46 protein-coding genes and 1 riboswitch (2 of these 47 cut by a window edge) are annotated in these 57,671 nt (G+C 47.6%); of the genes, 12 read left to right on the plus strand and 34 right to left on the minus strand.

Going from position 1 to position 57,671, the window contains the following annotated elements:
- Positions 1–396, plus strand: partial view of a hypothetical protein gene (locus L0660_RS12985; RefSeq protein WP_235159854.1) — the 3' portion only. Its footprint begins 384 nt before the window's first position; the window shows 396 of its 780 coding nt (coding positions 385–780); its start codon lies off the left edge, out of view; its stop codon occupies positions 394–396.
- A gap of 12 nt (positions 397–408) precedes the next feature.
- Positions 409–927, plus strand: a complete 519-nt coding sequence (locus tag L0660_RS12990; protein WP_235159855.1) for a DUF4123 domain-containing protein — start codon at positions 409–411, stop codon at positions 925–927.
- A gap of 15 nt (positions 928–942) precedes the next feature.
- On the opposite strand, the gene L0660_RS12995 is transcribed toward L0660_RS12990, so the two are convergent.
- The 3 genes from L0660_RS12995 to L0660_RS13005 form a co-directional block, all read right to left on the minus strand.
- The gene (locus L0660_RS12995; protein ID WP_235159856.1) at positions 943–2,697 is read right to left on the minus strand and encodes a PKD domain-containing protein; all 1,755 of its coding nucleotides are present in this window, start codon (positions 2,695–2,697) and stop codon (positions 943–945) included.
- Between the two features lie 213 nt (positions 2,698–2,910).
- Positions 2,911–4,251 carry a hypothetical protein gene (locus tag L0660_RS13000; RefSeq protein WP_235159857.1) on the minus strand — a complete coding sequence of 447 codons (1,341 nt, stop codon included), beginning with the start codon at positions 4,249–4,251 and terminating at the stop codon, positions 2,911–2,913.
- Between the two features lie 13 nt (positions 4,252–4,264).
- Entirely contained in the window at positions 4,265–6,736 is a 2,472-nt protein-coding gene (locus L0660_RS13005; protein WP_235159858.1) for a TonB-dependent receptor plug domain-containing protein, read from the minus strand.
- Between the two features lie 409 nt (positions 6,737–7,145).
- Positions 7,146–7,288: riboswitch (cobalamin riboswitch) on the plus strand.
- Between the two features lie 38 nt (positions 7,289–7,326).
- Between L0660_RS13005 and metE the strand changes: the two genes are divergently transcribed.
- Positions 7,327–9,627, plus strand: coding sequence for a 5-methyltetrahydropteroyltriglutamate--homocysteine S-methyltransferase (gene metE / locus L0660_RS13010; RefSeq protein WP_235159859.1), 2,301 nt, complete (start codon positions 7,327–7,329; stop codon positions 9,625–9,627).
- A gap of 101 nt (positions 9,628–9,728) precedes the next feature.
- A complete protein-coding gene (locus L0660_RS13015) occupies positions 9,729–10,661 on the plus strand; it encodes a methylenetetrahydrofolate reductase (protein WP_235159860.1) in 933 nt (310 codons plus the stop codon).
- Between the two features lie 88 nt (positions 10,662–10,749).
- Here L0660_RS13015 and L0660_RS13020 read toward each other — a convergent pair whose 3' ends face one another.
- Positions 10,750–11,574, minus strand: a complete 825-nt coding sequence (locus L0660_RS13020) for a response regulator (RefSeq protein WP_235159861.1) — start codon at positions 11,572–11,574, stop codon at positions 10,750–10,752.
- A 219-nt stretch (positions 11,575–11,793) separates the two neighbouring features.
- The gene (locus tag L0660_RS13025) at positions 11,794–12,732 is read right to left on the minus strand and encodes a glycerophosphodiester phosphodiesterase family protein (protein WP_235159862.1); all 939 of its coding nucleotides are present in this window, start codon (positions 12,730–12,732) and stop codon (positions 11,794–11,796) included.
- A 202-nt stretch (positions 12,733–12,934) separates the two neighbouring features.
- Here L0660_RS13025 and L0660_RS13030 point away from each other — a divergent pair, with 202 nt between their 5' ends.
- From L0660_RS13030 to L0660_RS13040, 3 genes are read left to right on the plus strand one after another with little or no spacing between them, the layout of a single operon-like run.
- The gene (locus L0660_RS13030) at positions 12,935–13,834 is read left to right on the plus strand and encodes an SDR family oxidoreductase (protein WP_235159863.1); all 900 of its coding nucleotides are present in this window, start codon (positions 12,935–12,937) and stop codon (positions 13,832–13,834) included.
- Positions 13,835–13,879: 45 nt separating this feature from the next.
- Positions 13,880–15,469 carry a carbon-nitrogen hydrolase family protein gene (locus L0660_RS13035; protein ID WP_235159864.1) on the plus strand — a complete coding sequence of 530 codons (1,590 nt, stop codon included), beginning with the start codon at positions 13,880–13,882 and terminating at the stop codon, positions 15,467–15,469.
- A gap of 22 nt (positions 15,470–15,491) precedes the next feature.
- Positions 15,492–16,073: a sugar O-acetyltransferase gene (locus tag L0660_RS13040; protein ID WP_235159865.1), complete on the plus strand. Its 582-nt coding sequence runs from the start codon at positions 15,492–15,494 to the stop codon at positions 16,071–16,073.
- Here the strand turns inward: L0660_RS13040 and L0660_RS13045 are convergent.
- From L0660_RS13045 to L0660_RS13065, 5 genes are all read right to left on the minus strand, one after another.
- The gene (locus L0660_RS13045; RefSeq protein WP_235159866.1) at positions 16,070–16,468 is read right to left on the minus strand and encodes a hypothetical protein; all 399 of its coding nucleotides are present in this window, start codon (positions 16,466–16,468) and stop codon (positions 16,070–16,072) included. The genes L0660_RS13040 and L0660_RS13045 overlap by 4 nt on opposite strands.
- A gap of 31 nt (positions 16,469–16,499) precedes the next feature.
- On the minus strand, positions 16,500–17,759 hold the full coding sequence (locus L0660_RS13050) for an Hsp70 family protein (RefSeq protein WP_235160077.1): 1,260 nt from the start codon (positions 17,757–17,759) through the stop codon (positions 16,500–16,502).
- A 79-nt stretch (positions 17,760–17,838) separates the two neighbouring features.
- Positions 17,839–20,004, minus strand: coding sequence for a cation:proton antiporter (locus tag L0660_RS13055; protein ID WP_235159867.1), 2,166 nt, complete (start codon positions 20,002–20,004; stop codon positions 17,839–17,841).
- Between the two features lie 16 nt (positions 20,005–20,020).
- Positions 20,021–20,578 carry a hypothetical protein gene (locus tag L0660_RS13060; protein ID WP_233796559.1) on the minus strand — a complete coding sequence of 186 codons (558 nt, stop codon included), beginning with the start codon at positions 20,576–20,578 and terminating at the stop codon, positions 20,021–20,023.
- A 57-nt stretch (positions 20,579–20,635) separates the two neighbouring features.
- Complete coding sequence (locus L0660_RS13065; RefSeq protein WP_235159868.1) at positions 20,636–21,634, minus strand: 2-hydroxyacid dehydrogenase; 999 nt, start codon at positions 21,632–21,634, stop codon at positions 20,636–20,638.
- 153 nt (positions 21,635–21,787) lie between these two features.
- On the opposite strand from L0660_RS13065, the gene L0660_RS13070 reads away from it, so the two are divergent.
- Positions 21,788–23,584 (plus strand): hypothetical protein, encoded by a 1,797-nt coding sequence (locus L0660_RS13070; RefSeq protein ID WP_235159869.1) that lies wholly within the window; start codon positions 21,788–21,790, stop codon positions 23,582–23,584.
- A gap of 236 nt (positions 23,585–23,820) precedes the next feature.
- Here the strand turns inward: L0660_RS13070 and L0660_RS13075 are convergent, their stop codons facing one another.
- From L0660_RS13075 to L0660_RS13120, 10 genes are all read right to left on the minus strand, one after another.
- Positions 23,821–24,885, minus strand: a complete 1,065-nt coding sequence (locus L0660_RS13075; protein WP_310589081.1) for a response regulator — start codon at positions 24,883–24,885, stop codon at positions 23,821–23,823.
- A gap of 21 nt (positions 24,886–24,906) precedes the next feature.
- Entirely contained in the window at positions 24,907–26,139 is a 1,233-nt protein-coding gene (locus tag L0660_RS13080; RefSeq protein ID WP_235159870.1) for a PAS domain-containing sensor histidine kinase, read from the minus strand.
- 82 nt (positions 26,140–26,221) lie between these two features.
- Positions 26,222–27,586 carry an oxygen-independent coproporphyrinogen III oxidase gene (hemN, locus tag L0660_RS13085; protein ID WP_235159871.1) on the minus strand — a complete coding sequence of 455 codons (1,365 nt, stop codon included), beginning with the start codon at positions 27,584–27,586 and terminating at the stop codon, positions 26,222–26,224.
- A 115-nt stretch (positions 27,587–27,701) separates the two neighbouring features.
- Positions 27,702–28,409: a sulfite exporter TauE/SafE family protein gene (locus tag L0660_RS13090; protein ID WP_235159872.1), complete on the minus strand. Its 708-nt coding sequence runs from the start codon at positions 28,407–28,409 to the stop codon at positions 27,702–27,704.
- A gap of 7 nt (positions 28,410–28,416) precedes the next feature.
- The gene (locus L0660_RS13095; protein ID WP_235159873.1) at positions 28,417–28,863 is read right to left on the minus strand and encodes a FixH family protein; all 447 of its coding nucleotides are present in this window, start codon (positions 28,861–28,863) and stop codon (positions 28,417–28,419) included.
- Positions 28,864–28,878: 15 nt separating this feature from the next.
- The gene (ccoG, locus tag L0660_RS13100) at positions 28,879–30,321 is read right to left on the minus strand and encodes a cytochrome c oxidase accessory protein CcoG (protein WP_235159874.1); all 1,443 of its coding nucleotides are present in this window, start codon (positions 30,319–30,321) and stop codon (positions 28,879–28,881) included.
- Positions 30,322–30,347: 26 nt separating this feature from the next.
- Entirely contained in the window at positions 30,348–31,370 is a 1,023-nt protein-coding gene (locus L0660_RS13105) for a c-type cytochrome (RefSeq protein WP_235159875.1), read from the minus strand.
- Positions 31,371–31,377: 7 nt separating this feature from the next.
- Positions 31,378–33,522: a cytochrome-c oxidase, cbb3-type subunit I gene (gene ccoN, locus L0660_RS13110; protein WP_235159876.1), complete on the minus strand. Its 2,145-nt coding sequence runs from the start codon at positions 33,520–33,522 to the stop codon at positions 31,378–31,380.
- Between the two features lie 14 nt (positions 33,523–33,536).
- Entirely contained in the window at positions 33,537–33,716 is a 180-nt protein-coding gene (gene ccoS / locus L0660_RS13115; RefSeq protein WP_026629706.1) for a cbb3-type cytochrome oxidase assembly protein CcoS, read from the minus strand.
- A gap of 93 nt (positions 33,717–33,809) precedes the next feature.
- The gene (locus L0660_RS13120; RefSeq protein WP_235159877.1) at positions 33,810–36,263 is read right to left on the minus strand and encodes a heavy metal translocating P-type ATPase metal-binding domain-containing protein; all 2,454 of its coding nucleotides are present in this window, start codon (positions 36,261–36,263) and stop codon (positions 33,810–33,812) included.
- Positions 36,264–36,450: 187 nt separating this feature from the next.
- Between L0660_RS13120 and L0660_RS13125 the strand changes: the two genes are divergently transcribed.
- Positions 36,451–37,002, plus strand: coding sequence for a hypothetical protein (locus tag L0660_RS13125; protein ID WP_235159878.1), 552 nt, complete (start codon positions 36,451–36,453; stop codon positions 37,000–37,002).
- Positions 37,003–37,067: 65 nt separating this feature from the next.
- On the opposite strand, the gene L0660_RS13130 is transcribed toward L0660_RS13125, so the two are convergent.
- The 6 genes from L0660_RS13130 to L0660_RS13155 form a co-directional block, all read right to left on the minus strand.
- Positions 37,068–38,561 (minus strand): c-type cytochrome domain-containing protein, encoded by a 1,494-nt coding sequence (locus L0660_RS13130; protein ID WP_235159879.1) that lies wholly within the window; start codon positions 38,559–38,561, stop codon positions 37,068–37,070.
- 16 nt (positions 38,562–38,577) lie between these two features.
- Positions 38,578–40,053, minus strand: a complete 1,476-nt coding sequence (locus L0660_RS13135) for a DUF1501 domain-containing protein (protein WP_235159880.1) — start codon at positions 40,051–40,053, stop codon at positions 38,578–38,580.
- Between the two features lie 204 nt (positions 40,054–40,257).
- Positions 40,258–40,416, minus strand: coding sequence for a hypothetical protein (locus L0660_RS13140; protein ID WP_235159881.1), 159 nt, complete (start codon positions 40,414–40,416; stop codon positions 40,258–40,260).
- Between the two features lie 335 nt (positions 40,417–40,751).
- The gene (locus L0660_RS13145; protein ID WP_235159882.1) at positions 40,752–43,511 is read right to left on the minus strand and encodes a DUF1553 domain-containing protein; all 2,760 of its coding nucleotides are present in this window, start codon (positions 43,509–43,511) and stop codon (positions 40,752–40,754) included.
- Between the two features lie 432 nt (positions 43,512–43,943).
- Complete coding sequence (locus L0660_RS13150; protein WP_235159883.1) at positions 43,944–44,918, minus strand: c-type cytochrome; 975 nt, start codon at positions 44,916–44,918, stop codon at positions 43,944–43,946.
- A 209-nt stretch (positions 44,919–45,127) separates the two neighbouring features.
- Positions 45,128–46,510, minus strand: coding sequence for an AraC family transcriptional regulator (locus L0660_RS13155; protein ID WP_235159884.1), 1,383 nt, complete (start codon positions 46,508–46,510; stop codon positions 45,128–45,130).
- A gap of 94 nt (positions 46,511–46,604) precedes the next feature.
- Here L0660_RS13155 and L0660_RS13160 point away from each other — a divergent pair, with 94 nt between their 5' ends.
- From L0660_RS13160 to L0660_RS13170, 3 genes are read left to right on the plus strand one after another with little or no spacing between them, the layout of a single operon-like run.
- Positions 46,605–47,141 (plus strand): hypothetical protein, encoded by a 537-nt coding sequence (locus tag L0660_RS13160; protein ID WP_235159885.1) that lies wholly within the window; start codon positions 46,605–46,607, stop codon positions 47,139–47,141.
- A gap of 54 nt (positions 47,142–47,195) precedes the next feature.
- Entirely contained in the window at positions 47,196–47,963 is a 768-nt protein-coding gene (locus L0660_RS13165) for an LVIVD repeat-containing protein (protein WP_235159886.1), read from the plus strand.
- Positions 47,960–48,655 (plus strand): hypothetical protein, encoded by a 696-nt coding sequence (locus L0660_RS13170; RefSeq protein WP_235159887.1) that lies wholly within the window; start codon positions 47,960–47,962, stop codon positions 48,653–48,655. Before L0660_RS13165 ends, L0660_RS13170 begins: the two co-directional genes overlap by 4 nt.
- Here the strand turns inward: L0660_RS13170 and L0660_RS13175 are convergent.
- The 8 genes from L0660_RS13175 to trxB all read right to left on the minus strand — a co-directional run.
- Positions 48,652–50,904: a TonB-dependent receptor domain-containing protein gene (locus L0660_RS13175; protein WP_235159888.1), complete on the minus strand. Its 2,253-nt coding sequence runs from the start codon at positions 50,902–50,904 to the stop codon at positions 48,652–48,654. The two genes, L0660_RS13170 and L0660_RS13175, sit on opposite strands and share 4 nt — an antisense overlap.
- Positions 50,882–52,231 carry an HTTM domain-containing protein gene (locus L0660_RS13180; RefSeq protein WP_235159889.1) on the minus strand — a complete coding sequence of 450 codons (1,350 nt, stop codon included), beginning with the start codon at positions 52,229–52,231 and terminating at the stop codon, positions 50,882–50,884. The genes L0660_RS13175 and L0660_RS13180 overlap by 23 nt, the downstream gene beginning before the upstream one ends.
- An 11-nt stretch (positions 52,232–52,242) precedes the next feature.
- Complete coding sequence (locus tag L0660_RS13185; RefSeq protein ID WP_235159890.1) at positions 52,243–53,373, minus strand: imelysin family protein; 1,131 nt, start codon at positions 53,371–53,373, stop codon at positions 52,243–52,245.
- Positions 53,374–53,454: 81 nt separating this feature from the next.
- A complete protein-coding gene (locus L0660_RS13190; protein WP_235159891.1) occupies positions 53,455–54,651 on the minus strand; it encodes a DUF4856 domain-containing protein in 1,197 nt (398 codons plus the stop codon).
- 239 nt (positions 54,652–54,890) lie between these two features.
- Entirely contained in the window at positions 54,891–55,457 is a 567-nt protein-coding gene (gene msrB, locus L0660_RS13195) for a peptide-methionine (R)-S-oxide reductase MsrB (protein ID WP_233796531.1), read from the minus strand.
- A gap of 98 nt (positions 55,458–55,555) precedes the next feature.
- The gene (gene bshB1, locus L0660_RS13200; RefSeq protein ID WP_235159892.1) at positions 55,556–56,281 is read right to left on the minus strand and encodes a bacillithiol biosynthesis deacetylase BshB1; all 726 of its coding nucleotides are present in this window, start codon (positions 56,279–56,281) and stop codon (positions 55,556–55,558) included.
- A 10-nt stretch (positions 56,282–56,291) separates the two neighbouring features.
- A complete protein-coding gene (locus tag L0660_RS13205) occupies positions 56,292–57,365 on the minus strand; it encodes a M23 family metallopeptidase (protein WP_235159893.1) in 1,074 nt (357 codons plus the stop codon).
- Between the two features lie 85 nt (positions 57,366–57,450).
- Positions 57,451–57,671, minus strand: the final stretch of a protein-coding gene (gene trxB, locus L0660_RS13210) for a thioredoxin-disulfide reductase (RefSeq protein WP_233796528.1). Its footprint extends 739 nt past the window's final position; only the last 221 of its 960 coding nucleotides appear in the window; its start codon lies beyond the right edge, outside the window; it ends in the stop codon at positions 57,451–57,453.

Genomic DNA, 57,671 nt, shown 5'->3' on the forward strand with positions numbered 1-57,671 from the left:
ATTATTGATATTACGGCTGTTAATCAAATAAGGGTTGCGCTTGATGTTTTCTACCAAATATGGAATGCTTTCAGTAACCAGGAAACGGAGCGCATTATAGAACTCTGTCAATTGCGATTTCAACATTATGAAAAATGTTATAATTTACCACCCGGCAATAGAGAGGTGGTGATGCGAGAGAAATTGCTGGAAGTTTTTAATGACGATTTTACGCTAGTGAATTTTGATCTTTCCATATTCACGCCCCAGATTTTTGCCAGCGGCAAATTGATATCATTAAAAGATAAACAAGGGTATAGTTTCGTCATGTATTATAATTATTCGAACCGAACGCTCGTCGAATTTCCATTTTTTATTGGCTTTAATCAGGCCAAGGAGCTGGTTGTATTTTTATAATAATTTCCCCCCATGCCAACCCACCTCCTCCTAGACGCTGCCCGCATGGAAGATGCCATGGATCGGGCACGGGAACATAATCCGCTTCACGCTTCACTCTACCGGAACAGAGAAGGCCAGGATGAGATTCTTCCGTCTGTCGCTCCGTTTTTGTTTACATATCCACATACCGCCAATTTTGAGGAGTTTGTGATGACGGAAGGCTGGGGCAAGTCGTGGGGACTTTGGGCAGAAAGCAGTGCTAACTTTGAAGATTTATACAAACACTTCCGTCGCTTCCTGATGGTCCAAACAGAAGAAGGCCAAGAACTTTATTTCCGGTTTTATGATCCACGGGTCCTCCGCATTTTCCTGCCTACCTGCGATCAGGATCAGCTAGAAGAATTCTTTGGGCCGGTCAGTCAGTTCATTATGGAAGACGAGGATCCGGCTTTTTGCATCCTTTTTTCACTCTGGCAAGGGCAATTGTTTGTGGATCGCCAGGACGCTTCTTTATTGAAATATATTCTCAATGATGAGGTGAGCGGCTAAAACGTGCTCGCTCTTCTAACGATTGCAATAGTAAGTGTAGATGTTGTCGCCTGCAAACAGGTTGGATCTTGTCGGCAAACCTTCGGTGTTATACTCGCTGAAGGCGGTTGTTTCGTTGGCCTGCGTTTCGTCCGCCGATCCATATCTATATGTCACCTTGGTGTAACTGGTTACATTATGAACTGTAATCCCTTCCGGTGCCAGATAGGAAGGATGACCCAGAAACACACGCGAGAGCAGATCGATACTCTTTTGATTGTCGTACTTCCATTCTTCAACACAAGTCGTTTCGAAAGGCAAAGCTGGATCTCTGAAAATTTTTCTGGTCAGTTGCCCTTCATTGTCATACTCCAATTTTTGCTTTGCATTGTCTGTAAACTCAATCTCGGAAATCCGGTTATCTGCAATGATATATTTGGTGACCCGGTATGTTTTGGTAAAATTCTGGTGTTTAAGTGTGTACACTTCACCCGAATTATCGCTGCTTGGGATAACGGATAAGAGCAAGCCGGTTTCAGAGTAATTATAAACAGTGCCGTCAACAATGACTTTGGAAACATTGTAATTTGTATGATATTCAAACTGTAAGGCCAACTTACTGATCGTACTTCCCCCGGCCGGGTTGTTTCTGTCCTTGACAGTTGTTCGCAAAATCTCAGTGGACGAGAGCAGCCCGTCACTATTGTATTTATAAGAAAATATTCCGGAGCTGATCTCCACAACTAACTGGCTGTTGTTTCTCACGGACAGGCTATAATTTTGCCGGGTAATTAAGCCGTCTGCATAAGTGTAATCATTGACGATACGGGAGACCGGCGCGCCCGACATTTCGTTTTCTATTTCCGTGCTTCGAAGGGGGAAATCATTTGCGTCATAAGTGAAAAGAGCTTCGTACTTTCCGGTGATCGGGTGCTGCCTTGTGTGTTTGGCAAGTCTGCATTTAGCGTAGATCTGTACGGTTTTCTTTTTCATGCTGGTCAAATTTCCATTTCTGGTGACGAGGATGACGTTATATGCGCCTGCGCGCTTATAAGTGTGCTTTGGAGAAAGATCCGTAGACAAATTTCCATCTCCGAAGTTCCATAAATACGTGACTCCACTGACGGATTTGTTTGTAAATGTTACGTCGCAATTATAGGCGCAGTTCTCTCCTGAAAGGTCAAATTCTGCGGTAGGCTGCACCGACTGTGGTGCGGTTACATTTAACGTTTTTATTAATGTGTCGTTTGGTAGCCCGCTGGCTTTTGCAACTAACGTGATTGCGTAGCTACGTGGTTCAGAAAAGGTGCGGGATAATTTCTCATCACGCTGACGTGTTTCCAAGGGCGTATTATCCCCGAAAAACCATGTGTATGAGGTGGAATGAATGGATTTGTTGGTAACATACACCGTGCATGGGGCTGGGCATTCAAGGGCTGGATCAAGATCAAAAATGGCTTTGGGAAGCGGCCTGTCTGGCGCGTCTACTATTATACTTTTAGAAACCCCATTGGATCCGCCACCATTTTTAGCTATCAGTCTCACATTGAAATTACCACCAATCTTGAAATCATGCGTGATCTCGGCATCACCGCTGGTCACAATGGTAGAGGAGTCCCCAAAATCCCATTCATAGGAACTGGCATTCCGCGAAGTATTCTTAAAAGTCACAGGCACGCCAGCCTTTATCGTCCCCGTTGGCACTTCGAAATCTGCTTCCGGGAACTCGATTTCTTTATGACAAGAGAAAACAAGTGTTAAAAAAACCAATGAAATAAGTGCCTTTACCATTTGAGTAATTTTTTTCCTTACGCACAAAGTGTCTTCGAAAACCAGACTTTTGCTAATAAAGATAAAATTGCCCGCATGGAGCGGCAATACGTCATTTGACGTATTTTAGGTAGTGGATGTTCATACTAAGTTTTAGGAATGCCCTTTGCGGTATGGTTCGGAGGGGGGGAAGCGGCTACTGATCACTGCCAACAATGATCAGTAGCCTGCCAACTAGTAAGAACCCAGATAGCTCGATCCTGACTGACCGGTTAATGCAGCTCCCTTGATGACTTCTTTGGTTTTCCAGTTGATCACGTGCAATTTGCCCGCTTCGCCGGTTGGTGTCAGTGGAACATATACAAAATCTCCGCTCACCGCAATATTCTGATACTGGCCAAAATCCAACCCAGCTTCGTATTCGTTGCTGATTTTGGTTGCCGTTTTTGCATTCAGGTCAATTAACGCGATGTAACCGCCTTCTCCGGCAATGTTATACAAGATAATGCCGATTCCGTCCTTAATGTATCTCCAAGCCTGGATACGCGTGTCTTTAAGGCTCAAAGCAGCATCCAGGTCAAAATGATAGCCATTATCATAATCACTGTTGCTTTTATTGATGCGTAAAATGTCCTTTCCGCCCGTAGCTGTGGCCTGATAAATATTGCCATCATTTCCCACATACTGCGTCATGGTGCGGTAGGAGTGGTTGTTGGTTTTAGAAAGGGTGGAATAGATCAGTTTTGGGTTTTGTAAAGAAGGATAATCCACCACCAGCGTGGTTGTTCCAAGTGTGCGGTTAGCAGCATCGTTGGCCCACACCGGCTCACCGGCAGTGTTGTAAGACAATTTTTTCGGGTCAATTTTGCTTACGTTACAGCCGATGAATATCTTGGTTTTGTCATCATTCAAAACGGGAACATCAATGCGTCCCACTGCGTAGCCCTGTGCTTCCAGCTCAGCCGGGAAAGGGAAATCGAATTCGGTGGAGTTGGGTACTCTGGCTTCTTTCAGGTCAATGACAGCGATCCTTACTTTACCCCGGGTGTACTTGAAAACGTGGTTTGGCGCAGCGCCTTCCGTTATGGTCTTGCTTCCGGTTAAATGTACGCCGATCCCGATATCCTCAGCCGCTTTTGTCCAGCGGGGAGAAGTGCCTACGATATCCGACAAGTCCAGTTCGTTGCCTGTATCCTGGTAATCTTTGGCGCCTTTTACCAAATATTTGTTGAATACACCGCCATCTTCACCCGTATACTGAATGTTATAGAGCTCCGTTCCATCCTCAGAAGCTTGCACGCGGGCTGTGCGCGCAGAGCGGAGGCCAAAGCCGTTTTTGTATATATCAACTGAAAAGTTTGGGTCGATAGCCTGCGCATGCGTGATGGCGTAAGCCATTGTGCCGCCGTTACCTGCTGTTCCCTCAGCATCAGGGATCGATGCAGTCAATGAGATAAATTCCCTTTCGCTCACAGGCGTTTGGCCACCACCGTCAGGATCGGTCACATCATCTTTGCAACCGGCAAACGTCATTGCCAAACCCAGGATCACCGCGCTTATCAGATTCTTTTTCATCTTAAATTAATTATTATAAAAATTTACTAATTGTGTAATTCAACTTAACTGAGATACTCCTGCCAGGCTTTTGCACACCGAAGTTGTCATACATCTCTGCATTCAGCATGTTTTTGAGATCGAAGCTGGCGACCATCTTACCATTCGGGAACCGGTAGCTGGCTCCGAAATCGTGATAGAACTGGGTAGGCGTGGTAAACCATTCAGATTCCATCCATACGGTCCCGAAAGCGCCGACAAAGCCTGTATTGTAATAAAAATTGAGAATCGAATTTTTCTGGAACTTGTCATTAAGCCGATACTGAACGCTGCCATTCATGGTAAAAAACGGCTCGTTGGGAAGCTGCAAATTGTACAGATCGTGCGGATTGCCCTTTTGGTCAAATTTCTGTTTGAATAAAGTGTTGAATTTGGAGAAGTTGAAGAGTGCATTCAGGCGGTTGTCATATACATAAATCACCTCTCCTTCAAAGCCCCTGGATTGCGTGCGTCCTAGGTTGATATATTTGGTAACCTGAATATCCGCATCGCTTTCCCGTCCCGGCACAATCGCATTTTCGACGGCCTGCTGGGTGATTTTATCAAAGCCATTCCGCCAGAATGCGCTCGCATAGAGCGTCAGTTTGTGTTTGCCGGCCTGGATAGGGCCGTGGCGGAAACCCAGATTGTAATTCACATTCTTTTCAGGGATCAGACCCGGATTTTCCAGAATGTTGTTTTCGGGATCGCCGTAAAGCTGGTTTTCGGTGGCTGTCACGTAGGCGTTTTGGGTGGAACCGATGATGTACATTTTGGAAAATACATTGTAGGAAACCGTAGCACCATATCCTTTGTTGTGGTTCACCGTTTTATTGCGCACCCTGTTGATGACATTTTCGCCGTCTTGTTCGATCAGTTCGGGCCGCGTTTGAATGGTTCGGTTGGAGGTATATTTTCCCAGCAGGTTCGTTTTGAGCTTGTCATTGAAGAACTGCGCTTCATAGTTTAAGGCAAGAATGTTGTTGACTACACTGCTTACAGTCACCATTTCCTTCCGCTCCGGATTCAGCAGGTCATTGTCATCCCTGTCGGTGGTTTCCAGCTTGTGATTAAGGGAAATTCTGTGACCCGGAAAAACAGTGTATCCCAGATTAGAGCGCATATTGGTGATCTGCCGGTTTACTTCCACAATGCTCTTGGCACCTTGCTGGCCCATTCCCGGAGTGGGCGGCACGGGAACAACTTCCCCGTTTCGGATGAGCATTCTGGGCTTTCCGTCCCAGTTGTAAACCTGGCCAACTGTATCCTGAACATATGTGCTCCTGTAACTGCGGACCGCATTCACATTCAGCGCCAATCCTTTGGCCAGGAAATTGTTCTTATTATAATTCAGGCTGACCACATGCGCCTGATATTCACCAAACCTGCCCACGTAAGGCCTTGCCATGGTGGTGCCGTGCGGGATTTCGCTGTAAGTGTCTGAAATATTGTAACCTATGAAAAACTGGTCCGCCCATTTCACATTCGTAAATCCGACTTCAAACCTGCCGCCGATTGACTTATAAGTATCATTGAATCTTTTGGCCCTGTAATACCGCTCCAATGTTCGGTCGGGATGCACAAATTTTGAAAACTTGCCCCAGGTGGTGTAGCTGTTGTCGGTGTAGGTGTAAAAGCCTGATGCCCTGGTGGTAAAACCTGTTTGCTTGTTGCGGTAAATTCCGGAAAGATCGGCCTGAAATGTGTTGAAAGATCCGTAGGCAACCGCAGCTGTAATGTTGTTTTGGGAAGCGTCTTTTTTCAAAACAACATTGATGGCCCCGCCTACATAATCGCCTGTCAAATGCGAGGGCAACACACCCTTGTAAACCTCAATGCGTTCGATCATTGCGGGTGGAATGTTGTTCAGATTGAAAGAAGACCCATAAGTTGAAATCTCAATGCCATCCAGGAAAATCCCAACCGCACTGCCTGACATGCCATTCAGGTTATACTCCACCCGTGATCCGATCCCACCGTTTTGACGGACGCGGACGCCTACGGCCCGGTCCAGCAGTTCATTGGTGGTTAAGTTGCGGAGCGAAGCTTCTTTTGTTTCAATGATTGCGACTGCAAATCCCTGCGTTTCAAGCTGTTTCTTTTCCGTTTTCTGAACAATCTGCACTTCGTTGAGATCCTGGGCGGTTTTAGCTACAACCGCGTTAAACTCGTGCGTGGGTTTGTGAACGTGTATCCTGGAAGTTTTAGATTTGATTTCAACAGACGTAATCATAATTTCCTGATGGCCGTAGGGCACATCTTTCAATGTGTAGGTGCCATCGGTTTCAGAGAAAGTGGCGATGCTGGTCCCATTAACCCTTATGGTTACAAAGCTGACCACCGAACCCTTATCGTCGCTGATTTTTCCTTTGATTACTGCCGTTTTCAGGGCAGATGTCTGTGCAAAAGTATGAAGATGAAAAAGGGTAACAATTGCTGTAATGAGTAGAGAAGGCTTCAATAACATTCGATGATTTTTCTTAATTAAATGCCCTTACAGTTGCCACTGCCGGGTTTTCAAGAATAGGTGTGAGGCAAGTCTTATTTAGACTAAGTCTAGTGAGTGCAAATATAGGCCCCGATATTTTGAATAGCAAGACAAAAAAGACAAATGTTACCTGGGGTAACAACAATTACGTGTCACTACAAAATGCCGTCAATCCCACAGGCCGCTTCTCAACTTCCATCATCCGTAGAATTTTATCTGTTAAGACCGAGATTTTAATGTTGAAAAAGATAGAAAAGCAGTGTTATTGACTATTGAATAGTGATAATATCTAAAAATATGGCAATGTGTAGAGATTAAATGCTTCTTACATAGCTTTGCGTAGATATTTAATCCTTTGCCGGATACAAAATATCGCAATCGTTCTTTACCATAACAACTGGAAACAGGTTTTCGACGAAGGTCGGATTAATAGGGAATCGTGTGGAATTCACGAGCTGTCGCGCAACTGTGAGTAGCCGCCGTAGAGGGCAGGTTACAAGTCAGGTTACTGACTGTTACCAATGTTAAGCAAAGCGCTTGTAACAATTTTTATTTAAACAAACGACAAAATGCTAACACAAAACCTTGGCTACCCGCGGATTGGTGGACAAAGACAACTCAAAAAAGCCTGTGAACAATTCTGGGCAGGTAAGATCGATCTGACTGAGCTTTACAATGTGGCTCAAAAGATCAAAGAAGAGAACTGGCAGACTCAGCTGGAAGCGGGCATCGACCTGATCCCTTGCAATGATTTCAGTTTCTATGACCAGACATTGGATACAAGCCTTTTACTGGGCGTCGTTCCGCAGCGTTATGAAGCTGTGCGCTCGCAGGCAACGGACAATGGAGAGCTGGATTTGTATTTTGCGATGGCGCGCGGATACCAAAAGAATGGTCTGGATATTACAGCCATGGAAATGACCAAATGGCTGGACACGAACTACCATTACATTGTGCCCGAATTCAAAGCCGATCAGCAATTCCGCATCAACAACGAAAATATTTTCAACGAATATAACCAAGCCAAAGCGCTGCTGGGAGCAAAAGCCAAGCCGGTCATCATCGGGCCGGTAAGCTATCTTTTGTTGGGTAAAGAAAAAGAGGCAGGATTCGAGCGCATTGAGCTTATCAGCAGCCTGGTTCCGGTTTACATTGAGATCATTAACCGTCTGGGCCAATCGGGTGCAACATGGTTTCAGCTCGACGAGCCTTGCCTGGCACTTGATCTTACCAAAAAGGAAAAGGAAGCATTTGAATTTGCCTACAAAACCATCGCCCAGCAGGTTAGCGGCGTAAAAATCTTGGTGGCTACCTATTTTGAAGCATTACTGGATAATACGGGCCTGGCCGTTGGCCTGCCGGTTGATGCATTGCATGTGGATCTGGTAAGGGCTCCCGAGCAGTTGGACGAAGTGCTTTCGCTTATTCCGGACCGCTTGATTTTATCCGTGGGCGTAGTGGACGGGCGTAACGTCTGGAAAAATGACTATGAAAAATCTTTGCAGCTGATCAATCTGGCCGTCGGTAAGTTGGGAGCAGATCGTGTTATCATTACACCGTCCTGCTCACTGCTGCACAGCCCGATCGATCTGGAACTGGAAACGGCCATTGATCCGGAAATCAAAAACTGGATGGCTTTCGCCAGGCAAAAACTGGTTGAGATTAATGCGCTAAGCCAGATTGCTGATGGGAATACTGAACTGTTAGCAGAAAATAAGGCAGCGATCGCAAGCAGAAGATCGTCACAAAAAGTGCATAAGCAGGCCGTGAAGGACCGGGTGGCCGCTATCACGGATGCAGATGCAACGCGCAGCACAGCTTTTCCGGTACGCCAGCAAATCCAGCGCGAGCGCTTCAACTTGCCTGCATTCCCGACAACGACCATTGGCTCGTTCCCGCAAACAGACGATATCCGCCAGCTGCGCGCCAGGTTCAAAAAAGGCGATCTGACGCTCGAAGCATATGAAAATGCAATTGAACAAGCTACGATAGAAGCAATCCGCTGGCAGGAAGAAATCGGGTTAGATGTGCTGGTGCACGGTGAATTTGAGCGCAACGACATGGTCGAATACTTCGGCGAGCAGCTTGATGGGTTTTTATTTACAAAAAATGGTTGGGTTCAAAGCTATGGAAGCCGGTGTGTAAAGCCGCCGGTTATCTATGGCGACATCAGCCGTCCTGCTGATATGACGGTGCGGTGGAGCACATTTGCCGCTGCCCAAACCGACAAACCCATGAAAGGCATGTTGACCGGCCCGGTTACCATTTTGCAATGGTCGTTTGTACGCGATGACCAGCCGCGTGAGCAGACCAGCAACCAAATTGCGCTGGCCATTCACGATGAAGTGCTGGCATTGGAAAAAGCCGGAATCGGCATTATCCAGATCGACGAGGCCGCTATCCGCGAGGGTTTGCCGCTCCGCAAAGCCAAGCGCCCGCATTACCTGGCATGGGCTGTACGAGGATTCCGCATCACCGCCAGCGGCGTTCAGGACCGGACGCAGATCCATACGCACATGTGTTACAGTGAATTTAATGATATCATTGAACACATTGCCGCGATGGATGCCGATGTGATCACCATTGAAACATCCCGCTCGCAGATGGAGTTGTTGCAGGCATTCGCGCATTTCGAATATCCAAACGAAATCGGGCCGGGCGTTTACGACATTCATTCTCCGCGCGTGCCAACCACAGAAGAAATGAGCTCGCTGCTGGCCAAAGCAGCAGATCTGTTGCCGGCACAAAATCTTTGGGTTAACCCGGATTGCGGCTTGAAAACGCGTAAATGGCCTGAAACAAAAGCTGCTCTGGAAAATATGGTAGCTGCTGCCAGACAGGCGCGGGAGCAAATTGCAATAGAAGTGTAAATCAAAATCAGGAAGGGCGGGCATTCCATTACGGGCATTCCATCATATATTTGAACAAAAAAATTAAAAAGCAGCAAGGAGCCGTATTCAAACTACCATTTATGTTTTTAGAAAAGATCAAATCCAGACAGTCAGGTGTAATGCTTTACGGCATCACTCCTCCAAAGGCAGGCACAACCCCTGAGCGGGTTGCAGAAATCGCAGATAAAACAATTGCCCGCCTTTCGTCCCTGGATATCGATGCACTCGTCGTATATGACGTACAAGATGAATCTGCCAGGACGAATCAGGAAAGGCCGTTCCCATTTATCAACGCAATGGATCCCCTTGATTTTGCCTCTGAACATCTGGGTAGTTTGAATGTCCCTAAAATCATTTACCGGCCCGCAGGTAAATTTACCCCCGCCGAACTTACCGATTGGCTGGAAAAATTGCATCAACAGACGTTTTATCCCGTTTTTGTAGGCGTTCCTGCGCCGGATTTTCAGGTGAAGACCAGTCTTTCGGAAGCCTACAAAATTTGGGAAAAGCACAAGGTTACATCCGTTATCGGAGCAGTGACCATTCCGGAAAGACATCATGTATTAAAGGATGAGGATGTAAGGATACTCGACAAGATGAGCAGCGGCGTTTCTTATTTCATATCCCAATGTGTCTTCGATCTGGATTATGCAAAGCAGCTTATCGCGGACCTTTCGGCCAGCTGCAAAAGCAAGCAGACAGACCCGCCAACGATCATATTTACAATCACAGCCTGCGGATCTGCCAAAACGCTCGATTTTATGGAGTGGCTGGGCATTCACTTGCCTGCCCAGGTAAAGGAAGATCTCCGTCAGGCAGACGATATGCTTGAAAGATCCGTGGAAATATGCCTTGAAATCGCCTCAGAGCTTACCGCGTTTTGCATAGAACATGCAATCCCCTTTGGCTTCAATATAGAAAGTGTCGCCATCCGTAAAGCGGAGATCGAAGCTTCTATTGATATGGCATCTGCAATAAATCAACTACTTAGGGATGCAGGATTAAGGAATTGAAAACGGTAAACAATTTTGCCGTTTTCATTCACCTGCTAAGAAGTTTTCGGTAGAGTAACCGTGCCCCACCATAAGCTGCATACGTCTCTTATGCTGGAAAATGATTGGAAAGCTTTTCCCGTTTTACAAGATAGGCATTGGCAAGCCCCGCGTAACTTTCGCTTATGTCTCTGGGATGATCCGAATGGCTCAGGATAATGACAGGCACGGGGGGAAGGTTGCGGCTGGCAATGAAATTCCTGATTTGGGCCAAAAGGCTCAGGCCCTGGTCGCGGTTAGGGAGGTATAAATCCAGCAGTATCATCTCAACGGGCGGATTCAAAGCCGCATATCCATTTTCCAGAAAATCGATGGTGCTGTCCTGGCTGCTTCGGTGAATCACTTTAATATCGGGCATGCCCGTCTTCAAGGCAGCCCGCATCATCTGCCAGTGATCCTGGTTATCCTCAATGACCAAAATGGTTTTGTTACTGAAATTTTTAGCCACCACCTGTCCTTCAAATTCGGGATAGCTGTCCAGAAAACAAATGCTGACGGACTGGGCTATTTCAATATATCCCTGAAAAACAACCGGTTTTACAATGTATGCATTCACTCCCTGATCGTAGCAAAGCCTGATCAGCTCCGCATTGGAGCTGGTGGAAACGATGATCACCGGGATATGCTTGCATAGTGGGTCGCTCTTTATCCTTTTCAAAGCTTCCAGCCCCGTGAGCCGCGGCATATTCATATCCATTAATATCAATGCGGGCTGTTCGGGCAAGTTGTTGGCAAGTGCATCCAGCAGCAACTGGCCGTCAACGAACTCTTGTACTTCTATGTCTTGGATTACGTTTTCCAGCGCTTCCCGCAGAAGCATCCGGTCATCGGAGTCATCATCGACAATATATACGGTTTTCTTAGCCAGCATCATCTTAATACGTTATCGATATCCTGCAATCCCCATGGCAGAAGATATCGTCAGGGCCCTCGTTTTGCCTTTTAGAGGTGTAATTTGGGCCAAATTACGCACTAAAATGGCAACAAAAAACCAAAACCCGGTCTGACAGGGCTTTCCCAATACAGACCGGGCTCATTAAATGCCACTTGCGAAAACAAAGAAACGATCCGCCTGCGGCCGGTTATATTCAAATCACCTGCTTTTGCCGAAGAACTTTTGCTTGGGACTATCTTTTTTGATGAAGCCTTTTACCGCCTCGGCCAGCTCGATCGGATAGTCAGATTCTATGATCGAGGCGCCATCTTTTGCAATGGAAATGTAGGCGGCTTTGCGCTCCTCGGCAGTTTTAAGTTTGTCGTAGGAAGAGGCTGCTGAAATCATCGCCATTGCGCCGGCTTTGTTGAGCAAACTGTAAAGCTCCTGGTTATCGGGCTTGACGGTCGGGCCAATGTAGGCGATCAGTTGGGTGAAGGGGATGCCAGCTTTCTGATAACTTTCAAATTCTGCTTTGGTTTTGATAAATGCAGAAAATGTACTGTTAGGGTTGTTTTTCAGATAAAACGCAGCCTCTTCGGGCTTATGGACGGTCATCATGACGAATGCATCAGCTTTGTGTTTGCGGATCAGTGCAGCAGTCATTTCCAGGGGCACATCCTTGTGGTCCAGGTTCAGGATTGTTTTTCCGCGGCCCCATTCGATCACTTCACTTAATGTCGGGATCGGAAAATCGGTCACATTACCTTCGGCATCTTTCAGCCTGAATTGTTTGAGCTCGGCGTAAGTGTAATCTGAGAGTTTGCCCTTTCCCGTCGTAGTCCGGTCCAGGGTGGCGTCGTGCATGAGCACCATGACGCTGTCTTTGGTAAGCCGCGGATCGATCTCGAAAAATGCAGGCGTATGTTTTAATGTATTTTCAAAAGTCGCAATCGAATTTTCGGGAAAACCTTTCACCATTCCGCCGCGATGGCCTGCAACTAGCAGCACATCATTTCCGGTGTATTTAAAAAACGCGTGCAGGTCTTTGGCACTTTTCAATTTAAGCACGTTCATTTGGTCCTGACCATTCACCGCACTTATTGCTCCAAGAAGAAGCAAGCCGGTTACAGCGGAAAATAAAGAAGACTTTTTCATAAAAATGGGTTTAGTAGACTATCGGGTAAAACAACGTTGTGAATGTAATGCCGTTTCCTGAGTTCCTATATTAAATTTTGGTAACCTTTCCTTTCAGTCACGGTGAATAGTTATCCGTAGAGGGTTTTGGAACCGATTGGCAAAGTTTTAATACAGAAACCCGTATTACGAATTGATTTATTCATTACAAAACTTCATTAACATGTCTGAAACAACCAAAGCATCGCTTCAAAATCCACTCACCAAATATCCAAAGCCACCCTTTAACAAGCAGCCCCAGCAAGTGCCGGGCCTGGCTTCCAAAATGGACCCCAAGCCTGACCACGGCGAAAATAGCTATAAAGGATCCGGACGCCTCGCGGGCAGAAAGGCCCTGATCACAGGCGGCGATTCCGGGATCGGGCGTGCAGCAGCGATCGCTTACGCGCGTGAAGGAGCTGACGTGGCCATTAATTATTTGCCCCAGGAGCAATCTGATGCAGACGAAGTGATCGCACTCATTGAAGCCGAGGGCAGGAAAGGATATGCCATTCCGGGTGATATAACCCAGGAATCCTTTTGCCAGGAGCTTGTAGCGCAGGCGGTTCAGCAATTGGGAGGCCTGGATATCCTGGTTAATAATGCCGGCCATCAGCAGGCGGTGGATTCCTTGCTAGACCTTACATCCGAAGGATTTGATGCTACGATCAAAACGAACATTTACGCGCCATTCTGGATTACGAAGGCTGCATTGCCGCATCTGGCAGAAGGTTCCGTGATCATTGCTACTTCATCTGTCCAGGCTTATGATCCGTCCGAAAATCTGTTTGATTATGCCCAGACCAAGGCAGCCAATGTGGCTTACGTAAAGTCTCTGGCCAAGCAGCTCGGCCCTAAGGGAATCCGGGTAAATGGTGTTGCGCCGGGACCCGTATGGACTCCGTTGCAGGTGAGCGGCGGGCAGCCACAGGATAAGATCGTGGAATTTGGGGAAGCTACACCCCTGGGAAGACCAGGCCAGCCAGCCGAGCTCGCATCCATTTTCGTACAGCTCGCAGATGCAGAAGCCAGCTATGCAACCGGACAAATTTACGGAGCCGCAGGTGGTGGCGGGCATCCATAATGCGTAGCTTTGCGCAGAGTGTAGAAAAACCGCAATAAAAAACGAATGGAAACGAATAAGGACTTTAAGTCGATTGAGAATATTGAATTGGTTTTTCTGAAACCGGAAGACTACGAGGAGATCAAAGAAATGATGATAGAAACCTATTCCAGTATGCCTAACGCATACTGGAAAGAACATCACATTAAAACGTTGATCACCATTTTCCACGAAGGCCAGGTAGGCATCAGGGTAGATAACGAGCTGGCCGGATGTGCGTTATCGATCATTGTAGACTATGATAAAGTTGACTCTAAACATACGTATAGGGAAATAACAGGAAATTATAGTTTCAAGACACATACCAATAAAGGCGATGTTTTGTACGGTATCGATGTGTTCATCCGCCCCAAGTATCGTGGCCTGCGGCTTGGAAGACGATTATATGATTACAGAAAAGAACTTTGCGAGAAATTAAATCTGAAAGGGATCGTATTCGGCGGCCGGATCCCGAACTACCACCAATATTCCGACACGGTCTCTCCCAAAGAATACATTGAAAAGGTAAGAAACAAGGACATTCACGATCCTGTTTTGAATTTCCAGCTGTCCAACGACTTTCACCCGGCCAGGATATTACAAGGATATCTGGAAGGCGACAAGGATTCCAATGAGTACGCCGTGCTGCTCGAATGGGATAATGTCTATTATGAAAAAAGCTCCGACCAAGCTGCATTTACAAAGTCGATTATCCGGTTAGGATTGATACAATGGCAAATGCGCTTGTATAGCGACTTTGATGAGCTGATGCAGCAGGTTGAATATTTCGTGGATGCAGTATCAGGTTACCGATGTGATTTTGCGCTGTTTCCTGAGTTCTTTAATGCGCCTTTGATGTCTGATTACAATCACCTTTCAGAACCGGACGCAATTAGGAAGCTGGCCGAATACACGGAGAAAATCGTTTCCCGGTTCTCTGAGCTGGCCATTTCCTATAACATCAACATCATAACCGGAAGCATGCCGGAAGTCGTTGACAACAGCCTTTATAATGTGGGTTATTTATGCAAAAGGGATGGCGGCATCGAGCGCTTCGAGAAGTTGCATGTCACCCCGGATGAAGCCAAGGTATGGGGAATGCAAGGTGGAAACACTATCAAAACATTCAATACCGACTGCGGTAAGATCGGGATCCTGATTTGCTATGACGTCGAATTCCCGGAATTGAGCCGCATCCTGGCTGATGAAGGAATGAACATTTTGTTTGTACCATTCCTGACCGATACCCAGAACGGATATTCCAGGGTGAGAAACTGTGCGCAGGCAAGGGCCATCGAAAATGAGTGCTATGTTGCCATTGCAGGCAGCGTGGGCAACTTGCCCAAGGTCCATAACATGGACATTCAATATGCCCAATCCATGGTCTTTACGCCCTGCGATTTTTCTTTTCCTACCAATGGCATAAAAGCCGAAGCAACGCCCAATACCGAAATGATCCTGATCGCCGATGTCGATATCGATATGTTGAGGGAATTAAATCAATTCGGAAGTGTGCGGAATTTGAAGGACAGAAGATCAGATATTTATACGCTCGTTCGGAACCATGAAAGCCAGAAAAATAGTCTGGCTGCACCAAATCCCACAGAACCCATTTAACGCTATTGTAATTAATTGCCGCATGAAAACTGAGAAACAGAAAATGCTCGATGGCGAGCTCTACGTCGCTTTGGACCCGGAACTGACGCAGGAGCGCACCCAGACACGCTTGTTGCTGCTGGAATTGAATGCCGGTCGGGAAGATGAGCCGGAGAAAAGGGCTGCTATTTTAAAGCAATTAATTCCGAACGCCAGCGCTAACCTTTGGCTGCAACCACCGTTTTATTGCGACTATGGAAGCAACATTATCGTTGGCGACAGTGTTTTCTTCAACTTCAATTGTGTCGTGCTCGATGTTACTTACGTGCGCATTGGAAGCCGTACGCTGTTTGGGCCTAACGTTCAGATTTACACCGCGACGCATCCCATTGATCATGTTACCAGGGCATCCGGGGTCGAATCGGCCAAGCCTATTACGATTGGAGAGGATGTATGGATCGGGGGCAGCGCTGTTATCAATCCTGGTGTAACGATTGGCGACCGGACCATTATCGGTGCTGGCAGCGTGGTGACCAAGGACATTCCCGCCGACGTATTTGCGGCCGGCAATCCCTGCCGCGTTATACGGTCGCTTGCTGTAAACGACTCCCGGGACACAGATTAGAATGGCGACTTCCTGAATGATACTGCCCCGTTTTGATCCTTTGTATAAACCGCATAACAGTTGTCATTATACTGAGGATCAAAACCAGGGTTAGTTGCGGCAAGAGTTTTCGGAAATGGTTTGGATGCATCAAAAAAGTAGACCGTAGTGGTGCCATATTTCGTGTAAGGCATCATATCGCCATATTTTTGCATTTCATCAAAAACGGGCTCTTCTACCGATGCAGCATAAATCCTGATAATAGGGCCCTGGTTGTTTTCATTCCGGAATGTGGCCACTTCCTTAAAATTCCCTTTGAGATCATCCACAGTCGGCTGTGAGGTCGAATCGTAGATAATGTAACCGATCACAGCAATGATTAATATGAGAAAAATGTATTTTTTGTTTTGAATCATGATCGGTTATTAAATAATAAAAGCCTGCAAATTACGAGAAACGGTTGCGCGCGTCGTAGGCAAGGCCAAGTCCTACACTGGAAAGCTTGTTTTCTTCGGACCATTCCGCTGCCGGAAAAAGCTGCCTGAAATGTTGCTGGATCAGCGGGATTTCGGTTGAGCCGCCCGTCATAATAACAAGCCCGATACTTTCCGGCGTAACCCCGGCAGCTTGCAGGCATTCCCTGGCCGACTGCACAATGCGCTCCGTTTTTGTAATGATAGCGGCGTCAAAATCTTTTCTGGCAACGTCAATGCGCAAGTCCTGATCAATAAAACCCAGTGTAGCAGCAAAGCTTTCACTGCTGGCAAGGCCAATCTTAATTTTTTCCGTTTCAGCCAGTACGGCGTGTCCTGTTTCTTGTTCGAGCACATTGATGAGCCTTCCATAACGCACCGGATCGTGTGTCTCACGCAGCAGCTGTTTAGCCTGAAATAAAATTCTGTTGGTATATAAAAAATTCACTTTGCTCCATTCAGACAGGTCAAAGTAATGATAGGAAGGCACTTCAAGATTCTTGGTGCCATACTTGGAGCGGAAACCCAGCTCGGGCATCATTTCGGCCAGGCTCAGGTCGCGGTCAAAATCATTTCCGCCAAGCCGGACGCCTGTGTTGGCCAGAATGTCCTCGTTTCTGTCATGCTTGGTGGCATTTTCCCGGGACAACCTGATAATGGTAAAATCCGAAGTTCCGCCGCCCAGATCCACCACCATAGCCAGTTTTTCTCCGCTAACCCTGGCTTCATGGGCAAATGCAGCCGCGATGGGCTCAAACTGGAACCCTACATGTTCAAAACCCAGGTTTTTAGCGATCTGTTTCAGCTCATTCTCTGCCCGCTGATCGGCAGCAGCATCATTATCAACGAAATGAACCGGCCGGCCCATCACCACATGCCGCAGTTCCGTTCCGCAATCGGCCTCGGCTTTGCGCTTCATCTGGTCGAGGAATGCAGCAATAATCTGGTCAAATTTCATCAGTTCGCCGTTGACCATCGTGCCCTGGCGCATGGCTGAACTGCCCAGAACGCGTTTGAGGCTGCGCATTAACCTGCCCGGCTGGCGGGTTAGGAATCGCTCGGTTGCTTCCCGGCCGAAGTACGCGTGATTGTCTTTTCTGGCAAAAAACATGGCGCTGGGAATGGTCTGGTTATCATTTTCAACCGGAACCAGAAAAACATCGTTTTGATTTGCCACTGCCAGGCTGGAATTGGAAGTGCCGAAATCAATACCGCAAAAAACAGAAGTATTCATCATTTGAAAAATTGGGCGCGCAATTTCCCATTATTTACCCGGCAATCCAAACGAAAACTCAGCTTTATGCACGCTTTGATTAGTCGCCGAGCATCTTACGAAGATATCTGGCAGCCTTGGTAAGTGATCCCAGCTTGTCGGATAATGTGCCGATCAATGCGCCGTCGGCTTGCTCGATGTCGTTCATGTTAATGCCCGATTCGAGTTGTTTTGGATAAATTAGCAGCAGGCTTTGCTCCTGGAAATAATTGGAGAAGTAACCGGGGAGTTTTTCCAATTGTGAAAGATAGGACGCTGACCCTTTTCTTGCCGAAACGATTACAAAGAAGTCGTCTATTTTCAGCTCGCGCGAAAAAATCAGGAAGTCGTCCCAGGCGCTGAAAAGGCTGAATTCCACCTCGACGGTCGTTGTTTTACGGGCCATAACGCTTTTAATTGCCTTAATAGTTTGTCCTGAGGCATAGAAATGAATCGGCATCGCATTGATCTTTGCCAGCGTAAGCAGCTTACCAAGCCAATGTAAAAATCCTGGCTCATTACTGCCCGCAGGCGGCACAGCAACCACAATCCGCGTGAGTGTATTAAATGGCTGGGCCGGCTTGTAAATATAGATCGTTTCGAAAACCCGCTTGACGATGTTTTCGACCTTGGGCCCAAGGAACGTTTTGTGATCCGTATTCTGATGTAAGCCAATGACCACATCCGTAATGTTCTGTTCCTTAATGGAGTAGGTGATTCCATTGCTGATGTTGGCATCATAGCGGGTCAGCGGAACGAGCATGTTTTCCGAAGAGCTGGCATGCTGAACTGCCTTATTGAGAATTCTCTTGCCGTGAGAAGCCGAATCGTTTTTCTGATCTTCATCCGTAACAATGTGCAAGCCATAGAGCGGGATCGAAACGCGTTTTGCTTTCAGCATAATCCCGAAATCAACCAGGTCGGCGATCATATCGGGATAGGAGAGCGAAACCAGGATTTTTTCGTTGCTTGCAGCGTCGGCTTCTCCGGGGCTTTCTTCATCCTGCGTGAGCGCGAGCCTTTTGGAAGCTCTTTCTACAACAAATGAACTGACCGCGCAGCTAACCAGAATAAGCACAATGGTGCCGTTCAGCACATCTTCGTCCAAAAGCCTGATGGGTTCGCCCAGCGCTGTTTCCCCGATGATAATGTTATAACCTACTAAAATAATTGCAAGCGTAGCAGCCGCATGCGAGGCACTCAGGCCAAAGATCATCAGCCCTTCATCCGCAGACAGCCGGAACACTTTCTGTGTGATCCACGCTGCCAAATATTTACTCGACAATGCAATCAACAGAATAACCCCCGCCACTCTTAATGCACCCCAGCCGTGTGTTAATACGCCGATATTGACAAGCATTCCCACGCTGATCAGAAAAAAGGGAATGAACAGCGCATTGCCCACAAAGTCGATGCGGTTCATCAGCGGCGAGGAATGCGGGACAAATTTATTTAAAACCAAACCTGAAAAGAATGCCCCAATAATGGCCTCCACACCTGCAATCTCAGCTAAGAAAGAGGCCAGAAACACCATTGCCAGCACGAATATGTACTGCGAAATGCTATCGTCGAAACGCTTGAAAAACCAGCGGCAGATTATTGGGAAAACAAACAGCACCACCGCCACAAAAACAACAAAAGAAAAGCCTAGCCGAAACCAGAATGCCGGTGAAACATCGCCCTTGGACGAGCCTGCAACCCCCGCCAGGATAAGGAGCGCGAGAATGTCGGTGATCATTGTCCCGCCCACCGTCATATTAATGGCCCGGTTTCGGGCTACACCGTATTTGCTGGCAATGGGGTAGGAAACCAATGTGTGCGTGGAAAACATGCTGGCCAGCAGCAGTGAGGACAATAACCCGTAACCCAGGATATAATAACTGGCCAGCGTACCGCTGATCAGCGGCAATAAAAATGTGGTTAACCCAAATACAATGATCTTGTTACGGTTCTTTTTGAATTCGGCCAGATCAATTTCCAGGCCGGCCAGGAACATAATGTAAAGCAGACCAACCGTTCCAAAAAGCACAATGCTGCTGTCCCGGCTGAGCAGGTTCAATCCATACGGCCCGACGATCATTCCTGAAATAATCAGCCCGATAATGTGAGGGACTTTGATGCGGTTAAAAAGGATAGGTGCAAATAGGATAATGAAGAGCACCACCGAAAAAATAATAACGGGGTTTTTGAGGGGTAAGGAGAGATCCAGTAAAAGCAACGAATTCATACGCACAAGTTTAGGGTTATTTCTGCCGTTCGGCAGTCAGGGTGTAGCGGATTTTGCAATCGGTGCGCTCCACTTCCCGCGTCCCTTCCATTTTGCCTTCTTTAAGTTCCAGCATAATTCGCATCACCGACTCGGAGCCGGGCTGACCATTGGTCGCTTCAAGCCGGGTTTGCATGAAAGAACCGTTGTAAATTCTGGACAGTTCGTTTCCCGTGAAAGTATTTACAACGATCCCCTTGTTCTGATAGGCGATTTCCCAGGTTTCTGTTTTCGAATCCCCAATAGCCGATCCGCTGCAGTTCGTTTCCGTACAGCGCATTTTGACGATCCATTTGCCCGTAACGGGTTGCGCCTGTAACGAGTCGGTGACGGCGGTAGAATCTTCCAGCTGCTTTTTCTTTTTTTCCTGCAACTCCTTTTCCAGCAACGTCAGTCGCTGTTCCCATTGCATTAATGTCTGCTCCTTTTCTGCGACCTGCTGTTCCCTTTTGGTCAGCTGCGCCTCCTTTTCTTTATATCCGCAGCCCTGCAATGCAGCAGCGAAAAACAGAAAAACTAATGTCCATCTCATCATGCACGTCCTATTTTAAAGTCTGTAAGGTGGGTAATTAAAGTCAGGATTTCAAACTGTTTAAACCAAAATTACCGATTTATTGACAGGCTCCGTGCCTTTGCCAAGCGCATCAATGCTGCTGAGCGTGACCTGGGCAATTTCCGAAAGGGCTTCATCCGTAAAGAAGCCCTGGTGCGCAGTTACCAAAACATTGGGAAAGCTCATCAGGCGCTGAATAGTGTCATCCTCAATTATACTCTCCGAAAGATCTTTGAAAAACAACTTTTCCTCCTGCTCGTAAACGTCAATGCCAAAGTGCGCCACGTGTTTGCTTTTCAATGCATTTATCACATCCGGCGTATTAATCAATCCGCCGCGGCTGGTGTTGATCAGCATAACACCTTGCTTCATTTGCTGCAATGTCCGGGCGTTAATCAGGTGATGCGTATGCTCGTTGAGCGGGCAATGTAGTGAAATGATGTCCGAATTGCTGAGTACAGTTTCCAGATCCTGATACTCAATGCCCTGCGCCTGCAAATCGGCATTCATCGCAATGTCATAAGCGATTACCCGGCATCCGAAACCTTTCATGATTTTGCAAAATGCAGCGCCTATTTTCCCGGTTCCGATCACGCCGACTGTCTTGCCATATACATTAAAACCCATCAGACCATTCAAGGAAAAATTCTGCTCCCTTACCCGGTTATAGGCCTTGTGCGTTTTCCGGTTAAGCGTAAGCAGCATCGCAACGGTATGTTCGGCAACTGCCTGGGGTGAATATTCGGGCACGCGGCAAACCCGTATGCCTTGCTGGCGGGCTGCTTCCAGGTCAACATTATTAAAGCCTGCACAGCGGAGCGCGATGATCTTAACGCCTTTTGCTGCCAGGACCGCTATGACATCTGCATTCACCTTATCGTTTACAAAGACACAAACAGCTGTTTGCCCCTGAACCGCTTCTACAATGTGAGGGCCAAGATGGGTTTCCAGATATTCCAGCTTAAATCCGTAACGCTCGTTGTGCAGATCGAAAAAGGTGCGGTCGTAAGGTTTTGCGGAAAAGAATAAGATTTTCATAAATGCGATGATTGGTGAAAGGGAAATTCTGCAAGCTCCCCCGCAAGGAACGGCTTTCCAATGACATTTATCATTTAAGGCGGCAATCCGCATCAACTTTTCTTCGGGAATGCTCGCCTAGTTTTGGCCAATTATAATCCAACTGCGCAAACCATGCACCATACATTTCATATTCCGGTCTTAGGCCTCGGATATTCTGTTGATACCCCGATAAAAGTTGCTCATTTCGGTATTTCGTCGGTGATGTCCATTGTCGATGATGTGATGATCGAACGAATGAGAAAGCACCATACCATAGCCAGCGGCGAGGTTTTTGTTCCAATCTATCCCAGCGAGGACGATTTCCGGGCCCGTCGCATTACGGCTTATCTGAACCTGGTTCATCGCATCGTTGACAAAAACTTTGAAGACCTTAAAATGCAGTCTTTTGAAGACGGGGCCGCACTGAACAAATATTTCCAGCTTCTACCCGAGCATTCAGCGCTTAAAAAACAATATGTGGAAATGTGCCAGACACCTTCCGCGCAGGAAAAGCAGCTTTTGCAGGCAACATTAAAATCGCAGCTTACCAAGGGCGCCATCGACGTAAATATTATGTCGAAGGTGGATAAGCTTAACAAGGATGTTTATGGAGAAAACCTGGCAGACGAGTTTTCAGACGCTTCGGCGGCGTTGCGCGGATTTGCCCAAAGCACATTATCCTCGTCGCTGGTACTTTCGGCTGGTATGAATCCGCGGCTTTATAATTATCTGGAAAGCTTCGCCGATTTCTACCCTGAGGAGAACGGACATTTTAAAAAGCACATTATTTTAAAAGTAAGCGACTTCCGGTCCGCATTTATTCAGGCTAAATATCTGGCAAAAAAAGGGATCTGGGTTTCCGAGTTCAGGATCGAATCGGGCCTTAACTGCGGAGGCCACGCTTTTGCAACGGATGGATTTTTGCTAGGGCCGATTTTGGAAGAGTTTAAAACTAAAAAGGATGAGATGCTTTCAGAGCTGTTTGCTTTGTACCAGGCTGCGCTGATGACAAAAAACATGGACATTACTACAATCCCTGCATTGCGCATCACGGTTCAGGGCGGCATAGGCACTGCGCAGGAAGATGAATTTTTATTGAAACATTATCAAGTGGATGCAACAGGGTGGGGCAGCCCGTTCCTGCTCGTGCCCGAGGTTACCAATGTAGACGAGCAGACGCTGCAAGAACTGACCCATGCCAACGAAAGTGACTACTATGTTTCCAATTCATCTCCGCTGGGCGTTTTATTCAATAATTTCAAAAGGAGCAGCGCCGAAAAGCAACGTTTGGAAAGGATCGCAAAAGGAAGGCCAGGAAGTCCATGCAAGAAAAAATATCTGGTCTCCAATACAGAATTCACCGCAGAACCGATCTGTACAGCTTCCCGCCAATATCAGAATTTGAAAATAAAACAGATTCAATCCCTGGGTTTAACCGCGACTGAACGCGAGGAACAAATCAATGCTGTTACAGAAAAACTCTGCCTCTGCGAAGGCCTGAGCACTTCCACATTGATCAAACACAAGCTGCTGACACCAAGAGAAAATCACGCCGTCTCTATTTGCCCGGGACCCAATCTTGCCTGGTTTTCAAAAGTTTACAAGCTCCAAGAAATGGTCGATCACATCTATGGAAGGGCTGATCTCCTGGCTGACGTGCCCCGCCCAAACATGTTTATCAACGAAATCGCCTTATATGTAGCACATTATCAGAAAGATATGACATTGAACATATCGCGGATGGACACCAAAAAGCAAAAACATCTCGAAAAGTTCAGAGCCCAGTTGCTGCAAGGGATTGACTATTACAAAACATTAGTCCCGCAGTTCGCCCATGAAACGGAGTCGTATCGGGAAACAATGATTCAGCAATTACAAGCATTCGAGCAAAAATTGCGCGAAGTTAAACATGCCTACATTTATGCATAAAAATCCCGGAGGGATAAAAGGTTAGAAGAAAACGACCGGCATCAAATAAAAATCCCGGAGGGATGTAACAACATGCACGCTGTTACATCCCTCCGGGATTTCGACGATGACTTGGATGATGTGTTTGCTACCAATATTGTATCCCTCTGGGATTTGCTGTTGCTTCCGACGATTTCTTAGCTACCAATATTTCATCCCTCCGGGATTGTCATCGTCACCCTAATTCTAGCGAACGTTTAGTTTCGCATTCGGACTAGCTTTTCGTATTCGAAAACGGTGATCAGGCTTCCTTTCATGTCGATCAGGCGTTCCTCTTTGAAATCTGAAAGCGTACGGATCACGGTTTCGGTTGCGGTGCCGACCATGGATGCGATGTCTTCACGCGTGATGGACATGGAAAATGGCTTGGCTTTATCCTCCTGATAGCGCTGTACCAATGTCACCAGTGCCTGCGCTACTCTTTTTCTGACAGAGTTGTATGCTAAATGCAGCAGGCGCTCCTCGCGGTCCTTGATTTCATTGGAAAGCATGCGGATGAATTTGGAGGACACTTCGCGGTTTCCCTGCAACAAATTGAAAAAATCATCTTTCGGGATCATCGAAACCTCCGCTTCTTCCAGTGCAATGGCGCTTTCCTGGTAAGGCTCGCCTTGCAAGAGGTCGATGTAACCAAAAAAATCGCCTTCCTTATATAGTTCTGTAATGTATTCCTTTCCGCTTCCGTTTGATTTATAGGCTTTTACTTTTCCTTTTTGTAAGAAAAATACATTGGAAGGAAAGCTCCCTTCGGTGTAAACGGTTTCTTTTTTACGCAATGTTTTTACTTTCTTGTCCTCTGCCAGCTTGGCGATCAGATCAAAAGATTTGGCTTCTTCAATAAACTGGTCCAAACCCTTTGCCGAGCGCTCGAATTGCCTTTTGAACCTTTCGCTTTTTTTAAGCCGCATTTCCACAATGTTAAGCAGCTCCACATCGTCATAGGGCTTCGTCAGATAATCGTCGGCGCCCATGGTCATGCCTTTGCGGTAGTCCTCCTTCTCTGCTTTTGCAGTAAGGAAAATGAATGGAATGTTGGCCGTGTGCTCGTCCTTGCTCAACAAGTGCAGGACGCCGTAACCATCCAGCTCAGGCATCATAATGTCACAAATGATCAGGTCGGGATTGAATTCGTTGGTGAGGCGGACGCCTTCCTTGCCATGCGAGGCGGTCATTACTTTATAGCTGGCCAGTTCCAGGATTTCAGCCGTATTTTCCCGCATCTCGGGGTTGTCCTCTATCAGCAGTATCTTTTTAGGTTCCACAGTCAGGTGTTGGGTTGGTGCTTAATCAATTTTGGCCTGTGCAGGCACTACATTGGGCAGTTTTACAAAGAATGTTGTCCCTTTTCCGGCTTCACTTGAAAAAGTAACCTGGCCGCCCATCAAGCTCACATAGTTATTGACAATGTTCAGGCCCAGGCCGGTTCCCTGTGTTGCGCCTGCATTATGCGCACGAAAAAACCGGTCGAAAATGTTGGGCTGGTCCTTTACAGGAATGCCAATTCCCTCATCGTGTACTTCAATATCGACCTGAACGTCGTTTGCATTAATTTTTAGTAAGATAATTTTACCGGGATCGGAATATTTGATGCCATTTGAAAGCAGGTTGAAAAGGATGTTGCGCAGCAACTGCTTGTCGAGCCAAACCTCCGTATTGCCATTATATTCAAACCGGATCTGCTGTTTTTCCTTGCAAAGACCGTGGATCTCGTCTATCAGGTTTCTACAATAGGCATCCAGGTCTACCTGAACGGGAATGCTGTGAACGCGGCCTTCTTCCAGCTTGCCGATGGACAGAAAATCGTTCAGGATCTCGGTCAGGTTGGTTACAGCCGATTTGATCCGTTTCACGTGCTTCTGACGCTTTTCTTCCTCTTCGGTAGTGCCGTAACGGCCTATGAGCGAGGCGGATGACAGAATGGTAGCCAGTGGCGTCCGGAATTCGTGAGATGCAATGGTGACGAACTGGCTTTTCATATTATTGAGCTCCTTTTCTTTTTTCAGGGCCCGTATCACCTCTTCTTGTGATTCCTCCACTTTTTTCACGGCTTCTGCCAGTTCTCTTGTGCGTTGTTCCACCCTTTCTTCCAGCTCTGCATTCAGTTTTTGTATTTCAAGATTGGCCTCCCTGATGCGGTTTTCCTGCTTTTTTCGCTCTGTTATATCAATTACAAAACTCACCACGAACTCTCCGTCACTTGTTTTAAAGGGGCTGAGGCTCACTTCCACGGGAAACTCGCTGCCGTCGGATCTTCTGGCAAACAAGTCCATCAAATGTCCCATCCCGCGCGCGCGCGGCGCTTCCAGATAATGGTCGCGGTAATGCACATGGTTGCCGGCATATCGCTGCGGGATCAGCGCTTCTATTTTCTTACCGATCAGATCAGCGTCCGTATAGCCGAAAAGTTCTTTGGCTTTGGGGTTTAGCATTACAATTGCTCCTGATTTGTCCACTACTACAATCCCCTCTGTGGCATGCTTAAAGAGGGCATCTAGCATTTCAATATGCCGTGTCATCACTTTCGTATGAATTAATATATCACTATCAAACATCAGAAAGGTACACTACAATGGTGAAAGGGACAAGATTTTAACTGGATCAGACGGTTTGGCTGAATAACTGCGCCTCGGGTTGGGATTCCCATAAACGCGCATCGAAAGCCATGCAGATGTTACGGATGAACGGCTTTCCTTTCTCGGTAACATGGAGGCTGAGGGGTTGTAATTCAACAAGTTCATCAAATTCCATTTCGTCCAGGCGCTCAATCGACTGGAACACTTCTTCACAATATTCATTGGTTTTGGACCATGAGGTTTCAAACTGTGTCATTAACCTTAAAATATGCCGGCGCAGGATCAGATCTTCGCGTGTCAGCTCGTGACCGCGGGCTATGGGGAGCATGTCAGCCGCGATGCGCTGATAATAATCTTCGACCTTTTTTTCGTTCTGTACATAACCCGTCCAGCTGTCGCTGATCGCAGAAGCGCCCAGTCCGATTAGCAGTTGGGTATGGGTGTCGGTGTAGCCCATGAAGTTGCGGTGCAGGCGCTGTTCCTGCTGTGCTTTGTAAAGCGTATCACCCGGCAAAGCAAAATGGTCCATGCCAATGTCCTGGTAACCAGCCAGCTCCAGCGCACCTCTGCCCGTTTCATAAATAGCCATTTTTTTATCGGCATCAGGCAGGTCTTTTTCTGTAAAATTTCTTTGTCCGGGTTTAATCCAGGGGACGTGTGCGTAGCTGTAAAAGGCAATGCGGTCGGGTTTGAGCTGGATCACGCGCTGCATGGTTTCCATCATGTAACATGCTTTTTGGAATGGTAACCCATATACAATGTCAAAATTCACAGATGTGTAGCCGATTTCCCTGGCCTTTAACGTCAGGTGCTTTACCTGCTCATAAGTCTGCACGCGGTTGATAATGGCCAGCACGATCGGGTTAAAATCCTGAACGCCAATGCTGATCCGCCGGAAACCCACTTCAAAAAGTGTTTGCAGGTGCTCGTCGGTCGTATTACCAGGGTGCGCTTCAAATCCGAATTGCGCCTGGGGATGGACAATGGAGTCTTTTAACAAACCCACAATAAGCATTTTCAGGTTTTCGGGACTAAAAAATGTTGGGGTTCCTCCGCCCAGGTGAATTTCCCGGATTACAGGTTTGGTTTCGCCGAAACCAGATAGGTACATCTGCCACTCTTTGAGGACAGCCCGAATGTATTTCAGTTCAACGAGATGATTGACAGTAATGCGTGTATTGCAGCCGCAGTAAGTGCACAAACTTTCGCAGAACGGCAGGTGAACGTAAAGGCTTATGCCTTCTTTCTGGTTAGAAACTTCAAAAGCATTCATAACCAGTTCCTTCCATTTTTGCTGGGTAGGGGGCGTTTTCTGCCAGTATGGAACGGTTGGATAGCTCGTGTAACGTGGTCCGGGTGTATTGTATTTGAACAGCAGGTCCTTATCCATGGTAATCGTATTTTGATTGGTTACTATGAATCAAAACTAGGCTTATGGCGTGCCGAAAAACATGACTTTAATCAGGATTAAAACTAACCTTTGTCTGATCCGGGGCCGTGCATCATTATTTGCCGTGACATTCCGTGATGGGGTTGGCCGTAGGCTGGGCTGCGTGGGGATATTCAAATAAGGTGCTGCGATAAAGCAGCCATATTCCAGCAATGGCGATAAAAACGGGTGTTACCTGACGAAATCTGCTCCGGACGGCGGGCGTTACCCAATTTTTAAAGAATCCGACCGCCATCATCGCCGGCCATGTTCCCATACCGAAAACAAACATGAAAATACTCGCCGCGCCGCTGCTTCCTGTTGCTAATGAGCTCATTAATGCCAGATATACGAGCCCGCAAGGAAGCAGCCCGTTCAGCGAGCCGAGCAAAAACCACCCGTGCAGCTTGCGGCTGTGCAGCAATGCAGCCATTCGTTTTTTAATGAGATTAACAGGCTTGCGCAAAAATCCCGGTGCGATCAGCAAACCTGCAAATGCTTTTGGCCAAAAAACATAAGCCAGCATAAAGAGCCCGGCTAGCACGGAAATGTATTTGAGATAGCCCATCAATGCCAGCGCACTGCCAAAAATGCCGGTGGCGGCCCCCAGCATAGCATAGGAGCTTGCCCTGCCGAAATTATAGACAAACAAACCCGAAGTGCGCTGCCAGGCGTTGCCTTTTTGCACGGGAAGCGCCAGCGCAATAGGCCCGCACATGCCCATGCAATGGAAACTGCTAAGCAGTCCCATCGTCAGGGCAAGATAAGGGAGGGCATTGTTCAATGTTTTGTTATTGGTGACTGATTACGATGACATCCTCAGTCCAGTATGTCTGTTCTTTATTTTTCCAATCGATTTGCAGGTGATAGGTGCCTTCGGGAATGTTGCCGACAGGAATAATCTGCGTGTGCTCGCGTGGAGCGATCTTGAATTTCCGGTCATTTTTATCGTTTGACGGGCAGTATAACTTGATCTCACCCGTCAAATCGGCTTGCTGGACATTACCGGGAAAAACAATGCTGATTTCCTTGGCGGTCACTTCCCATTTCACGGGCTCGGTAAGTGCTGCGGACCGTTCTTTTTTGTCGATCTTATCCTGAAAACCAACTTCTTCTTCGTAATAATGCTCGGTTACCAGATCGATTTTCTGGCCGATGCTCATACTGACCAGCAACAATATCATGGCTACAAAGCCCAGATACAGCGCTGTTATGCCGACTCCCCAGTTAATTTTCATGATCGTTATTTTTAATTAATTTTCTGGTGCTATGAATGTTGTTTCAAATGCTTCGAGCTTTTCATCACCCTGATATACAGACAGTTTTAATGTTGTTTTGCGACTTTTTAATTCATTGCCCGGCACAATAATAAACACAGTGCCTTCAACCATTCCGGCAGGTTCAAGTGACAGATCAGGTGCTTTCGAGCCAGATTTTCCCGTGGTGGATGCTCCCGCAAAAATCAGCTTACCCTGAATGCCTTCCAGCCGGATCTCGGGCACAATCGCATGGTTGGTTTTGTTGAAAATCTTGAAAGTATAAAGGTTTGTAATAGTCTTATCCTTGTTTTCAATGTACTGGCTGCCCGGCGCGCGCAGCAGCATGGTTTGGGTATCGGTTCGCGACACAACCATAAATCCCAGCACCGACCATAGTAGAACCAGCATCACCATTGCACCCACGACACGAGGCGTAATGAGCTTATTGGTTTTCCTGACAATTGCATTTTCGGAAGTGTAGCGGATCAGTCCTTTTTCAAATCCTACTTTTTCCATAATGTTGTCGCAGGCATCAATGCAGGCTGTACAGTTCACACATTCCATTTGCAGGCCGTTTCTGATGTCAATGCCCGTCGGGCATACGGCCACGCATTGATGGCAGTTAACGCAATCACCTTCGGTGCGTTCCTGGTTTTTATGGATTTTTCCGCGGGGCTCGCCACGCTCATAATCATAGGCAACATTAATGGTGTTACGGTCCATTAGCACACCTTGCAAGCGGCCATAGGGACACACCACCGTGCATGCCTGATCGCGCAGCCATGCGAAATTGAAGTAGAAGATGGCTGTGAAAGCAATGATCCCGCCAAAAAGCGGCATATGGTCTGCAATGGGCTCACGGATAATTTTAGAAAGCTCATCCACACCCAGCACATACGACAGCAGCAGGTTAGCGATCAGGAATGATACGATCATAAAGGCCCCGTATTTGGCCGTTTTTTTCAGGATCTTGTCTGTGTTCCAGGGCGCTTTGTTGAGCAGTTTCTGCTTGGTTGCATTGCCTTCAATGGCGTATTCGATCTTGCGGAAAACCATTTCCATAAACACTGTTTGCGGACATGCCCAGCCGCACCATAACCGTCCGAAAACGGTTGTAAAAAGCACAATGAAAACCATAAACGACAGCATTGTAAGGCCGAAAAGCCAGTAATCCTGCGGGCCTATGAAGATGCCGAAAATGATGAATTTACGTTCCAGCACATTGAACAGCAGCAAAGGCTGGCCATTGAATTTGATAAATGGTGTCGCAAATAAAAGCGTCAATATCAGCACTGTAAACCAAACCCTTCGCGTATGCCATTTGCCGGTTGGTTTTTGGGGGTAAAACCAATTTCGTTTTCCATCCTCATTTACCGCATTGAAATGGTCGCGGAATGATTCGTCGGAATCGTTGATGACATGCTGGGTCGTATTCATGTTCGTAGTGTGAAAATTGACTTAACTTAGTTTTCTGCGACCTGATTACTGCTTACGAGCTCACCCTGAGGCTCCTTCGGGCTGGCGGGTTTGGTGCCTTGCAAAGAATGTACATAGCTGGCCACTTTTTGAATGTCGGTAGGCGAGAGCTGTTTTTCCCAGGAGATCATCCCTTTTTCAGGAACGCCGTATTTGATGACTTTGAAAAGATTTTTGATTCCGGCCCCATGCAGCCAATACGCATCTGTCAGGTTGGGGCCCACACTTCCTCCGCCGTCCGCTCCGTGGCAAGCGGTGCATTTTTCCTGGAAAATGGCTTTTCCCTGTCCGATTGCCGCTTCTTCACCGATCAGCGTCACCGTATTTTCATCCATGGATGCGCCAACTTTTGCCATATAAGCCTTTTTATCAATTTCCGCTTGCGCCACCTCTTTTTCGAGTTCGGCAAGCTGGTAATCGCCTATGCCGCTGAAATAATAAGCCCCGTAACCAACCCCGATAACAACAGTGGCCAGGAAAAGCGATTGCAGCCACGGCGGCATGCGGTTGTCGAGCTCCTGGATGCCATCATAATCATGGCCCTGGATGATCAGCTGATGTTCCTGGCTGGGCAGAATGCTCATGCCCGCAAATTTTTTCCACCAGGAAATAACCGGAGCATCTTGCGTTTCTGCCTTGGCTGGCGCCGAGATTTTACGAAGTAATGTTACAGTGTTGACCAAAGCGATTACCACCAGCAGCGCTGCAAAAAACAGGATGGCCAGCAGCACGAGCAGTATCAGCTCGTTGCCGCTGATCGCACGGATAGGTTCTGCCGTTTCCTGGGCAAAGGCCGGGCCGCCCATCGTGAAAAAGAAAAGTAAGGAAAGCAATGCCTTTTTGATCACACCATCATTCAATGGCATACTTTCCATTTTTTGCAGCGATTTTTTATCAATCCCAATCACAAAAACGATCAGCGACACGAAGAAGACAAAAAATATTATAAGCGAGATCAGCGGGTAAATGCCTATGCCGGCAATGGTTTCAAGATATGTTCGGAATTTCATAATTCAATCATTTTTTAATATCAGTTCCTAATCTTTGCAGGTAAGCAATGAGTGCAATGATTTCCTTATCCTCATTAGCCTTGATGCCGCTTTGTTTTAGCCGGGCCTGGATTTCTTTGGCTTGTTTGCTCAGATCGGTGTTGGCCATTTTATCATAACCTTCTTCATAAGGCACGCCCAATGTTTGCATAGCACGGATCTTGGCAGCTGTTGTGCTCGTATCCAGATCATCTTCCAGCAGCCAGCCATATCTTGGCATAATGGAGCCGGGCGACATTGTGGTGGGATCTTCCATGTGGTTGTAATGCCATGAATCAGGATATTTTCCGCCTAGTCGGTGCAGATCCGGGCCTGTTCGTTTTGAGCCCCACTGGTGCGGGTAATCGTAAACAAATTCACCCGATTTGGAATATTCTCCATAACGTTCGATCTCGGAGCGGAACGGACGGATCATTTGCGTGTGGCATACATAGCAGCCTTCGCGGACATAAATATCGCGTCCCTGCAATTCCAGCGGCGTGTAAGGTTTCACTGATGCAATGGTAGGCACATTAGATTTTATCATGAAGGTTGGGATCATTTCGATCATCCCGCCAATGGCTACGGCGATCAGCGCGAAAACGGTCAGCGCCAGCGGTTTGCGTTCAAACAACCTGCGGTGCCAGTATTCGCTTTTCTCAGCATGCCAGATCGCGCTCAAAGGCATTGCTTTTGCCGTTTCGGTGGCGATGAGCTTGCCTTTCAGCGCCGTCATCCACAAGTTATAGATCATCACAATGAAGCCAACAATATATAATGTGCCGCCTACGCTGCGCAGAAAATACAGCGGTTTGAGCTGTGTTACGGTTTCAAGGAAGTTGGGGTATTTTAAAAGTCCTTCCTGCGTGAATTCCTTCCACATAGAACTTTGCACCCAGCCAGCCCAGTACATGGGAATGGTGTAAAACAAGATGCCGAGCGTTCCGATCCAGAAGTGGAAGTTGGCAGCTTTTTTAGAATATAACGGACGTCCGTATATGCGTGGGAATAGCCAGTATAAAATTCCGAAAGTCAGAAAGCCGTTCCAGCCCAGCGCGCCTACGTGAACGTGTGCAACGATCCAGTCGGTATAATGTGCGATTGCATTCACATTTTTGAAAGAAAGCATTGGGCCTTCGAATGTGGCCATACCATATGCTGTGATGGCTACAACCATAAATTTCAACACAACATCTTCACGGACTTTATCCCAGGCGCCGCGCAGGGTCATTAACCCGTTGATCATACCGCCCCAGGAAGGCGCAAGGAGCATGACCGAAAATACGGTTCCAAGCGTTTGTGCCCATTCGGGTAGGGAAGTGTAAAGCAAGTGGTGCGGCCCGGCCCAGATATACAGGAATATCAGCGCCCAGAAATGGACGATAGAAAGCCGGTAGGAATAGATAGGACGGTTAGCCGCTTTGGGAAGAAAATAATACATCAGTCCCAGATAAGGAGTCGTAAGAAAGAACGCCACGGCATTATGTCCATACCACCATTGTACGAGTGCATCCTGCACACCTGCGTACACTGAATAGCTTTTGAATAAAGAAATCGGCAGCGCCATACTGTTGACCACGTGCAGCATGGCAACGGTCACAAATGAAGCAATGTAAAACCAGATCGCAGCGTAAATGTGCTCCGTACGGCGCTTAATGGTGGTCATTACCAGGTTAATGAGCGCTGCGACCCATACCACGGCAATGGCAATGTCAAGCGGCCATTCCAGCTCTGCGTATTCTTTGGAGCTGGTAAGGCCCATAGGCAATGTGATGGCCGCCGCCAGAATGATGAACTGCCAGGCCCAGAAATGCATCCGGCTCAGCAATGGGCTCCACATCGGCGTTCTCAGCACACGCGGTGCAGAATAATACAAGCCGGTAAAAAAACCATTGCCGACAAATGCAAAAATAACCGCATTGGTATGCAGCGGCCGGATGCGGCTGAAAGTAAGATATGGCAGATCCATATTCAGATCAGGAAAAACCAGCTGTAATGCAGCCAGCAGCCCGACGAGCATACCGATGAGACCGAAAAGTATTGTTGCAATCGCGAAATCCCGCACAATGCGGTTATCGTATTGGAACTCATCCAGTTCAACGGTTGCCAGAGCAGGATGGGGAACGTTTGACATAACTCAGGTAAAATTTAGTGAATATCTTTGGTGTTGTTTTTGGATGCATCGCTGCTGGTATCATCGAAAAGTATACGGACGGAAGGCGTGTAGTCATCATCGTAATGCCCTTTGCGCACCGACCAGATGAAGGCACCTAAGAATCCCAGGGCGATGGAAAGGCTGGCGATAATCATGACGAACATTGCACTCATTTTGAAAGAATCTTTTGCTGTTTGTATGGATCAAAACTACCGGATCGCCCCGAGCAGAAAGATGATGACAGCGTGGTTCACAACTGACCTTCGTCAGTTTTTCAAAATCCTCTTGGCAGATAAGTTGCTGGCAATGGTGGTAAAGCCAACAATGGAAATCAAACTCACGGGCATCAGAATGGCGGCAAGCACGGGCGAGAGCTGGCCGCCTATGGCAAAGAATAGTCCTCCCACGTTGTATATCAGCGATATAGCAAAGCTGGCCTTGATGATTTTCTGGCCCCGACGCGCCAGGTTGATGAAAGCGGGTAAGCGCGAAAGCTGTTTGCCGTCAATGATCATGTCGCAGGATGGTGTGAAATTATTGATGTCGTCGGAAACGGCTACGCCTACGTTACTTTGCTGCAAAGCGCCGGCATCATTCAGCCCGTCGCCCACCATGAGCACATTCTGATACATTTTTTGCTGCAATGCTGCGATGAATGCCAGCTTGTCTTCGGGTTTTTGTTTGAAATACAAATGGGCAGGACTTCCGAAAATATGCGCCAGGTAATCCTGATCCGTGGGTTTGTCGCCCGAGAGCAGATAGGTGTTAAAGCCGTGATCGTCCAGCTTATCTATGGTTTGGGACAGATTCTCCCGGTATTTTATTTTAACCAAAAAATGACCCTTGCAAACGCCATCAATGCTGACATACACCCTGGAAAAGCGATGGTCATTTTCGATCATTTGCTCTCCGACCCACGCCGCCGAACCCAGCTTAATGGTGTGGTCTCCGAATGATCCTTTAATGCCTGAGCCGCTGGCCTCTATATAATGTAAAAGCTTTCGCGTTTCTGTATGAACACTGGCCAGGCTTTTCACAACCAATCTACTCAGCGGATGGGAGGATTGCGTGGCTATTTTTTTCACCATAGCCATTTGCTGGCCGCTCATCTGGGTGCCGATAAATGTCACTTCCGCATCATCGGAGCGGGTTATGGTGCCTGTTTTATCAAATACGACGGTGTCGATCTTCGAGAGGCGTTCGATGGCATCCGCATTTTTGGGATAACATTGGTTTTTACCAAAAAGCGCCATCAGGTTGCCGTTTGTAAAGGTGGAGGAGAATAGCAATCCGCAGGGGCATGCTACCAAAAGGCAAGTTGTAAATGCACGGAAGGCCGTTTCAGGGTTTTTGAAAATAAAATACCAGGCAGCAAAAGTAACCGAGGCAATGATGAGCACGATCACAGAAAAATACCTGTTGATCCGGGCGGCTAGCATTTGATTCTGGTCTTCTTTTTGTTTGGTAAAACTCTCATTGTTCCAAAGCTGCGTGAGGTAACTTTGCGAAACTTTTCGCATGATTTCGAGCTCAATAGCAGGTCCGGTTTGCTTGCCGCCCGCGTAAATCGTATCGCCTTTTTTTCGCCTCACCGGCTCGGCTTCGCCGGATACAAAACTGTAATCGATCAGCGCCTCGGGGCTTAACAGAACGGAATCGGCCGGGATAAGCTCCGCATTTCTGACGAGTATAATGTCTCCTGCATTCAGGTCTGTGACAGGGGTCCTGATCTCGGCTTTGCCGGTTAATACGGAAACGGCAACGGGGAAATAGGATCTGTAATCGCGATCAAAGGAAATGCCGGCGTAGGTTTTGTCCTGAAAAAAGCGGCCGGTAAGCATAAAAAAGACTGCGCCGGTGAGGGAATCAAAATAGCCCGGGCCGGTGCCGGATACGATCTGGTAAAGGCTGAGACTGAAAATAGAAACGAGCGCAATAACGATCGGGGCATCAATGTTCAGGTATTTTCCTTTGAGTGCTGCCCAGGCCGATTTGAAAAAATCACTGCCGCAGTAAAGCAGCACAGGAATGGCCAAAGCCAGGTTCAGCCAGCCAAATGTAGCCCGGAGGCTTTCATCAAATGCATCTTTGCCCAAATGAAAATATTCGGGAAAGCTGAGCATCATTACATTGCCAAAGCAAAATCCGGCAACGCCGATCTTATACAGTCTTTTGCGGTTCCACTTCTTAACCTGCTCACCTGCAATGTCGTTGAGGCTGATGTAAGGTTCATAGCCGATGCTCGATATCAATGTGGCCAGCTCGCTGAGCTTTACATTCCCGGCTTCAAAGGTAATCCTGACTTTCTTTTCAGGGAAATTTACGACCGAGCTTCGGATACCCGGATTGAATTTGTAAAGCTGTTCCAACAGCCAGATACACGAGCTGCAATGCATTTTTGGAATGTACCAGCTTACCTGCGAAAGGTGGCCGTCGGTGAATTCCAGCATTTTGGCGTGGACGTCGGGCAGGTCCAGGTAGTCGAATTTTCCTTTGAAAAAGGATTTGTCGGGTGAAATTCCGGCAGAGCTGTCGATGTTATAATAATCGCACAATTCGGTGACTTTTAAGAGGTCGTAGACATGATAGCAGCCCTTGCAGCAAAACGAATGTTCGTCGGCGTTGATGGTTTCCTCACGGCATGTTTCGCCGCAATGGTAACAGGTATTTTCGGTCGTCTTTGCTGCCGCCGGTCCGATTGTAATGGTTTCTTGCTCCATGCTATTGACTTCTTAATGCTTCTTCAAAATTGGAGAAAGATTATGTCGCCAAATTTGACGGAGATTGGCTGGTAAAATGACTTTGGTCAGGTTCTTGGAAAATATTAGTAAGTTCTATTTTTCCAAATCTGTACGGCTGGCATTATATTGGTAGGTCACAGCACCAATCGACTTGAACTTTGTAATTATGGGATCAACAAGTTACGCCTACGATCTGCCGGGAACCGTTTCGGCTGTTTTTTTTACCAAACAACATGCTGAAAGTGCGTACCAGGCCTTGCTGAAGATGGGACATACGGAAGATGACATTTCTATACTGATGTCTGATGAGACATTGAACAAGCATGCCAATCCTACGAATGAGAAAGCGGGTTATGGTGCCGACGAGCAGATTGCGCTGGATGATGAGGAGTCCAAGGCGGGAGCGAAACATTTGCTTGCAGATGCGATTATTTCAATTACTTCTATGATCTCTCTGCCGGAGCTGGGCATTTCCATTTCCCGAAGACTGATCGGAAAAGTGGCAGAGAAATCGGAAACAAAAACCATAAGCGGAGTGATCGCAACGCATATCCCCGAAGAACATTGCGATACTTACGAAACGGGCGTCAGGGAGGGCGGGATTATCATTAGTGTGGATCCCAAAAACCGCGCAGAACGGGACGCCATTGTCAGGGAATTCCGAAACAATGACGGCCATGATATTCTGGGGGACGATGGCTATACGGAGTTGGATTAGGCTTCAAAAACAGTCTGTATGGATAAAAAGGGCACGGCGCTGCCAGTAACATTCCGTAGCTTTTATTATTTGTTTTTAACTTCTTTGGGATCGCTTTTATCGCCCGCTTTGACAAATTCCGCTGCGGTGGCCTCATTGAAACCGTTCATGACCAAAAGATCGGGAAATTGCTTTCCAACCTGACTCACGGCGCTGTCTGTTACGGCCGATTGCCACACGTAAATCGAGCGAAGTGCTTTCATGCCCGCAACTGCTTTCAATCCCGCATCTCCTACCTTGGTATCGACAACATTGATATAGCCCAGATAGGGAAGGGGTTTCAACATTGCGATGCCCTTATCTGTAATGCCGGTGTGTTCTACATGCAGCTTGCTGAGGTTGGGGAACTTTGAAATTTGCTCAAATGCAGCGTCGGTTATAGACGTGCCTCCTAGTTTGAGCCAGGTAATTTGCTGGGCAACGGGTTTCAAAAGCTCCATTTGCTTATCATTGAAACCGGGCAGATTCACTGCACTGATTTCTAGCAGGTTTTGATCCTGAGATAATGTGTTGACAATAAGCCCTGTTTTTCTTAAATCCTCAATAACCCGATCATCCGCCTTTGGCACTTTCAGGCTAAGCACGCCGGGTTCGGAGATCTTGTCGGAGCCGGCCGGAGCGCCCTTTGTCAGCGAAGCCAGTGCAGGTTTAATGGCTTCCGAAACCGTCAGTTGGGAGACTTTTTTATCAGCCGAAGCACCCTGATCGATCCACCACGAAAGCAGCGCGATCTGGTCCGTTGTTAGTTGAGGCTTGCCTTTTGGCGGCATATGCTCGTCATCGTTTTCGGGCAAAAGGCATCTTTTGATCATATCGCTTTCTGCACTTTTTCCAGCAATGAATGCAGGGCCGTTTTCGCCGCCTTTTGCCAATAACCCCAGTTGGTCCATGCGCAGGTCGCCTTTGCTTTTACTGGCGCTGTGGCATTGGGTGCATTTGGTTTGCAGGATAGGCTGCACAATTTCGGTATACACTACGGCCTGCTGCACATCTGCAATGGGCTTAATTTCAGTTGGTTCTGCTTTTAAAGGCGGCAGGCCGGCCAGGCTGCGGAAAGGTTCGGGTGTGTACTGCGTTAGGTAACCCTCGCCATGCGTAAGCGAGCCGCCGTCGTGGCCGGCGCTTAATGTAAGTGCGGTGGCGACCAGGATGGCGGGGAGGTAAATCAGCTTACCTGCCGGCAAGGCCTTTTGCAGCTTATCAGATTTGACAAGGCAGGCTGCCCAGGCGAAAACGGCTACTCCAATTCCCTTCCACATGTGATTATCAAGCAGGTTAACATCATATCCACCGCTTAATGAGAGCAGGTAACCCGCCCCGCAGGCAAATGTTGCGCTGATGGCAGACCATAGCAGAATAAAAACAACGACGTTTTCGCTGACAGCAATTTTCCCCCAGCGCCTTCCCAGTTCGAGCAAGGCTGCTATCAACAAAAAGCCAATAGGGAAATGCACGATAGCCGGGTGAAACCTGCCAATGAATGTTGCCCAGGATGAGTCCTGCAATAGAATAGAATACATGTTGAAGGGTTTAGTACTAGGCAATAATTTCTTTTACAACCTTTCCTTCTGTGTCGGTAAGCCGGAAATTGCGCCCCTGGAAAGGATAAGTGAATTTTTCGTGGTCAAAGCCCATTAAATGCAGGATAGTTGCTTGTAAATCATGAACATGTGTTCTGCCTTTGGTGCCATAGTAACCCAGCTCGTCGGTTTCTCCGTGTGAAAATCCTTGTTTAGCGCCGCCGCCTGCCATCCACATTGTGAATGCATCCAGATGGTGGTCGCGGCCCATGAATGGCATTACCAATCCGTTCCGGTTCTCCTGCATGGGCGTCCTTCCAAATTCTGCACCCCAGATCACGAGCGTTTCTTCCAGTAACCCGCGCATTTTCAAGTCCTTGATCAATGCTGCAACGGGCTGATCAGATTCGCGGCATTTCTGACGAAGCCCACCTTCCACATTATGGTCTTTGGATGTGCCATGGCCGTCCCAGCCCCAGTCAAAAAGCTGCACAAACCGCACATCGTTTTCAACCAGTTTGCGCGCCAGCAGGCAATTCATCGCAAATGTGCCTTCCCCCGGCTTAACGCCGTACATATCCAGGATAAATTGCGGCTCCTTGGAAACATTAATCACCTCTGGAACGGACATTTGCATGCGGAAAGCCATTTCGTATTGACTGATGCGCGTCAGGATTTCTGGATCTTTTACGTCCTCATAAGTTTGTTTATTGATCTCATTAATGGCTTCGATGGTCTGCTTGCGCATATCGCGGTTCATGCCGCTAGGATCACCCACATACAAAACCGGATCGCCGCCCGTTCTGCATTGCACGCCTTGGTAAACCGACGGCAGGAACCCGCTGCCGAAAACGCTTTTGCCGGCGTCGGGCTGCTGTCCGCCGGAAGCAAGCACGATAAATCCCGGTAGATTCTGATTTTCTGAACCCAATCCATAAACCGACCAGGCGCCCAGACTAGGCCTGCCCAGCCGCGGGCTTCCCGTATGCATAAGCAATTGTGCAGGCGCGTGGTTGAACTGATCTGTATGCATGGCTTTCAGAAATGTGATCTCATCCGCAACCGTTTGCAGGTAAGGCAGATAATCCGACATCCACGCGCCGGATTGCCCGTATTGTGCGAAATGTCCCTGAGGTCCCAGCATTTTCGGCACGCCTTGTATAAATGCGAATTTTTTGCCCTCTAAAAATTCCGCCGGGCAGTCCTTGCCATGATATTTCAGCAATTCGGGCTTGTAATCGAACAGTTCGAGCTGCGACGGCGCGCCGGCCATGTGAATGTAAATGACGCGCTTGGCTTTGGGCGCAAACTGCGGAATACGCGATTTGGCCACTTCACCACCCGCATTGTTTGCAGTCGTCGAAGGTCCGCAGGAATCCAGCATTGTGCCGAGGCCCAGGGCACCCAACCCAAAACCCACCGACTGCAAAAAGTGCCGCCGCGTTTGATGAAGCAATGCTGTATGTTGGAGTTCTTTTTTGAGGTTTTGCATGATTTCGATCTTTGGTAATCCCCGGGATAAATCCCGGGGTAAAATATCTGGCGCCCCTGATGGGGCTTTTTTTGCTTGTTGATCCGTTTTTTAACCCGGGATGAATCCCGGACATGGGCTTTTGCTTGTTGACCCGTTTTTTAACCCGGGATGAATCCCGAGTCTTGAATATCGTTCGCCCCTGACGGGGCTTTTGGTGCTTAACTAACTTGTTCCAGCCAATGCCTGGTTTTTATCAAAAAGAGCCATCGGCTCGAACATTTCCTTGCCCAGGATTTCAACCTTGGTCTTTGATGAAAAGTGCTTAACTAACTTGTTCCAGCCAATGCTTGGTTTATCAAAATGAGCCATCGGCTCGAACATTCTCTGGCCCAGGGTTGAAACCCTGGTCTTTGATGAAAAGCGCTTAACTAACTTGTTCCAGCCAATGCCTGGTTTTTATCAAAAAGAGCCATCGGCTCGAACATTCTCTTGCCCAGGGTTTCAACCCTGGGCTTAGAAGAAAAGTGCTTAACTAACTTGTTCCAGCCAATGCCTGGTTTTTATCAAAAAGAGCCATCGGCTCGAACATTCTCTTGCCCAGGGTTTCAACCCTGGGCAAGAGAAGAAAAGTGCTTAACTAACTTGTTCCAGCCAATGCCTGGTTTTTATCAAAAAGAGCCATCGGCTCGAACATCCCTGGGCCAGAGATGTTCGAGCTATTCCTTTGTAATGACATTATCAAGATTCAGCATCACATTGGCTGAGATGGTGAGCGCGGCCAGTTCGGGGGTGCGCTCTTTTCCGTAGGCCAGGATGCTGTCTGCTTCCACTGGTTTTTTCTTGTAGGCGTCAAGGGCCTGTTTGTACACTTTTACGAGCACATTCAGGTTTTTTTGTTCAATGTTCTGGAATGTGAGCATGCGGTAACCTTCTTTTAATTGCTGTTCAGGCGTTTTTCCACGCTGCTGCATCCGGGTTGCCAGCTTTTCGGCTGCTTCCAGATAAACCGGATCATTCAATGTAACCAGTGCCTGCAAAGGTGTATTGGTCAAAATCCTCCGCGACTGACAGAATTCCCGGCTCGGCGCATCGAATGTGACCATCGAAGGGTAGGGGGCCGTCCGCTTCCAGTAAGTGTAAACTCCCCGGCGGTAACGGTCTTCTCCTTCGCTTAAAACCCACTTTTCACCGCTGTAAGGCGATTGCCAGATCTTATCCGGCTGAGGTGGCATGACGCCCGGCCCATACATCTTATCCGAGATCAAACCGCTGCATGCCAGCGCCTGGTCGCGAACCTGCTCGGCACTAAGCCTTACGCGCGGGCCACGCGATATCCAGATGTTGTACGGGTCTTTTTCTAGTTTGTTCTCGTCCGTTTTGGAGCTCTGACGGTAAGTGGATGACATTACGATTGTTTTCAGCATCTTTTTAATGCTCCATTTGTCTTCCTCCATAAACTTGACTGCCAGCCAGTCCAGCAGCTCGGGATGTGTGGGCTCGGCTCCCTGGGAACCGAAGTCTTCTACTGTTTCCACAATTCCTTTTCCAAACAACTGCTCCCAGAACCGGTTTACGATCACGCGGGAGGTCAATGCATTATCGCGGCTTACGATCCATTTGGCCAGGCCTACACGGTCTCTTGGTGCGTCTTTGGGCATAGGAGCCAGGAGCTTGGGCACGTCTGGTTTCACTTCTGCGCCTTTTACCATCCAGTTCCCTCTTACAAAGACATTTGTCTTTCGTGCAAAATCACCCTTTCCTTCCCAGATTACAGGCATACTCTCGGTTTGGCGCGTCAACACGGTGGCATAGTCGGCTACAATGTTGTTGTATTCAGGTTTGTCCTTGCCTGGTAAAGCTTTCTGGAACGACATCCAGGTGATGCGCACCCATTCTTCCGGATTATTAGGACTTTTTAAGGATAGGAAAATGTCGTGTTTTCCAGGCGTTTTTGTCAGCGGTGCAATGATCACCGAGTCCCTGGCGGGCACCTTGATCTGCGAGATTACGGGTCCGTCCAGCTTGTCCAGATGCAGGGAAAGAACAGCGTTCTGGGCTTTGGTTGACACGTTCATAACCACATTGTCGGCCTCGGAAAGATCCACCTGGGCAATCCTTGCATTCCCATTGTTTTTTACACCATAATAGGAAATCAGCAGGACCGTGGACTGGTCACCTTTCACGAAATTATGTGCGTTAATTTTAGGCTCCATCACTTTCATAAACTGCGTAACCTGAGGCAGCTGCTCCGGTTTATTTTGCCTGATCCAGCTTTTGACACGCTCCACGCGGACAGAATCTTCGCCCTTATAAAAACGCATCTTAGGCCATTCGTCCCACACATCTTCGTCGCGCGTGTTATTGAAAAACGCCATGTATTTGTAATAATCCTCATGCGGAATGGGGTCATAAGGGTGGCTGTGACATTGTATACAAGCAAATGTGGTTCCCTGCCACACTTCCCAGGTTGTGTTCACGCGGTCGATCTGGGCGGCGGTCCGGAACTCTTCATCGTCGGTGCCGCCTTCGTTGTTGGTCATGGTGTTGCGGTGATATCCAGTGGCGATCATGTTCTCTTCCAGCGGGAAGCCGTCTTTGTCTTTTTGTAACAGATCACCCGCCAGCTGCTCAATGGTGAACTGGTCAAATGGCTTGTCCTCATTAAAAGATTTGACCACATAATCGCGGTAACGCCACATGGTCCTGCCGCCATCACTTTCATAGCCTTTTGTATCCGCATAGCGCGCCAGATCCATCCACATAGACGTCCAGCGCTCTCCGTATGCGGGTGATTTGAGCAGTCGATCGACCACTTTCCCGTAGGCGTTTTCAGATTTATCATTGATAAAATCAGCGACTTGCTTCTCAGTAGGTGGCAGCCCTGTCAAGTCCAGACTGACACGGCGGATCAATGTTGCCCGGTCGGCTTCGGCAGACACATGGAGTCCCTTATCCTTTAATTTATCCAGAACAAAATGGTCAATTTCGTTCGTAGCCCACTTTTTCTCTTCATTATCGAACAAGCCAAACAGGTTACTAAAGCCATTCAGCGAAGGCACATCGGGTTTTTCAATTTTTTTATAAGACCAATGCGTTTCCCACTTGGCTCCCTGGTTGATCCATTTTTCCAGAATATCAATTTCTTCTTCCTTTAATGGCGTGCCGTTTTTGGGCATTTTTTCATCGGGATCATCGCTTAATATGCGGCGTATCATTTCGCTGGCGTCCGCGTCGCCGCGCACCACGGGGATCTTGCCCGATTTGCCCGGTTCGAGCATTTCGTGTTCAAACAGGAAGCTTACGTCGCCCGCCTTTTTCACGCCACCGTGGCAGCCCATGCAATGTTTATTCAAAATAGGCTTCACCTCGGTGTTGTAATCCACCGAGGAAGGGGCTAGCGAGCCTGAAAGCCAGAAAAAGGAAGATACGGCAATGATGAGAATCCCAGCGCCGATAAATATTCTGTTACTCAGCATCCTTCAATCTTTTTGTTAAAAAAATCAATTGCCTATGACTACTGCCAGGTCGCATTCTGCTTCCCATTTGGGTTGCCCAGCAACGCTATCACCGGCAGAGGTAAAACATAGTCTTTTGCCTTAGCTACCCGGTCGACATGGTATTTTTTGGGCAAAATGTTTTATTAATTAACAAGATAATCAATTGGACCGCGAGATTTACTCTTTCGGCGGAGTTCCGGATGCTTGAAGAAACTATATTATAAGCGAAAAGGGCCAATCCCGAAGAATTGACCCATTTTCTTAACGTTGAGTATATACATCCAATTATAAGCATTGTTTATAAACAGGATGTTTCGTCCTAAGCAGACGTCAATCTTTTCTTACTATAACAATATCCAATTTATTTTGCGGTAAAGTAGCAGTTACAAAACAAGAGAAATCAGGTTTGGATCAGTTGGGAACGAACTTGGTAACCATGTTATTTTTTGGTTCGAGGGTCCTCAGATAGGCATACATCGCTCTCAAATCTTTTTCTTCAATGCCCGAATACATGGCCCAGGGCATCACGGTGTTCATATCTTTCGGGCCTACTTTGGGGGTTACGTAATTTGAGTCCTTGTAAATTTTGAAGCGCTTCACAAAGGCATCCTCACTCCACGAACCGATCCCGGTTTTAACGTCTGGTGAGATATTTTGAGAAGTGACGGTTCCGGATGGCAGTTTAAATTCCTGTCCTCCTCCAAATTCACTGCCTGGCACAATGTTGCCTTTTTCCCGCTTGCTATGGCAATCCACGCAGGATGCGGATGTTACCAGATATTCGCCTGTGGCCAGAATATTATCTTCGGAAGGACGTTTGCCCGGCGCTGCCTTTGCTGGCATAGTATTGATTAAAATTGAAACCGGAAAGTCGGGCTCGGAGGCCGGAATGTCCTTTTTAACGGGACTCAACGTCCGCAAATATGCGATAATGCTATGTACATCTTCGGGGTCCATTTTGCCATAAGCATGGTAAGGCATAACCGGAAACATTGCTTTCCCATCTTTATTAACACCCGTTGTAATTGCGCGGAAAAGTTCGCCGTCGGTCCAGTTTCCTATGCCGTAGGGTGTGATGTTTTTGGAAATAAATTTGCCGGGGAAACCCAGTTTCTGGTCGAAGATTTCGCCGCCGCTACCCATATCCACACCTGTAATCGGACCAGCAAACAGGTTCCAGTCGCGGGTGCTGTGGCAGTCCATGCAGACAGTGACATGATTGGCGAGATACTTGCCGCGTTCCACTCTGGCGGGCGTTCTTTCAACTGTAAGTTCCGGCGCATCGCCGACATTGGGAAGTGCTAATGTAACATAGGAAGCAGCCGCAACAGCCACTACAACAAAAAGAAGAATGATGATTCCGATAACTTTGAAAAGTTTTTTCATAGGGTCCGATTAGGGTTTTACAAATTGCAAAAGTAAGAAAACCGGACACTTTACTATCGGCTAAGCGGTTCACCCTGAGTTCTTTTTGGCGGAACTTATTAAACGGTCGGCGTGGAGGAATGGAAGAGGTGGCCATGCCACGGATGAACAAATGGACACTAATCGCATTCGTGCCTATTCGTGCATCCGTGGCACTATAAAGAAGTCAATTACTTGATAATCTGATCAATAAGCAGCTGATAATGTGCTTGTTGGCCGGAGGTGGAAAGCCAGTCGCGGACAATGAATTTGAAAAACAGCATCGGCGGCTCATGATGGTCAATAGCAGCCTGGAAATAGACCAGGGCCTCGCTTACATGGCCAATGGAAGCATTTACAATGCCCATATCATAATTGGAAACCACCTGTGTTTTGCTCAGCGAGGTCATTTGGGTGAGGATATCGCGGGCACTTTCCGTTTCATTAGACAATCCGAACAACACACCGCATGCACTGAGTGTAATGCCATTATAATTGATTTCCAAAGCCGTTTCCAGCGCTTCCTGTGCTTCCGGATAGTTCCTAAGCGTGATCAGATTAAGGCCAATGATCAGGTGGCCGCCCCAGAATGAAGGTTCCAGAGCCACCAGCTTCTGTCCCTGTTCAACGGCTTTTTCGAAATTTCCTGCAATCCAATAAACATACGCTGCGTAAAAATTATTGATCAGTGAAAAGGGTTCGAGGGATAATGCCAGGGCAGTTTTTTCCAACGCCTCCTCATAACGATCGCTCAGTGCGAGATAGAGCGCGTACTGCCCGATAAGGTCGGCCGCGTTCCAGTTCAGTTCCAATGCTTTGGCAAAAGAGGCGGATGCGCTTTTGAAATCCCATTCATGCAGCATTTGCATCCTCGCTATGGCAAGATAACTTTCCGCAATGCCGTCGTCGAGTGCAAGGGCCTGCTCGGCTGCATGCTTCATCAGCGGCAGCGCCTTAGCCGCAGGAAGATGCCGGTAAAACCACATATTAAGATAACACGACGCAATGCCGGAGTAAGCGATCGAGTAGGTGGGGTCCAGGTCAATGGCTGACTCAAAATAGCCGATGGCTTTCTGATATGTGTCCGGCCCGTCAAACTTGTTATGGTAAAAACGGCCGCGCAGATAGAGCTGGTAAGCCGCTTTATTGTTGGTGTATCGTTTGAATGTGCTGATGGGTTCATCACCCAGAAGCTGGACTTTGATCGCATTCATGATGGCCAATATGATTTCGTCCTGAACCTCGAAAATGTCGTCCAAGTCACGGTCATAATGCTCAGACCAAATGTTGGCCCCGTCCGCAGCACGGATAAGCTGCACATTGATCAGCAATTTTTCGCCCGAATTCCGGATGCTTCCTTCCAGAATGTGCTCCACGTTGAGCTGCTCGCCAATGTGTTTCAGATCCTGGTTCTGACCCTTAAAAATGAAAGACGAAGTCCTTCCCGCAACCTGTAAGCCTGGAACGCGGCTTAATACATTGATGATCTCTTCGGTAACCCCGTCGCTGAAATACTCCTCTTCGGGATCGTAGCTCAGGTTTGCAAACGGTAATACGGCAATGGTTGGTTTCATGGCTTGATAAGTTTGAAAATTCAGTATTTTACTTGCAACTATCTTATGCAACATTGTGTCTGAAAGAAAAACGGCAAAACCCAATGGCTGCACAATGAAAAATCTTTTACATCTATGCCTGCTTCTTATCATCGTCGCCTCGTGCATCACAGATAGCAATGATCCTTCTGAGCGATTTCCTTTCGACGGCACAGGTTACCGGCCCAGGTACAGCTCCGCCGAAGATGCGGCCAGGATAGAGGTCATCGCAGCGCAGCCTTTGTCAAAACCAGGGAAGATATATGTGCTCGACGATTATCTGTTCATTAATGAATCCGGCCATGGCATTCACGTTGTCGATAATTCGGATCCTAAAAACCCGAAGAACATCTCCTTCATTTCCATTGCCGGAAATTACGACATGGCAGCGAAAGGGGCGTTTCTATATGCGGATAATCTCACAAATCTGGTCGTTTTCGACATTAGTAATCCAAAATCGCCCAAGCTTACCAAGACAATTCCCAACGCTGTTCCGGGGACTGACTATCCGCCTGTCAGCAATGTATATTTTGAATGCGTAGAAAGTAAAAAAGGCATTGTGACAGGTTGGGAAAAAGTGCCGATGGCAAAGCGGCCCAATTGCTTCCGGTAAGCAACATTGAAATATCCGAATATTCAAGTGAAAGGCAGAAAACGAAAGTTAACCATGAAAAAAATTGCTCCATTTTTATTTGCAGGACTCGCTATTCTTGGATTAGTGCTGATCCTGACCGGCTGTGAGGATGGCGGAAACGATTCAGCATTGAACCCGCAAACAGGCTCCGGCGGTTCGATGGCGAGGTTTGCGATAACAGGCAATACGCTGTACATCGTTACTAAGCAATCGCTCGAAGTGTATGACATTGAAAACGGGGCGAATCCGGTCAAAGCGGTAAAAAAGGATATGGGCGTTGGGATAGAAACCATATTTCCCTACCGCGACAACCTTTATATAGGAGCCATGGACGGCATGTATATTTTTAACAACACCGATCCGCGAAACCCCGTGTTAGAGAGCAAATTTCAGCATATCCAATCATGCGATCCGGTGGTGGTGCAGGGAAAATACGCGTATGTAACATTGCGCAGCGGTGTTACTTGCCGGGTACAAAATTCAGTCAGCTCGCTTGACGTCGTGGATGTGAGTGACCCGGCCGCGCCGAAAATGGTCCACACACAACGAATGACCTCGCCTTACGGCCTGGGTGTCTCGGGAAACAGATTGTTTGTGTGCGAGGGAAGCGTCGGGCTTACCGTGCTGGATATCACCGATCCTACCAAGCCTGTTTTTAAAGAGACAATGGGAGATCTGCCCGCTTACGATATCATTGTCAGGAATAAGCATATGATTGTTACTGGCGGAAAAGGCCTTTTCCAATACAAGCACGACAATGCGGACAATATCGAATTTTTAAGCAAAATCCCTGTCCTATGAGGTTATTTCTAGCTGTTTTTGTGGGTTGCTGCTTGTCGGGACTCGCTTCTTTTGGTCAGATAGATGCTGAAACGGCGCAAAAGCATGTGATCGTAAAATTTGCGCCCTTGTCACTTTTTGATTTTGATAATGCAGTTCAATTCGGAGTCGAAGTTCCGTTAGGTACCACAGGGATGTCTTTACAGCAGGATTTAGGCTATGGTCCGGCCGCAATGAACACTTGGTACAGCCAGGGAGTTGACCGGCCCAATAAGGAAGTCTTCAAAAGCAGGACGCAGCTGCGTTATTATTACCTGACGAGGCGCCGCATGAAACCCTACATAGCTGGTGAACTGCTATTGAAAAAAGTGATTTACAGGGATAATAAATGGGTTGGAATGGAATGTGACCAGCCCTGGGGCAATTGTGGTTACGTTGAAAATACACTTGTAAAAACCAGGCGCATGGTGCATGCCGGTCATGTTAAAGCCGGCATGCAGTTCTATTTCAGCAGCCGGATAGCGCTTGATCTTTTCGCAGGATTAGGCTTCCGCAACATCCGCGTGCGAACCATCACCGACCTCCCCGACAACACCAGAATCCCCCGCTCCGACCGCTGGTTCGAATACGACACACCCAACGAAAGTGAGTTCCTACCCAGCCTGGCCCTGGGCTTTCATTTCGGGATCATTCTGGGGAAGTTTGAGGATTAAATCTTAACCTGCAATGTCACGTAATAACCTCTTCCGTCTGAGGGGAGGATGCCGGGGCCGGGGTAGCCGGTGGCGCGGCGGGTGAAGTACATTTCATTGGTGAGGTTGTTGATGCTGGTTTCTAGTTTCAGGCGCTTCCACTCGTAGGAGAGGCTGAGATCCATGATCTTGTATGCTGGAATAATGCCTACCACGGACGAAACGCCTCCTTCAACGGCATTGGTTGCTTCCGAAAACTGGTCGGTCAGATGCGTTAGCTGGAAGGAACCTTTCAGCTTTTTGTATCCAACTCTCAGACCGGTCTTTAAATTTACCTTTGGAACAAATTCAACTTCATTGCCCTGAACACCAGGAATTTCGCTGTTTTTATATTCTGATTTTATGAAAGCAATGTTGGCAAAGACCACAGTGCTCCACTCCTTTTCTTCCGGGTTTGCCAGTTTGAAAAAATCAGCTTCTGCATACGACTCAACACCCGTGATAATGGCCTGGCCCACATTGCTGCGCAGCCTAAGAACCCGGTTGCTTTCGTCGTAAAACTGCACTTCTCCGATCCGGTTGTTATAGTTGAGATAAAAAAGGCTGACGTCGTAATTGAAAAATGCAGTCTGATGGCTTCGGAAACCGAGGTCGATGCTGTAACCTTTTTCGTCTTTCAGGTTCGGGTCGATCACGGAGGAAGGATTTGAAATGCGCATGTCGCTGAATGTGATCGAGCGGTAGTTTTGCGAAATATTTCCGTAAACCTCCACATTTGAATGTGGCTTATAGCTGACACCGACACCTGCCAGCACAAAATGACGCCCGTTTTTACGATTTTCCTCGGTGCGTGTAATATTGATAATGTTGCCTGCCAGATCGCGTGAAATGTTGCCATAGAAGCCATCTGCGGTTGTTTTTATATACTCAAACCTTACACCCGGCGTAATGGAGAGCCGGTCGGAGAGATAAAAAATGTTCTCTGCAAACAGCGATACGTTCCTGTTTGGAAAGCGGTAATCGTAAGTAATGAAGCGCTCTGGCTCGACGAAATTGAAATCAGCATCCTTGGCACTGGTCCCTACGCCCTGCAAACTGTGATTATAGCCATGATAGAAACGCCCGCCCACGAGCAGTACAGACAGTTTTTTGGCTACAAAATACCTTTTCAGATAACGCCCCTCAGCGCCCCAGTTCGTAAAATTACCTTTGATCAAATCGCGCTCGCTATTGTCATCGATCGTCGCAACACGGTTGGGCCTGAAACCCAGTGAATAGCGGTGTGCTGAAAGTCCGAAGAGCCTTACATTGAAATCACTGGTTTCACTTAATTTCTGGTCAAAATGCAGGGCGAGCATGTTCCAGCCAACCTGGAACCAGTTTCTTTCACGGTTGGTCTGCCTTGGATCTTGCAGAAACATCGCATCAGAAAGGCCGCCCGGCTGCTTAGCAAGATAATCCATGTGTGTGACATCAATGCCAATGCTGGTTTTATCCGAAATCTTATAGTCGATATCTGCATATGCTGTTTTATTCTGAAAATGCGAATTCTCCCGCCAGCCGTCGCCTTTTTTGTATTGAAAAAAAGTGTAGTAACTCAGCTTTCCCACCGTGCCGCTGGCGCTGGTGAATGTGTTATAAAAGCCAAAAGACCCGACGCTTTGCCGGGCAGTGATTTCCAGTTTTTTGTCTGCCACAGGCTTGCGCATTACAAAATTGATCAACCCGCCGAATTGTGTGCCATATTGCAGCGATGCCGCCCCGCGGACAATTTGAATCCGGCCCACGGCCTCGATAGGAGGGGTGTAGTAACTTTCAGGATAACCTAATGCGTCCGCACTGATGTCGTGGCCATTCTGGCGAACATTAAAGTTGGAGGTCCGGTTGGGATCCAGGCCGCGGCCACCAATGCTCAGCTGTAATCCGCCGCCGTCATTTTCCCAAATATTAAGACCTGCAACCCGTGAATAAACTTGCCGCGCATTGTTGGTAGAAAGGTTGGCAACGAGTTGATCGGGCGTGATAACCTCGGATTTTTTGCCTTCGTAAATGCCCATATTTTCAACTCCGCGAAGGCGCGAGAAACCGAAATCCGTTGCTTTTTCGGTCACGGTCAGTTCCTTTAAATTCTGGTCGCTGGAAATGCCGGAAGTGGCGGCAGCACTGTCCGGTTTTGGCGTTTTTTTGTCGGAAGTGCGCGATTGCGCATGGGCGACACATGAAAGGGCCAGTAAAAAAATGATAATGTTAAAGCCCTTTGATCTCATCATTGAAAGGAATAATCCAGGATTTGTGTTGGAAAGAATCAGTTTGTTTGGCCAGGTCCACCGCCGGATCGATCATCGGCTTGCCTATTCTGCCATTGAGCGCCACATAGGAATCCACATAGACCTGTGGCGTTTCGAAACCCGCCGCCGCGTAATGATCGCGGAGCATGTGTGCGTATTGCAGGATCATATCGGGCTGGGTGGACATCATTTTTTCTTGCAAGCGCGTCAGGAAGTCGTTATTATTGACGATTTGTTTCTTGCCTGAGGCGTCGGTGACCGTGAATTGCGTGTAACCGGCTTTTTCCATCAGCATAACCCGCCAGGAAAACCGGTAACCTTCCTCCGTCCAGAAAAGCTCATCGGAATACATCAGATAACGGAACGGAAAGGTGATTTGGAATATAAAAAACAGTGCAAAAACGGTCAGTAGTAAGGGTTTGGCAATGCCTAAAACAATGTACGAGCGCTTTGGCCTGATAAATCGGATCGGCAGATTTAAAGCAAAACTAATAGCGTCGATGATTTTCTGGTGCATTTCTCCCGGAAAAAAAACGAACGCAGTCACGATCATAATGTATGGAAACATGCCGATCGGAAACAGAATGGCCGTTAATAAGTGAAAAATGATCACGGAAATGAATGCATAGGGACGCGTTTTTTTGTTCCAAAGCAAAAATCCAATGCTCAGATCGTAAACGCAGCCAGCCCAGCTGAACAGGTAGGGTGTCCATTTGTAATTAAATAGACCACCGATCACGGGCAGATCATTCTGCGAAGGAAGCCAGATTTTCAATGGTAATGCGTGTAAAAGCCAGTCGCTGTTGAGCTTTGCCAGTCCTGCGTAAAAATAAATGATGCATACCAGTAACCGGATGCTGTCGATGCACCAGCTGGGCAGCTGGTCGGCCAGTAACTTTTTGTTTCGGTAAGCGTCAAAAGAAAATGATGCGTGTGCAGGCAGGAAAATCAGCATAAAACTTACCATACTCACAAAATAGTAGTGGTTCAGGTAAGTGCTTTTGTCCATCAGCTCAATGTAAGCGAAAGATAGGAAGAGCATAATGGCCGATAACCTGTAAAACAACCCGGCAGCAACCAGCAGGGAAGCCACGGCGCAAACCCCGAATAAAACATAAGTCCATTCTCCCAACGGCCGGATGAATTCGAAGCCGAAAAAGGGAAAATGAAATTTTGGTAAAATATACAAGTCGCTGATCCAGCCTTTTGCCCAAAAACGGCAAATGCTCAAAAAGAGCATGATGCCGAAAATGACCCGGAATAAGGCCAGCGTTGCAGCCGGAGAATATCGGTTGAAATATGCCCGCATGAATGATGCGTTTAGTCGCCGTCGTTATCGGTGTAGGTGATGGTAATGCTCATTGCCGAGGTCATGTCCACTTTCAGCATACGAACTGCTTTTTGCATTTCGGTATAAGTGTCCTTCATTACCTGATTATTGGTTTTTACCTCTTCGTATAAGTTCGGTTTCAAAGCATTAAGCTTGGATTTGCTTGCATCAAATTGTGCATTAAGCAGCTCGGTAAGGGGTTTGCCTGTGCCGCTGTCTTTGGCACCCAATGCATCCAGATAAGTTTTCAGAGACGGCCCGGTTCCGTCCGCTTTTACACTTTTTCCATTGAAAAAATCGACATAAGCCTGGTGCGCTGTTTTGGCAAGTGCCAGAGAAATATCTTTTTTATAGAATGCTTCCACTTTTTCAGGCGCGGCAATGCCATTGAGCATGGCTCCCGAAGGAATTCCAAACTTCCCGGAACGAATATAACGCTCGTAATGAAGTACATAACCATTAACCAGCAAGGAAGTTGAAGAGCCAATATCGAGTCCTGTTTTAGTAACGAATGTTTCTTTATACGCACCTTTCCATTCACTGGTAACTTTATCGAGAATGCTGTCCATGCGATCGGTAACGCGCTTGATGTAAGCAAGTTTGGCGGCGGCACCGGGCGCTGTTGTGTATTGGGCAACAATGGCCGCGTCGGTTGCACCTATGCCGTTGATCAGATAATCAAGCGCAGGAAATCCCTGGCGGGGGTAGGAGTCCGGTGTTTCCAGGCTGGCAGCCGGATTGGCGATGTTTGCGCCGATGCCTTGTTCGCTGGCAGGGTAAATGTTGAAGAAATTGCGGATCGTATGCTTTTCTCCCGGTCCGAAATCAAAGAGCTCGACCTTTTGCCATTCTGTGTAGGCGTCGGCCCATGCTGCGCGGAAATCTGTAAGCGTGGCGGCGTCCGGTTTGGCGATGAATGCATTGGACTTGGTTACCATGGCATCAAACTTGCCCTGGAAATTGTCGTATGAAGGGATGATAATGTTGTCGGCAAGATGCGTAAGCATGGCTTTGCGGTCCTTCCCATCCTCAACTGGTTCCGGCTCGGTTTTTTCCTTTGAATCGGAACAGCCCAGGAAGAACACGGTCAGCAAAATGGGCAGATATTTTTTCATTGTCATGAGTAGTCAGGTTTTAAACAACAAATGGTGGATCGACAGCAAAGCCGTCAATCCACCCTGAAACAGGTCAAGACCTGAATTTTATAACTTGAACTTTGCCGTTATCGCATCCGAAGCAGCATTGATCTTGTCGTTGGTAAGGTCCCAGAATCCATTCGGAGAGCCCATCAAGCCTAGCAACAACGCGTCAGAAAAAGCAGCGTCCGCACCATTGATCTTACAGTAACGAAGGGAGTAAATGAAACCAAGTCCTTCGCCGATGGCATGTGCACGGGCAGCGTCCGTTGTTCCGCTTTTCCATTTACCCAGGTAACCCAGTGCAGCAGAAGCGATCGCTTTTTCCATTTCCGTTCTGATAAATGTTGCCTGCGTTTTCACCTCGGCGTTATCCATGTTCACGATCGCCACACGTCCTTTCACAAACGCAGGATGGATTTTAGCATAACTTGCTTTATTGTATTCCCAAATATATGAACCGATAAAAGACTCGTTGGAAGTCCTCGCAGCATCCGTAGCGCCTGCCAGGTATACCGGGTTCAAAGTAAGCAGTCCATATGCCTCGTCCCAGTTGTGTTCCAAAGCCGTATATTTTTTACCCGAAACCAATGAAATATTGTCTACCTCCAAACCTCTGTCCAACAGCACATTACCAATGTAATCCATTTGCAAAGCACCGATCAGGCCTTTTTGAATGATTTGTCCGTGCTCAATTCCTTTTGAATCAACAAGATATGTTCCAAGTTTACCTGCAACACCTTTCGCCGCAGGCACCTTTACCGATTTGCTTGCTGCTTCCAGGGCGGCAAAACTGGTTTCCAGGTGCGCACGCGCAGCATCTGCTTCTGCGGCAGTTTTTGAAGAAGCTGTAACATCGCGCAACTGCACACCCGAAGCATTCAGGTCCGCGCCTTTAACATTAATGGTTGATGTGCTGATATCCGTGAACGGGTTACCTGTATTCGCATACATATTTTTCATCACAGCCGCAGTTACCTGTGTGCTGTCCCGCACTGCCGAGCCCAGGTAATAATTTAGCGCCTGGAACATCTTGAAACGTGCATTCCCGGACGTCAGATCAACAGTAGTATCGCCTTTGGTGTCAATAAAAAGGCTTTTGTAAGGTGTTGTAGGGGTGATTTTTGCGTAATCGATCTTGGTGCGAAGCTCCGGGCCCGGGCTTGGATCGATAGGCCTTTCTTCATCGTCTGAACAGGAGGATAACCCCGCGACCAGCATGGACGCAAACAATACATTGCGTAAGTTGAAATGTTGTAGCATTCTTTTCAAATAGTTGTTTTGTCAGGAAATGTGAGAGGTTGCTTATTTAGACTAATCATAAGCGGGGGCAAACATATGCATTATTTAGAATCAGAACAAATTACTTAAAGGAGATTATAGATTAAGTCTGCTATGGACTAACAAAAAAAAACACTTACCGCTGACTTCAAGTTCGTTAGCCTGAAATCCTGGTAAGTGTCTTAATCAAATTTTAATGTCCGTAGCGAGTCAGTGCTAACTCAACTTCCGCTTTCTGCTTTCTTTTTGCTGTTGAATTTCTTCTCGGCGGTTTTGGCTTTTTCAAAATCCAGCACCACGCCGTTGATACAATAACGAAGTCCGGTAGGAGGCGGGCCATCCTCGAAAACGTGTCCCAAATGCGATTTGCATTTGCCGCACATTACCTCCGTGCGACGCATGCCGTGGGAGTTGTCTGCCGCTTCCAAAATGGAGGTTTTGCTGATCGGTTCAAAGAAGCTCGGCCAGCCGCATCCGCTTTCGTATTTGGCATTACTTTTAAAAAGTGCATTGCCACAAACGGCGCAATAGAATGTGCCTACCTCTTTGGAATGTTCGTATTCACTGGTAAATGGTCGCTCGGTTCCTTTCAGGCGCGCTACTTCGTAAACTTCCGGCGAAAGGACCTTTTTCCACTCTTCGTTGCTTTTATTAACCGCAACGGAATCCTTCCTGGAATATGCGGGTGTTTTTTTCTGCTCTTTCTGTGCCGGGGAAGATTGTCCGTAACAGCTTTGCAGCATTAATGCGAACATGCCTGCAAGCAGGAATGCGATTGGCTTCTTCATGCTGTTTATCATTTTGATGTTTTCTTAATATACGATATGCCGGCGCAAATAGTTGGACGCGGGACTATTTTAACTAACAATATCGGGCAAGAAAAGATTTAAATAAACGCCGACAGATCCCGCACGCCAAGCTTTCTGGAAGTCGTAAACCCTTCTCCGAAAGTCACACCGATCGCGTGGCCCATTTCCCGGGCGCGGGCGATTACAAATTCGAGGAAATCAGGGGAGGAAATGTAGCTCTGCGGCTCGTCGCTGTTGTAGGAAGGCACGAAAAACTGGCTTTCGAATGCACGGATCGCTTCTACTTTTTTGTCATGGACATGGGTTATGTCAACGATAAAATCGGGCGTAATGTAGCGGTCCTGTACGGTGTGGAAAACCTGCCTGGGCCGCCATGCTTCCTGCTCATTGCCTTGTTCATCAAACGTCTTCACCATCCGCAAACCAGAGTAAAAGCAACTGTCCGACACGAGCTGTCCGGCACGGCCGTGATCCGGATGCCTGTCGGTAATTGCATTGGTAATAACGATATCGGGCTGATATTTACGGATGTATGGAATGATCGCTTTCTGATGTGCTTCGTTATTAGCAAAAAATCCATCGGCTAAACCTACATTATCACGTACAGCAATGTTCATGATAGCCGCCGCATTTTTAGCTTCCTGAATCCTGCCTTCGGGCGTCCCGCGCGTGCCGAGCTCGCCGCGTGTGAGGTCTACAATCCCGACTTTTTTTCCCAATGCAATCTGCGACAGCAATGTTCCGGCACAACAAAGTTCGACATCGTCAGGGTGAGCTGTGATGGCAAGGATATCTAGTTTCATAATATGGATTTTATTTGATGCGAAGTTTCTGCCCGATTCTCAAAGTAGAGCGGGTAGAAATGCGGTTTTTTCTGGCAACGGATGAAATGCTGACACCATACCGACCTGCTATGGAAGACAATGTCTCACCCGAGCGCACTTTATGCAAAATAGAGCGGGTGTAGGCTACGGGAGCATCGCCCGATGCAAACTCGCTTTTGTTCGATTTACCCCTTAAATGGCTCCATACATTGCTGGTTAGCAAGAAATGGTCAGACTTGATGGCTTTGTTTTCCCAGTCAAAAATATTTCTCGGGTCGAATGGATTCCCTTCGTAGCGGTTTTCATAATGTAAATGGGATCCCGTACTGCGGCCGGTATTTCCTCCCAAGCCGATCACTTCGCCAGCTTTTACGATTTGCCCCGATTCAACAAGTTGTTTGGATAAATGCCCGTAAAGTGTTTCGAGACCGTTATAATGTCTTACAACAACAAAACGACCGTATCCGCTGCCGTCGAAGGCAACAATGCGGACCATTCCGTCATAGGTCGAGCGCACTGTATCGCCCGTTTCCAGGTCCAGATCGCTCCCATTATGCCATCTTCCCCAGCGGTAGCCGAAATTGGAAGTAGGCTTGGTGTCGATCATGGGTGTGGCCCACATTCTGTTTACTGCGGGATCGTATAATGTAATGTCAACGGGTTCGTCGAATTCCAGCGGGCTGAGTCCGTAGGGGTTAATGGTGCGTGCATCCCAGATTACGTAATATTCAGCAGATTTTACCCATTCATCTGCAACCAGCAGGGAATCAACAACTTCTACGACTTCGGTTTCGCCTTCGTCCAGGGTGGTTGTGTCCTCGCTTACGACGGGGTTGAGCGGTTTTACCGGCTCGAACTGGCTTTGGAATCTGAGATTGGAGGTTTCTACCTGGTATTCGTCTTCGGGCTGCGGTGTGCTTATCCTTGTAGGTCCTTCGTTGGCATTGTTTCCGGACTGATTGATTTTGGGATTTCTTTTGAATTTTCCTCGCTCTTGCGCTTGCGTGTTCCAGGAGATCAAACACACGGTCATTAGCAAACTTACAATAAGCTTTACTTTCATAGGTATAAAAAAATCAGATCAGACTACATTGCTTGCTAAAACATGACAATGTAGCCTGATTCAAATTAGGGGTTGGGCAAATTATTTATGCTGTTTCCTCAATGATGGTTTCTACTTCAAGTTCCATTAGAAATCTCTCGGCGTCCAACGCGGCCATACATCCGGTTCCGGCAGCAGTGATGGCTTGTCTGTAAACATTATCCTGCGCATCACCACAAGCGAATACACCTTTAATGTTGGTGCAAGCACTTCCTTTTATAGTCTGAATGTAGCCGGTTTCGTCCATGTTCAGATATCCTTTGAAAA

The organism is Dyadobacter sp. CY351 (genome assembly GCF_021502625.1).
Classification (GTDB): Bacteria; Bacteroidota; Bacteroidia; order Cytophagales; family Spirosomataceae; genus Dyadobacter; species Dyadobacter chenhuakuii.

Coding starts and splice junctions, on each gene's coding strand:
- L0660_RS12990 (WP_235159855.1), top strand. CDS start 409: ATGCCAACCCACCTCCTCCTAGACGCTGCCCGCATGGAAGATGCCATG.
- L0660_RS12995 (WP_235159856.1), bottom strand. CDS start 2,697: ATGGTAAAGGCACTTATTTCATTGGTTTTTTTAACACTTGTTTTCTCT.
- L0660_RS13000 (WP_235159857.1), bottom strand. CDS start 4,251: ATGAAAAAGAATCTGATAAGCGCGGTGATCCTGGGTTTGGCAATGACG.
- L0660_RS13005 (WP_235159858.1), bottom strand. CDS start 6,736: ATGTTATTGAAGCCTTCTCTACTCATTACAGCAATTGTTACCCTTTTT.
- metE (WP_235159859.1), top strand. CDS start 7,327: ATGCTAACACAAAACCTTGGCTACCCGCGGATTGGTGGACAAAGACAA.
- L0660_RS13015 (WP_235159860.1), top strand. CDS start 9,729: ATGTTTTTAGAAAAGATCAAATCCAGACAGTCAGGTGTAATGCTTTAC.
- L0660_RS13020 (WP_235159861.1), bottom strand. CDS start 11,574: ATGATGCTGGCTAAGAAAACCGTATATATTGTCGATGATGACTCCGAT.
- L0660_RS13025 (WP_235159862.1), bottom strand. CDS start 12,732: ATGAAAAAGTCTTCTTTATTTTCCGCTGTAACCGGCTTGCTTCTTCTT.
- L0660_RS13030 (WP_235159863.1), top strand. CDS start 12,935: ATGTCTGAAACAACCAAAGCATCGCTTCAAAATCCACTCACCAAATAT.
- L0660_RS13035 (WP_235159864.1), top strand. CDS start 13,880: ATGGAAACGAATAAGGACTTTAAGTCGATTGAGAATATTGAATTGGTT.
- L0660_RS13040 (WP_235159865.1), top strand. CDS start 15,492: ATGAAAACTGAGAAACAGAAAATGCTCGATGGCGAGCTCTACGTCGCT.
- L0660_RS13045 (WP_235159866.1), bottom strand. CDS start 16,468: ATGATTCAAAACAAAAAATACATTTTTCTCATATTAATCATTGCTGTG.
- L0660_RS13050 (WP_235160077.1), bottom strand. CDS start 17,759: ATGAATACTTCTGTTTTTTGCGGTATTGATTTCGGCACTTCCAATTCC.
- L0660_RS13055 (WP_235159867.1), bottom strand. CDS start 20,004: ATGAATTCGTTGCTTTTACTGGATCTCTCCTTACCCCTCAAAAACCCC.
- L0660_RS13060 (WP_233796559.1), bottom strand. CDS start 20,578: ATGATGAGATGGACATTAGTTTTTCTGTTTTTCGCTGCTGCATTGCAG.
- L0660_RS13065 (WP_235159868.1), bottom strand. CDS start 21,634: ATGAAAATCTTATTCTTTTCCGCAAAACCTTACGACCGCACCTTTTTC.
- L0660_RS13070 (WP_235159869.1), top strand. CDS start 21,788: ATGCACCATACATTTCATATTCCGGTCTTAGGCCTCGGATATTCTGTT.
- L0660_RS13080 (WP_235159870.1), bottom strand. CDS start 26,139: ATGACACGGCATATTGAAATGCTAGATGCCCTCTTTAAGCATGCCACA.
- hemN (WP_235159871.1), bottom strand. CDS start 27,586: ATGGATAAGGACCTGCTGTTCAAATACAATACACCCGGACCACGTTAC.
- L0660_RS13095 (WP_235159873.1), bottom strand. CDS start 28,863: ATGAAAATTAACTGGGGAGTCGGCATAACAGCGCTGTATCTGGGCTTT.
- ccoG (WP_235159874.1), bottom strand. CDS start 30,321: ATGAATACGACCCAGCATGTCATCAACGATTCCGACGAATCATTCCGC.
- L0660_RS13105 (WP_235159875.1), bottom strand. CDS start 31,370: ATGAAATTCCGAACATATCTTGAAACCATTGCCGGCATAGGCATTTAC.
- ccoN (WP_235159876.1), bottom strand. CDS start 33,522: ATGTCAAACGTTCCCCATCCTGCTCTGGCAACCGTTGAACTGGATGAG.
- ccoS (WP_026629706.1), bottom strand. CDS start 33,716: ATGAGTGCAATGTTCGTCATGATTATCGCCAGCCTTTCCATCGCCCTG.
- L0660_RS13120 (WP_235159877.1), bottom strand. CDS start 36,263: ATGGAGCAAGAAACCATTACAATCGGACCGGCGGCAGCAAAGACGACC.
- L0660_RS13125 (WP_235159878.1), top strand. CDS start 36,451: ATGGGATCAACAAGTTACGCCTACGATCTGCCGGGAACCGTTTCGGCT.
- L0660_RS13130 (WP_235159879.1), bottom strand. CDS start 38,561: ATGTATTCTATTCTATTGCAGGACTCATCCTGGGCAACATTCATTGGC.
- L0660_RS13135 (WP_235159880.1), bottom strand. CDS start 40,053: ATGCAAAACCTCAAAAAAGAACTCCAACATACAGCATTGCTTCATCAA.
- L0660_RS13140 (WP_235159881.1), bottom strand. CDS start 40,416: ATGTTCGAGCCGATGGCTCATTTTGATAAACCAAGCATTGGCTGGAAC.
- L0660_RS13145 (WP_235159882.1), bottom strand. CDS start 43,511: ATGCTGAGTAACAGAATATTTATCGGCGCTGGGATTCTCATCATTGCC.
- L0660_RS13150 (WP_235159883.1), bottom strand. CDS start 44,918: ATGAAAAAACTTTTCAAAGTTATCGGAATCATCATTCTTCTTTTTGTT.
- L0660_RS13155 (WP_235159884.1), bottom strand. CDS start 46,510: ATGAAACCAACCATTGCCGTATTACCGTTTGCAAACCTGAGCTACGAT.
- L0660_RS13160 (WP_235159885.1), top strand. CDS start 46,605: ATGAAAAATCTTTTACATCTATGCCTGCTTCTTATCATCGTCGCCTCG.
- L0660_RS13165 (WP_235159886.1), top strand. CDS start 47,196: ATGAAAAAAATTGCTCCATTTTTATTTGCAGGACTCGCTATTCTTGGA.
- L0660_RS13170 (WP_235159887.1), top strand. CDS start 47,960: ATGAGGTTATTTCTAGCTGTTTTTGTGGGTTGCTGCTTGTCGGGACTC.
- L0660_RS13175 (WP_235159888.1), bottom strand. CDS start 50,904: ATGATGAGATCAAAGGGCTTTAACATTATCATTTTTTTACTGGCCCTT.
- L0660_RS13180 (WP_235159889.1), bottom strand. CDS start 52,231: ATGCGGGCATATTTCAACCGATATTCTCCGGCTGCAACGCTGGCCTTA.
- L0660_RS13185 (WP_235159890.1), bottom strand. CDS start 53,373: ATGACAATGAAAAAATATCTGCCCATTTTGCTGACCGTGTTCTTCCTG.
- L0660_RS13190 (WP_235159891.1), bottom strand. CDS start 54,651: ATGCTACAACATTTCAACTTACGCAATGTATTGTTTGCGTCCATGCTG.
- msrB (WP_233796531.1), bottom strand. CDS start 55,457: ATGAAGAAGCCAATCGCATTCCTGCTTGCAGGCATGTTCGCATTAATG.
- bshB1 (WP_235159892.1), bottom strand. CDS start 56,281: ATGAAACTAGATATCCTTGCCATCACAGCTCACCCTGACGATGTCGAA.
- L0660_RS13205 (WP_235159893.1), bottom strand. CDS start 57,365: ATGAAAGTAAAGCTTATTGTAAGTTTGCTAATGACCGTGTGTTTGATC.